Origin of the sequence: Microcoleus sp. AR_TQ3_B6 (assembly GCF_036702785.1) — a bacterium.
Classification (GTDB): domain Bacteria; phylum Cyanobacteriota; class Cyanobacteriia; order Cyanobacteriales; family Microcoleaceae; genus Microcoleus.
Genome location: NZ_JAUBVJ010000040.1, coordinates 1 through 57,671 on the forward strand (window position 1 = coordinate 1; position 57,671 = coordinate 57,671).

43 protein-coding genes and 1 pseudogene are annotated in these 57,671 nt (G+C 45.2%); 26 read left to right on the forward strand and 18 right to left on the reverse strand.

Annotated elements, in window-relative coordinates:
* From QUB56_RS19305 to QUB56_RS19330, 6 genes are all read left to right on the forward strand, one after another.
* On the forward strand, positions 1-1,602 hold a 1,602-nt coding region (locus QUB56_RS19305), incomplete at its 5' end, for an Ig-like domain-containing protein (RefSeq protein ID WP_332957333.1).
* Positions 1,603-2,127: 525 nt separating this feature from the next.
* On the forward strand, positions 2,128-2,451 hold the full coding sequence (locus QUB56_RS19310) for a hypothetical protein (protein WP_332957335.1): 324 nt from the start codon (positions 2,128-2,130) through the stop codon (positions 2,449-2,451).
* On the forward strand, positions 2,448-3,218 hold the full coding sequence (locus tag QUB56_RS19315; protein ID WP_332957337.1) for a hypothetical protein: 771 nt from the start codon (positions 2,448-2,450) through the stop codon (positions 3,216-3,218). Before QUB56_RS19310 ends, QUB56_RS19315 begins: the two co-directional genes overlap by 4 nt.
* Positions 3,215-4,267, forward strand: a complete 1,053-nt coding sequence (locus QUB56_RS19320; RefSeq protein WP_332957338.1) for a tetratricopeptide repeat protein — start codon at positions 3,215-3,217, stop codon at positions 4,265-4,267. Before QUB56_RS19315 ends, QUB56_RS19320 begins: the two co-directional genes overlap by 4 nt.
* Positions 4,268-4,576: 309 nt before the next feature.
* Positions 4,577-4,828 carry a DUF433 domain-containing protein gene (locus tag QUB56_RS19325; protein WP_332957339.1) on the forward strand — a complete coding sequence of 84 codons (252 nt, stop codon included), beginning with the start codon at positions 4,577-4,579 and terminating at the stop codon, positions 4,826-4,828.
* A complete protein-coding gene (locus tag QUB56_RS19330; protein WP_332957340.1) occupies positions 4,812-5,171 on the forward strand; it encodes a DUF5615 family PIN-like protein in 360 nt (119 codons plus the stop codon). Before QUB56_RS19325 ends, QUB56_RS19330 begins: the two co-directional genes overlap by 17 nt.
* A 103-nt stretch (positions 5,172-5,274) precedes the next feature.
* Here QUB56_RS19330 and QUB56_RS19335 read toward each other — a convergent pair whose 3' ends face one another.
* From QUB56_RS19335 to QUB56_RS19345, 3 genes are all read right to left on the reverse strand, one after another.
* The gene (locus QUB56_RS19335) at positions 5,275-5,571 is read right to left on the reverse strand and encodes a type II toxin-antitoxin system PemK/MazF family toxin (protein ID WP_332957341.1); all 297 of its coding nucleotides are present in this window, start codon (positions 5,569-5,571) and stop codon (positions 5,275-5,277) included.
* Between the two features lies 1 nt (position 5,572).
* Positions 5,573-5,791, reverse strand: coding sequence for a toxin-antitoxin system, antitoxin component, Xre family protein (locus tag QUB56_RS19340; protein ID WP_332957342.1), 219 nt, complete (start codon positions 5,789-5,791; stop codon positions 5,573-5,575).
* A 152-nt stretch (positions 5,792-5,943) separates the two neighbouring features.
* The gene (locus QUB56_RS19345) at positions 5,944-6,090 is read right to left on the reverse strand and encodes a hypothetical protein (RefSeq protein ID WP_332957344.1); all 147 of its coding nucleotides are present in this window, start codon (positions 6,088-6,090) and stop codon (positions 5,944-5,946) included.
* 144 nt (positions 6,091-6,234) lie between these two features.
* Between QUB56_RS19345 and QUB56_RS19350 the strand changes: the two genes are divergently transcribed.
* From QUB56_RS19350 to QUB56_RS19360, 3 genes are all read left to right on the forward strand, one after another.
* The gene (locus tag QUB56_RS19350) at positions 6,235-6,732 is read left to right on the forward strand and encodes a TIGR00725 family protein (RefSeq protein WP_332957346.1); all 498 of its coding nucleotides are present in this window, start codon (positions 6,235-6,237) and stop codon (positions 6,730-6,732) included.
* A gap of 8 nt (positions 6,733-6,740) precedes the next feature.
* A complete protein-coding gene (locus QUB56_RS19355) occupies positions 6,741-7,262 on the forward strand; it encodes a hypothetical protein (protein WP_332957347.1) in 522 nt (173 codons plus the stop codon).
* Positions 7,263-7,543: 281 nt separating this feature from the next.
* Positions 7,544-8,449 carry a TPM domain-containing protein gene (locus QUB56_RS19360; protein WP_332957348.1) on the forward strand — a complete coding sequence of 302 codons (906 nt, stop codon included), beginning with the start codon at positions 7,544-7,546 and terminating at the stop codon, positions 8,447-8,449.
* 110 nt (positions 8,450-8,559) lie between these two features.
* Here the strand turns inward: QUB56_RS19360 and wecB are convergent, their stop codons facing one another.
* The gene (gene wecB / locus QUB56_RS19365; protein ID WP_332957349.1) at positions 8,560-9,672 is read right to left on the reverse strand and encodes a non-hydrolyzing UDP-N-acetylglucosamine 2-epimerase; all 1,113 of its coding nucleotides are present in this window, start codon (positions 9,670-9,672) and stop codon (positions 8,560-8,562) included.
* 224 nt (positions 9,673-9,896) lie between these two features.
* Here wecB and QUB56_RS19370 point away from each other — a divergent pair, with 224 nt between their 5' ends.
* Complete coding sequence (locus tag QUB56_RS19370; protein WP_332957351.1) at positions 9,897-10,466, forward strand: pseudouridine synthase; 570 nt, start codon at positions 9,897-9,899, stop codon at positions 10,464-10,466.
* 119 nt (positions 10,467-10,585) lie between these two features.
* On the opposite strand, the gene QUB56_RS19375 is transcribed toward QUB56_RS19370, so the two are convergent.
* Positions 10,586-11,431, reverse strand: a complete 846-nt coding sequence (locus QUB56_RS19375) for a hypothetical protein (RefSeq protein WP_332957352.1) — start codon at positions 11,429-11,431, stop codon at positions 10,586-10,588.
* Positions 11,432-11,626: 195 nt separating this feature from the next.
* Here QUB56_RS19375 and ctpB point away from each other — a divergent pair, with 195 nt between their 5' ends.
* Positions 11,627-12,946: a carboxyl-terminal processing protease CtpB gene (gene ctpB / locus QUB56_RS19380; RefSeq protein ID WP_332957353.1), complete on the forward strand. Its 1,320-nt coding sequence runs from the start codon at positions 11,627-11,629 to the stop codon at positions 12,944-12,946.
* 209 nt (positions 12,947-13,155) lie between these two features.
* Here ctpB and QUB56_RS19385 read toward each other — a convergent pair whose 3' ends face one another.
* Both QUB56_RS19385 and QUB56_RS19390 read right to left on the reverse strand, forming a co-directional pair.
* Positions 13,156-14,460 (reverse strand): Nramp family divalent metal transporter, encoded by a 1,305-nt coding sequence (locus QUB56_RS19385; protein ID WP_332957355.1) that lies wholly within the window; start codon positions 14,458-14,460, stop codon positions 13,156-13,158.
* 337 nt (positions 14,461-14,797) lie between these two features.
* The gene (locus QUB56_RS19390; protein WP_332957356.1) at positions 14,798-16,774 is read right to left on the reverse strand and encodes a heavy metal translocating P-type ATPase; all 1,977 of its coding nucleotides are present in this window, start codon (positions 16,772-16,774) and stop codon (positions 14,798-14,800) included.
* 560 nt (positions 16,775-17,334) lie between these two features.
* Between QUB56_RS19390 and QUB56_RS19395 the strand changes: the two genes are divergently transcribed.
* On the forward strand, positions 17,335-17,649 hold the full coding sequence (locus tag QUB56_RS19395) for a transposase (protein WP_332957357.1): 315 nt from the start codon (positions 17,335-17,337) through the stop codon (positions 17,647-17,649).
* Between the two features lie 259 nt (positions 17,650-17,908).
* On the opposite strand, the pseudogene QUB56_RS19400 reads toward QUB56_RS19395, so the two are convergent.
* Positions 17,909-18,079 (reverse strand): annotated as a pseudogene (locus tag QUB56_RS19400) (VOC family protein); the annotation flags it as partial.
* 370 nt (positions 18,080-18,449) lie between these two features.
* Here QUB56_RS19400 and QUB56_RS19405 point away from each other — a divergent pair.
* Together QUB56_RS19405 and QUB56_RS19410 are read left to right on the forward strand one after the other, a co-directional pair.
* Positions 18,450-19,343 carry an FkbM family methyltransferase gene (locus QUB56_RS19405; protein ID WP_332957358.1) on the forward strand — a complete coding sequence of 298 codons (894 nt, stop codon included), beginning with the start codon at positions 18,450-18,452 and terminating at the stop codon, positions 19,341-19,343.
* Positions 19,344-19,441: 98 nt separating this feature from the next.
* The gene (locus QUB56_RS19410; RefSeq protein ID WP_332957359.1) at positions 19,442-20,194 is read left to right on the forward strand and encodes a cupin domain-containing protein; all 753 of its coding nucleotides are present in this window, start codon (positions 19,442-19,444) and stop codon (positions 20,192-20,194) included.
* Between the two features lie 60 nt (positions 20,195-20,254).
* Here the strand turns inward: QUB56_RS19410 and QUB56_RS19415 are convergent, their stop codons facing one another.
* The gene (locus QUB56_RS19415; RefSeq protein WP_332957360.1) at positions 20,255-20,692 is read right to left on the reverse strand and encodes a VOC family protein; all 438 of its coding nucleotides are present in this window, start codon (positions 20,690-20,692) and stop codon (positions 20,255-20,257) included.
* Between the two features lie 201 nt (positions 20,693-20,893).
* Complete coding sequence (locus tag QUB56_RS19420; protein ID WP_332957361.1) at positions 20,894-21,403, reverse strand: TIGR02652 family protein; 510 nt, start codon at positions 21,401-21,403, stop codon at positions 20,894-20,896.
* Between the two features lie 106 nt (positions 21,404-21,509).
* Here QUB56_RS19420 and QUB56_RS19425 point away from each other — a divergent pair, with 106 nt between their 5' ends.
* The 4 genes from QUB56_RS19425 (at position 21,510) to QUB56_RS19440 (ending at position 27,316) form a co-directional block, all read left to right on the forward strand.
* The gene (locus QUB56_RS19425) at positions 21,510-22,055 is read left to right on the forward strand and encodes a gamma carbonic anhydrase family protein (protein ID WP_332957363.1); all 546 of its coding nucleotides are present in this window, start codon (positions 21,510-21,512) and stop codon (positions 22,053-22,055) included.
* A gap of 41 nt (positions 22,056-22,096) precedes the next feature.
* Positions 22,097-22,702 (forward strand): Uma2 family endonuclease, encoded by a 606-nt coding sequence (locus QUB56_RS19430; RefSeq protein ID WP_332957365.1) that lies wholly within the window; start codon positions 22,097-22,099, stop codon positions 22,700-22,702.
* A 277-nt stretch (positions 22,703-22,979) separates the two neighbouring features.
* On the forward strand, positions 22,980-25,436 hold the full coding sequence (locus QUB56_RS19435) for a GH116 family glycosyl hydrolase (protein ID WP_332957368.1): 2,457 nt from the start codon (positions 22,980-22,982) through the stop codon (positions 25,434-25,436).
* A 446-nt stretch (positions 25,437-25,882) separates the two neighbouring features.
* On the forward strand, positions 25,883-27,316 hold the full coding sequence (locus QUB56_RS19440) for a protein adenylyltransferase SelO family protein (RefSeq protein ID WP_332957371.1): 1,434 nt from the start codon (positions 25,883-25,885) through the stop codon (positions 27,314-27,316).
* 166 nt (positions 27,317-27,482) lie between these two features.
* Here QUB56_RS19440 and QUB56_RS19445 read toward each other — a convergent pair whose 3' ends face one another.
* Together QUB56_RS19445 and QUB56_RS19450 are read right to left on the reverse strand one after the other, a co-directional pair.
* A complete protein-coding gene (locus tag QUB56_RS19445) occupies positions 27,483-29,672 on the reverse strand; it encodes a tetratricopeptide repeat protein (RefSeq protein ID WP_445243374.1) in 2,190 nt (729 codons plus the stop codon).
* Between the two features lie 189 nt (positions 29,673-29,861).
* Complete coding sequence (locus QUB56_RS19450; RefSeq protein WP_332957375.1) at positions 29,862-32,060, reverse strand: tetratricopeptide repeat protein; 2,199 nt, start codon at positions 32,058-32,060, stop codon at positions 29,862-29,864.
* 638 nt (positions 32,061-32,698) lie between these two features.
* Here QUB56_RS19450 and mnmE point away from each other — a divergent pair.
* Positions 32,699-34,084: a tRNA uridine-5-carboxymethylaminomethyl(34) synthesis GTPase MnmE gene (gene mnmE / locus QUB56_RS19455; RefSeq protein ID WP_332957378.1), complete on the forward strand. Its 1,386-nt coding sequence runs from the start codon at positions 32,699-32,701 to the stop codon at positions 34,082-34,084.
* 439 nt (positions 34,085-34,523) lie between these two features.
* Here mnmE and QUB56_RS19460 read toward each other — a convergent pair whose 3' ends face one another.
* Positions 34,524-36,062, reverse strand: coding sequence for a SagB/ThcOx family dehydrogenase (locus QUB56_RS19460; protein ID WP_332957379.1), 1,539 nt, complete (start codon positions 36,060-36,062; stop codon positions 34,524-34,526).
* A 228-nt stretch (positions 36,063-36,290) separates the two neighbouring features.
* Between QUB56_RS19460 and QUB56_RS19465 the strand changes: the two genes are divergently transcribed.
* From QUB56_RS19465 to QUB56_RS19480, 4 genes are all read left to right on the forward strand, one after another.
* Positions 36,291-36,812 carry a pentapeptide repeat-containing protein gene (locus tag QUB56_RS19465; protein WP_332957380.1) on the forward strand — a complete coding sequence of 174 codons (522 nt, stop codon included), beginning with the start codon at positions 36,291-36,293 and terminating at the stop codon, positions 36,810-36,812.
* Positions 36,813-37,104: 292 nt separating this feature from the next.
* Positions 37,105-37,440: a hypothetical protein gene (locus QUB56_RS19470; protein ID WP_332957382.1), complete on the forward strand. Its 336-nt coding sequence runs from the start codon at positions 37,105-37,107 to the stop codon at positions 37,438-37,440.
* Positions 37,441-37,473: 33 nt separating this feature from the next.
* Complete coding sequence (locus tag QUB56_RS19475; RefSeq protein ID WP_332957383.1) at positions 37,474-39,552, forward strand: dynamin family protein; 2,079 nt, start codon at positions 37,474-37,476, stop codon at positions 39,550-39,552.
* Positions 39,553-39,566: 14 nt separating this feature from the next.
* Positions 39,567-41,249 carry a dynamin family protein gene (locus QUB56_RS19480; RefSeq protein ID WP_332957384.1) on the forward strand — a complete coding sequence of 561 codons (1,683 nt, stop codon included), beginning with the start codon at positions 39,567-39,569 and terminating at the stop codon, positions 41,247-41,249.
* A gap of 389 nt (positions 41,250-41,638) precedes the next feature.
* Here the strand turns inward: QUB56_RS19480 and QUB56_RS19485 are convergent, their stop codons facing one another.
* Positions 41,639-41,779 (reverse strand): hypothetical protein, encoded by a 141-nt coding sequence (locus QUB56_RS19485; protein ID WP_332957387.1) that lies wholly within the window; start codon positions 41,777-41,779, stop codon positions 41,639-41,641.
* Between the two features lie 2 nt (positions 41,780-41,781).
* Here QUB56_RS19485 and QUB56_RS19490 point away from each other — a divergent pair, with 2 nt between their 5' ends.
* Complete coding sequence (locus QUB56_RS19490; RefSeq protein WP_332957388.1) at positions 41,782-42,846, forward strand: aldo/keto reductase; 1,065 nt, start codon at positions 41,782-41,784, stop codon at positions 42,844-42,846.
* A gap of 392 nt (positions 42,847-43,238) precedes the next feature.
* On the opposite strand, the gene QUB56_RS19495 is transcribed toward QUB56_RS19490, so the two are convergent.
* Together QUB56_RS19495 and gloA2 are read right to left on the reverse strand one after the other, a co-directional pair.
* The gene (locus QUB56_RS19495) at positions 43,239-44,531 is read right to left on the reverse strand and encodes an endonuclease/exonuclease/phosphatase family protein (RefSeq protein WP_332957389.1); all 1,293 of its coding nucleotides are present in this window, start codon (positions 44,529-44,531) and stop codon (positions 43,239-43,241) included.
* Between the two features lie 242 nt (positions 44,532-44,773).
* Positions 44,774-45,160, reverse strand: a complete 387-nt coding sequence (gene gloA2 / locus QUB56_RS19500) for an SMU1112c/YaeR family gloxylase I-like metalloprotein (protein WP_332957391.1) — start codon at positions 45,158-45,160, stop codon at positions 44,774-44,776.
* Between the two features lie 330 nt (positions 45,161-45,490).
* Here gloA2 and ilvC point away from each other — a divergent pair, with 330 nt between their 5' ends.
* Positions 45,491-46,540: a ketol-acid reductoisomerase gene (gene ilvC, locus QUB56_RS19505; RefSeq protein ID WP_332957393.1), complete on the forward strand. Its 1,050-nt coding sequence runs from the start codon at positions 45,491-45,493 to the stop codon at positions 46,538-46,540.
* Between the two features lie 1,224 nt (positions 46,541-47,764).
* On the opposite strand, the gene QUB56_RS19510 is transcribed toward ilvC, so the two are convergent.
* A complete protein-coding gene (locus QUB56_RS19510) occupies positions 47,765-49,426 on the reverse strand; it encodes an alpha/beta hydrolase (RefSeq protein WP_332957394.1) in 1,662 nt (553 codons plus the stop codon).
* Between the two features lie 403 nt (positions 49,427-49,829).
* Here QUB56_RS19510 and QUB56_RS19515 point away from each other — a divergent pair, with 403 nt between their 5' ends.
* Complete coding sequence (locus QUB56_RS19515; RefSeq protein WP_332957399.1) at positions 49,830-55,298, forward strand: AAA family ATPase; 5,469 nt, start codon at positions 49,830-49,832, stop codon at positions 55,296-55,298.
* Positions 55,299-55,618: 320 nt separating this feature from the next.
* Here the strand turns inward: QUB56_RS19515 and QUB56_RS19520 are convergent, their stop codons facing one another.
* Entirely contained in the window at positions 55,619-57,622 is a 2,004-nt protein-coding gene (locus QUB56_RS19520) for a cation:proton antiporter domain-containing protein (protein ID WP_332957401.1), read from the reverse strand.
* Positions 57,623-57,671: the final 49 nt, after the last annotated feature.

The window sequence follows — 57,671 nt, forward strand, 5'->3', positions numbered from 1 at the left end:
CCACCCACAGCTAGCAGTTTTAGCCCCGTTGATAATGCCACAGACGTTGGGGTTGCTGATAACTTAGTTATCAACTTTAGCGAAGACATCCAAAAAGGAAGTGGCAATCTTGTCATTAAGAAACTGTCTGATAATTCAGTGGTAGAAACCATCCCGGTAAGTGCTGATAATGTTACAGTTAGTGGCAGTCTACTCACGATTGACCCCATAGCAGATTTAGCCGAAGGCACTGATTACTACGTAAAAATTGCCAAAAGAGCGATTAAAGATATTGCTGGCAACAAATATGCTGGTATTACTGGAAATAGCACTTGGAATTTCACAACTGTTGTACCCGCCGATACCACCCCACCCACAGCCAGCAGTTTTAGCCCCGCGGATGATGCCACAGGCGTTGGGGTTGGTGATAACTTAGCGATCGACTTCAGCGAAGACATCCAAAAAGGAACTGGCAATCTTGTCATTAAGAAACTGTCTGATAATTCAGTGGTAGAAACTATCCCGGTAACTGCTGATAATGTTACCGTTAGTGGCAGTGAACTTACGATTGACCCCATAGCAGATTTAGCCGAAGGCACTGATTATTACGTGGAAATTGCCAACGGTGCGATTAAAGATATTGCTGGCAACAATTATGCTGGTATTACCGAAAATAGCACTTGGAATTTCACAACTGTTGCACCCGCCGATACCACCCCACCCACGGCTAGCTGTTTTAGCCCCGCTGATAATGCCACAGACGTTGGAGTTTCTGATAACTTAGTTATCAACTTCAGCGAAGACATCCAAAAAGGAAGTGGCAATCTTGTCATTAAGAAACTGTCTGATAATTCAGTGGTAGAAACCATCCCGGTAAGTGCTGATAATGTTACAGTTAGTGGCAGTCTACTCACGATTGACCCCATAGCAGATTTAGCCGAAGGCACTGATTACTACGTAAAAATTGCCAAAAGAGCGATTAAAGATATTGCTGGCAACAAATATGCTGGTATTACTGGAAATAGCACTTGGAATTTCACAACTAACGGAACCGCAGCCATTAATTGCACTGCTGGCGCTGATAACTTAACCGAAACTGCCTCTTCAGATATCATTAATGGATTAGCCGACTATGACACCCTCAACGGGGGTGCAGGAAACGACTCCCTGAATGGTGGCAATGATCCAGATATTCTAACTGGTAGTACAGGTGCAGATACTTTGATCTTCCAGTTTGGACAATCCTCTGTATCCGCCAGCGATCGCGTTACCGACTTGGCGATCTGCAGTGATAAAATAGACTGGTTGACCCACGGTGGAGTGGCGATGAATCGCCCTAGTCTCTTTAGCCGTGCTGCCAAGAGCGCTGCCACCACCTTACAAAATGTCGTAACTCAAGTGTTTACCGACGCTAATGGAGGATTAGCCGGAAACCAAACTCTAGGAATTAATAGCGCTGCTTTAGTTGTGCCTACAACTGGCTCTATCGCCGGTAATTACTTTGTCATTAATGATGGTACTGCTGGTTTTCATGCGAGTAACGATTTAGCGATCGACTTAACCGGATATACCAGGACGTTACGCCCTCTGGGCAATATTACCGATCGCAGTTTCTTTATCTAACCATAACCTCAAGGATTGCCGCTGCATCCGCCTAGGTTGGTGACAGAAGTTAAATCAACTTGTAAGGTGCGTCAATCGATTTTAGATTTTAGATTTGAGATTTTAGATTGACTTGCGCGAGATAAATGCTCTTTCTTGAGGATTTTCGAAAATCGATTTGGGATTGATTCCACGGATAAATCACGTGGCGGGTACCACCTTTGAAATTTTTGTCAGTCATTGATTTTTTGATTTCAACAGGTTTGAATGCTCTGACGCACCCTACGTGCTTGCTAGCGGTTGAAACCGCCGAGGCATCTCGATATAATTCACCTGAATCAACTTTTTTTTAATTGAATCAGCTTGATTTGTACTATCCAATTCCAGGTGATTTTAACCCGCTGCGACTGAGAATATTACGATCGCCCCGATCGATACCGGCATAAGTTTATTGCGGGCTTTCCTCTGTGGCGGTAAAATCTCCAGAATTTTGTCACAATAGGGTGCAGATAAAACCGAGAGTATTTTACCGCTCCCTCTGCTGCTATGAACCAATTTTTGCTGTACCTGGTCTCTGGGGTGATTACCGTGTTGGTGGGGTATTTTACCAACCAGTTACCGAATTTGCCGGATAACTTGAAACCGTGGGTTCCTTTGGCAGTGGCGGTTTTGACATTACTGGGCTCGATTTTGCTGATTCAACAAAGCCAGTCTGGGAACTCGTCAGCCAAGACGGTGATTCGGGGAAATACGCTGAAGGGGAAACTCAGCAGCATCAAAGCTACGGATGCTTTGGTAGAACGAAATCAACTAACTGGAGAGAGTTCTAGCATCAGCACGAGGGATAGCGATTCGGGGACGCAACCATGACGCGCTTTGCGAATCGCACGCGGGAGTTGCACCTGTTTGAACAGATGTTGCGGCGGCAGGTGCGAGAACGGATTTTGTTGGTTGAAGCACCGTCGGGTTATGGGAAAACCGGTTTGATGGGGCGGTTTGAGATACTGTGTTCCCAGGGAATTCATCCAGTTTTAATCGATCTCAAAGGGGCGCAAGCTGGTATCGCTTTTGTGTTTTCCCGGATTCAGCGCGTACTCGGAAAACCACGCTTTCCAAAGTTTAATACCCAGATCGATCGCTTTCTCAATTCTGGTGTTGAGATTCAGAACAACCGTTTGACGGGAGAAGGCAGCCAAATTCAGGTGATTTTGGATGTGCCACCAGAGCAACGAAACTATCGTTTAACTCAACTTCAACAGGTTTTTTTTGAAGAGTTAGAACGGTTCGATCGCCCGATCGCATTTATTCTAGATACATACAATGGTGCGACGGAAGAACTGGCAGGATGGATCGAGAGTCAGTTTTTGGCAGAAGTGGCACTCAACCCAAAGCTATTTGCGATCGTGGCAGGACAAATTATTCCCCAACCCACTATCGAATGGCAAAACCTGCATCATCGCTGCAAGCTCGATCGGATTATGGAACGCGAAGCCTGGTATGGTTACGTTAAGGACGTTGGCTTCGACTGCTTCAGTTGTCAAGAAGAGATTGATGTTTTAATCGATGCGGTAGGAGGTGTACCGGCACAAGTCGTTCTCTTGTTAGAAGGTGCAGCACGGACGAGGCAGCAGATATGAACGCCGAGTTTTTAGTGCGATTGGCACAGGCGCAGACGGAGGAAGAAAAGGATTGGCTGCTGGCAGAACTTTCCCTGTCGGTGCTGTCGCCAGAGTTGAGGGCAATGGCGCTGGCTGCCGCCGTGCCGCATTGGTTTGATGCCAATATCTTAGCGGCGTTACAGCCAGATTTAGCTCAACAGGCAGAGGCGCTGTATCTGGAACTCCAGCATCTCCCATTTGTGGAAAGATTTGCCGACAGAGGACACAATATCCACGAACGGACTCGGAAGGCGGTGCTGAAGCATCTGTGGGAAACCGATGAAGAAGCGTTTAAGCAATTTTCCCAGCGTTTGGTTGACTATTTTGGTGCAGAGAATACGAATCGGATCGAACAGATTTATCACGCTGCGATCGCTGATTTTGAGGCAGGCAGCAGTCAGTTTGAGCGCTACATCAGAAGTCTAGACCATAATTTTCGTCGGGGGGAAGCGGAGGCGCTGCTAGCAGCCGTGCAGGAACTGGTTGAGGCTAAACGAGTGCCAGAGAGTTTCGCCGCAGATGTGGTGTATTGGTTCGGGCAAATCCATTTCCGATTTTATGAAGCGCAGGAGGCATTGTCCCGCTACGATACGGCTTTGAAACTCTACGAGCAAGTAGGAGACAATCTGGGCAAAGCCAATACCCTGCGTGCCATCGGCGATGTTTTGCAATTCCTCGATCGCCGTGAAGAAGCCCTAGAGCGCTACGATACGGCTTTGAAACTCTACGAGCAAGTAGGAGCCAAACTGGGCAAAGCCAATACCCTGCAAGCCATCGGCGATGTAGCATTAGCTAACGAGCAGTATCCGGAAGCACTTCAGCATTACCGACAGGCGTTAGCTTTAGTCGAACAAATTCACGAATACAGCACAGCCCGCGTCTGGTATTACATCGGCACAGCTTACGCGAAACAGGGCGACAAGCCTCAAGCAATTTCAGCTTTCACTACCGCCGCCACCATATGTCGGAATATCAAGTTAGAGGATTTGGCTCAGTTGTGCGAAAGAGCGATGGAAAAAATAGAATAACCCCAAAAACATCAAATCGCAGGCGAATCATCCAATCCTGTATCCGCATTAATCAGCGTTCAACTGCGGTTAAAAAAGAGCGAGATCCCTTTCTAATAATTCATAAAAGCTATCGCCCATCATTCATCAAACGAGCGAGATCCCTTCTAACATCCGCGTTAATCTGCGTCCATCTGCGGTTAAAAAAGAGCCAGAGTCCTTTCTCACCCATATCCACAAAAGACCTAGATTCTGCTAAATTTATGATATAATTACCCATCAGTTACAGCTAGACTTGCCCACTTCTTTTGATATAAAGGGGTAAAGCCCGTGAAAATAGAAGAATTACTGCAAAGAAAAGGAATTATTCACCGCGATCCAGAAATTATGAGCGGTGTCCCCGTATTTGTCGGCAGCCGCGTCCCCTTAAAGACTTTTTTCGACTACCTCGAAGGTGAAAGCGGTTTCGCAGAATTTATTAATGATTTTCCTTACCTAGAAAGTCAGGCAATTAAAGTGCTAGAAAATCTAACTAAAATGATGCTCTCGCTAGAAAATCCTTCAAATGCTTATACTGCTTGATGAAAATCTCTTGAGTCAAAAACTCAAGCAACCTTTCTTAGACGAGGGTCATTCAATCAGCAATGTTTATGACATGGGGTGGAGAGGGCTAAAAGACCGGGAAATTCTGGATAGATCCGAGAATCATCCTTTTGAGGTTTTTATCACCGCTGATAAAAATCTTCCCTATCAACAAAATCTAGCAAGTCGTGTTATTACAATTGTGGTGTTAGATTCTAGCAGTACGAAGCCCGACCATCTAGTACCTTTGATGAGGCAAGTTAGCACTATGATATCGTCGCTGCCAGCAGGTTCGGCAGTTCGCATTAATGATGCTGGGGATGTTGTTTCCATTAGTCCTTGAGGGAGATCCCTTTCGCCCTGTCTCAACTATCCGAAAAGAGCGAGATCCCTTTCTAAGGATAATTCAGAAAGGATCTCGCTCAACTATTATCTATAATTCCAATCTATGCCTTTTTCAAGGACTGAATATCTACATCTTGAAGCCTTCCCAATTTTTTGAGTATCAGTTGCTTCTCAATTGTCGTAATAACAGGCTTAATCATAGAAGCTTTTAAAAGCCCAGCCGAGTCCCAATCTGTTATGACAATATCACAGACTTTCGGGCTACTGCTAACTTGACTCGTTATACCCATAAGAATGCGATCGGGATATTCTGCATTATAAACGTCAGAACTAATCACAACTGCTGGACGTTTTTTATTAGTAGTTTGATCGGTAAAAGGAAACGAAACTAAAACCACATCACCAAAATTCTAACTCGTCATACTCCGCGTCCTCTGGGTTATCCCAAATTTTAGCAAAAGCTGCTTCTGAGAGTTTAGTCGCAGCATAAACGAGAAGACGATCTTCACTTCGCGTTAAAAGGAAATCGATAAAATCTTCTAATACCGTAATTTTATCCGGCGGTAAACTGCGGATTTTTTCCATCAGCTTTGTTTCAGGGTTTTGGGCGACACTCATGTTATCTCTCACTTGTTAATTTTAACTTAGCATACATTTTATATTCTATCAATTTAATTAATTTATTCTTTCGACCATTTTTCTAAACCTAATTCCGACAATTCCTGTAACTCTGTCTCTTCTGCATAGACTTCCGCATAGAGCAGCGCCGATTATTTCAACTGCTCGGTTTCTAACGCTAATTTCAACCGTTGAATCGCTATTCTAACCAATTCACTAGGATCTTTAAATCCATAGTTGTGACAGAGTTCTAAAAATTTTATCTGAGATTCATCTAGTTTAAATGTTTGCTCTTTCATAGTAAAAATACTAGGAAGCTTCAGGAAGTTAGTTGTGTCAAAAGCTGTTTTTATCAAGCCACTATTTATATGATAACATACATTCGTAGATAGTGCAAAAAACTCGCAAGCAAGTATTAATAACACCATATTCACCCCAAAACTATGAAAAAAATCATCATTGGCATCATGGGTCCCGGCGATAGTGCCACATCAACCGACTTAGAAAACGCCTATCAACTCGGACAACTCATCGCCGAAGCAGGATGGATATTGCTAACTGGCGGTAGAAATGTCGGCGTCATGGATGCCGCCAACAAAGGAGCAAAATCAGCTAACGGTTTAACAGTCGGCATACTTCCGGGAAATGACACTCGCGGCATTTCGGAAGCTGTAGATATTGCGATTGTCACCGATATGGGAAACGCCAGAAATAATATTAACATTCTTTCTTCAGATGTCATAATTGCCTGCGGGATGGGGACGGGCACTGCTTCGGAAATCGCCCTCGCTCTGAAAGCTAACAAACAAGTTATTTTGTTAAATGACAGCGCCGAAAGTCAACTTTTTTTTAAAGATTTAGCACAATTTAACATCTTTGTGGTAAACAATGCTGTAGAGGCTATGAATCAAGCTCGCGAAATCCTAGTAAATCCAAGATGAAATCCAAGATGAGACTAAGCAAATTCAACTTTTGTGCGATCGCAATTTTCCTGACTTTGGGGATTTTCGTCACTACTAAAGCAGACGGAAGAATTGCACAGTTCAGTTTCAGCAACAAATCCACTCAAAAATTAGCACAAACCCTCCCTCCTCCTCCCCCTTCCGCAAAGCCTGTTACCGAACAAGAAGGGCCACCTATTCGCAGCGAATCCATGCCGGATCAAATAGCTTTAGCAACCCATTTGCAGACCATCAAAGCTAGAATGTACGGTGCTTACTGGTGTCCTCACTGTCATGCGCAACAAGAACTTTTCGGCAAAGAAGCCTTTAGCGCGATTACTTACATTGAGTGCGATCCCAGAGGCAAAGATGCTCAACCGGATTTGTGCAAAGCTGCTAATATTAAAGCTTATCCCACTTGGCAAATTAGGGGTAAATATTACACGGGGCGGCAATCTTTGGAAAAACTGGCTATTTTATCTGGTTATAAAGGTAGCAGCAATTTTGGGCCACAACTTCCCTCTCCTTAGAAATATCTCAATTAGTTCGCACTCGCCCACTAAGAAACCGGGTTTTTGAACCGAGCTTGAAGTTTTCAGCAATTATTTTGGTTAAAAACCCGGTTTCTGGCCACTCGTGCGTCCATGAGTATAAATGTAGGGTGCTGGCGACGCACCTAAAATTATGATTTTTATGAATCCAACTTCTGAATAATATGAATTGACATGAGAGTGAGCGGGTTATTGAATCGTAATTAGGCGGACAGATATATGTCAATTTCAGATTAGCAGTTATTCAGGAGACTGAAGCGATGCAGTTACAATTTAGCAACAAACAAATAATCTGGACGAGTTGGCTGTGCTTTTCGGCAATTGCATTTCCCGTAACGAGCCAAGCTATAACTGTACAAGAAGTACCGAATCCCCGCCAAGTAAATAACACTTGGGTAACGGATAAGGCAAACATTCTCAGCGACAGCACCGAAACTCAGCTAAATCAAATGATTTCGGATTTAGAGGCGAAAAACGGCTCAGAAATCGCTGTTGTGACAGTGCCTGATACTAAGCCATCGGCGACACCCAAAGCATTTGCTACAGAATTATTTAACTTTTGGGGGATTGGCAAAAAAGGTAAAAATAACGGAGTTTTATTGTTAATTTCGTCGGGGGAACGCCGCGTTCAAATTGAAACAGGTTCGGACATTCAAAGCATTTTGCCGGATGCTAAAGCAGTGGGCATTATTCAAACAGAAATTACGCCCAGATTTAAACAGCAGGACTTTGACGGGGGCACTGTAGCCGGGACAAAGGCGTTAGTAAATGTTTTACAAACTCCGGTGGTAAATGGTCAATCTCAAACCGCGCTGCCTTTGGCTCCAAGCGTACCATCTCAAGGGGTGAAACCGTCACCAATACCTAGTCAATCGCCAGTTATTAGCAATAGTAAGTCCACAGGTGAAGATTTATGGAATTCATTTTTTTGGGGGTTATTCATCTTAGTACCTGGCTTCATTATCTTTAATGTATTTCGCACCTTATTTTCTCGGAAATCTCCTTCCTCCTCCCACCGCCGTTATTCGCCCCATAACAGCAGTAGCAGTGACTACAGCAGTAGCAGTAGTGACTACAGCAGTAGCAGTAGCAGTAGCAGTAGCGACTCCGGGGGTAGCTTTGGCGGGGGCGACTCCAGTGGTGGCGGTGGCGGTGGGAATTGGTAATTGGGGAAGGGAGGCAGAAACTGAGTTTTTTTAGTAGGAATTAGTCCGCCTCTGCGGGGACTAGAGGCAAGTGTAGTTGCGGTTGAAGCCGCCGAATAATCGAGGGGTAGCTAACTAAAATACTCTTCAACAATTTTCAAAATCCGCGAGGCGGCTAAACCGTCCCCAAAGGGATTAATTGCCATTGCCATTGCGTTATAAGCTTCGGAATTGCTCAGCAACTCTACTGCTGCTGCTGTAATTATATCAGAATTAGTACCAACCAGTTTAGCAGTACCCGCAGAAATTGCCTCTGGCCTTTCTGTGGTTTCTCGCAATACTAAAACTGGCTTGCCCAAACTAGGTGCTTCCTCTTGCAAGCCGCCGGAATCTGTGAGGATTAAATGACATCTCTGAATGGCTCCTACTAATTCTGCGTAATCCAAGGGTTCTGTTAAAAAAACTCTCGGATGGTCGCCCAAAAGAGCTTGCAAAGGTTCTCTGACTGTGGGATTTCGATGTAGAGGTAAGAGCAAGGCTGTATCGGGAAATTTATCTAAGATTTGGAGAAATGCCCGCGCAATTCCTGCTAACGGTTCTCCCCAATTTTCGCGACGGTGAACTGTTGCTAAGATAGTGCGATATTTGCTCCAATCTAAGTTAGGAATGTTGCATTCTGGTTGGCGTTTGGCGACAGAAAGCAAGGCGTCGATTACTGTGTTGCCTGTACGGTGAATTTCTCCCAAAACGCCCGATCGCCCTAAATTCTCTTCGGCCAGCGCTGTCGGGGCAAAATGCAGCCGTGTGAGCTGAGATATTAACCGTCGGTTAGCCTCTTCGGGGTAAGGATTGAACACGTCGTCTGTCCGCAATCCGGCTTCTACGTGACCTACGGGTATTTTCTGGTAAAATGCAGCCAAAGTAGCGGCAAACGCTGTGGTGGTATCGCCCTGAACTAAGACGATTTCGGGCTGCAATTCTTTAAACAAGGCTTCCAAACCCTGCAAACTCCGGGATGTAATATCTGTCAAGGTTTGCTGGTGCTGCATAATTGCTAAATCCCGATCGGCTTTTAGATCGAACATTCGCATTACTTGTTCGACCATTTCTCGGTGCTGACCGGTTAAAATTACTTGGGTGTCAAAGGTTGGCGAACTTTTGAACTGTTGAATTACTGGGGCTAGTTTAATCGCTTCCGGGCGAGTTCCTAAGACGATGCAAACGCGGTGTGTGGCTTCGGGCATGGTAAAATTGGGTAGTTGAGATTTGCGAGGCTCTTAAAGGCTGAAGATTTTAGAGCAGGTTTGAATCGTTGGCTAACAAGATTTATTATTTTTATGAACCGCAGAGGGCGCAGAGGGCGCAGAGGGCGCAGAGGAGGGAGAGAAGTGAGATAGAAGGTGTTTTGTTTGGGGAGTTATATCGTTTTAGATCGCACTGTTGGTACATTTTTAATTATTAATTGCTCATGCCCTATCGTTACATTCTATTTTACAAACCCTACGACGTTTTAACTCAATTCACTGACAACTCTAGCGAAACTAAGCGCAGAACTCTCAAAGATTATATTCCGATTCCTGATGTTTATGCGGTGGGAAGACTCGATCGCGATAGTGAAGGTTTGTTGCTGCTAACCGACGATGGACCCCTTCAGCACCGCCTGAGTGACCCCACCTTCGCTCATCCCCGCACTTACTGGGTTCAAGTTGAACGGATTCCCGATGCAGGGGCGATTTCCGCTTTGCAGACAGGTGTCACAATTCAAGATTATCGGACTCGACCGGCAAAAGTGCAATTATTGTCAGCAGAACCACCTTTGCCACCCCGGGAACCGCCGATTAGATTTCGCAAAAATGTGCCGACAGCTTGGCTAGAAATGACTCTCACAGAAGGCCGCAACCGCCAAGTGCGCCGGATGACCGCAGCAGTAGGGTTTCCGACGCTGCGGCTAGTCAGATGTGCGATCGGGCATTTGCGTCTCGAAAGTCTTAAGCCCGGTGAATGGCGCGAACTAACTCAAGCTGATTTTAGATTTTAGATTTCAGATTTTAGATTGGGGAATTACAGTCAAGCGTCTTGACATTTAGGACATTCTTGATAGCTAAAACTCTTACTAAGGCTGCATTTTCCTTCTTCCTTCTTCCTTCTTCCTTCTGCTTACTTTGGAGGTGGCAAAATAAAACTCTCATTTCCATTCTTATCTTTTTGCACCTGAGCTCCCAATTTGACAAGAGCTTGTTTTGCCCTTTGACGCACCAACTTATCAGTTGTTTGAGCATAAACCATACTCCAAGCAGTAAACCGCACCGACACGCTATCGGGATCTCGGCGCAAATACTCAGCAGTAGCTCGAAACATCTGCGCCAATGAAGCCCCTGACGGGTTTTTTTCCACCCAATCAGCGGCCATTTCGTGAGAGCGAATTGACTCGGGAATATCCCCCAACAGCAGCAACTCATCAAGACCTTTAGTTCGCCACACTATCCACGCTTGGGAATGAATTTGCGGCGAAAGGGAAAGGGCGCTAGTACCGCGCTCCATCAAATTAACAGCAGTTTCAGGCTTTCCCTCATAAAAAGAAATAGCTGTGGAAAGAAACAGGTAGATGTCAGCCCACCGCGGGTCGCGCTGCGTAATTATGTCAAAATAATCTTGACCCAGATGGTAGCCCGTCACATCTCGCGCTTCGTTGTCGCCAAAATACTGCAAAAATTTGATAAATGTCCAATCTGCAATTAAATTGTCAAAGCCAAAACTAGGGAGATTTTTGAGCATTTTTAGCCGCAGGGCTTCTTGCTGCGCTTCTTGCTGTGCGGCTTGCTTGAAACTGCCAGCAGACATTGCAGAGAGAGGCTTTTGCCCCTGAACGCCAACTGGGGACATCCCGCCCAACTGCCCGCTAGACTGCATGGCAACGACGCCCGCGAGCGCTGCTAGAGCAATAACTCCATTAACGAGCAGGCTCAACCACTGACGCGAAAATTGTTCGATTTTAGCTTCCACGGCACATTTAAATCCAAGTTTTAAATTAAGTTTATTGAAAGAGAGTAATAATTGGTTGGCGATCGACTAAAAATCTCGTTAAACTGTCCAAAGGGATGGTGGAGCCTCCACACAATAGTTTAAGTAGTAGTTTGAGATTTTTTAGCAATATAAAATCTCAAATCAAAAATCTAAAATCGAATTGAGCCAAATTCAATGAATCAAGCCCGCAGACGCTTTTCTAAATTACAGGCAGCCCTGTTCAGTGGGGCGATCGCAACAACCGCTTCGATATCTTTACTCGTTCCCGGGCTGAGTCAATCGGTCCGCGCTGAGCTTCAAGATAGCCCCAAAGCTGTCTTAGACGAAGCTTGGCAAATAGTGAACCGAGAGTATGTCGATGGCAGCTTTAACAAGACAGACTGGCAAGTAACTCGCCAAGACTTGCTGAGCAAAAATTATACCTCTCGCGAAGCTGCCTACACCGCCCTCCGCAAAGCCCTAGAAAAATTAGAAGACCCCTACACGCGCTTCATGGACCCGAAGCAGTACGAAGCCCTGACGAATCAAACCTCCGGGGAACTGACAGGGGTGGGGATGAGGCTGGAAGAAGACGAAAAAACGAAAGCGATTAGGGTAGTCGAGCCGATGGAAAATTCGCCGGCCCTGAAGGCAGGGATTCAAGCGGGCGATACGATTTTGGTGATTGACGGCAAAACAACCAAAGGCATGACTGTCTCGGATGCGGCTCAGGTAATTCGGGGCGAGGAAGGCACGAAAGTCACGCTGCGGATTGCTCGTGAGGGCAAAAGCGAATTTGATATCACTCTGACTAGGGCGAGAATTGAGGTAGCAGCGGTTCGCTACAGCCTCAAGAATGAAGGCGGTAAGAAAGTCGGTTACATCCGTTTGCAAGAGTTTAGCTCGCACGCGGGCGAACAAATGCAGGCGGCGATTAAAAAGCTCTCGGATCAGAAAGCTGATGCTTTTGTTTTGGATTTGCGGGGGAATCCCGGCGGGTTGCTGCGAGTGAGCATTGATATCGCTCGGATGTGGATGGATACAGGGGCGATCGTCCGCACAGTCGATCGCGCGGGCGATTCTCAGGAAATGCGGGCAAACCGCACTGCTATCACTGACAAGCCTTTGGTGGTGCTCGTGGACGACAACTCGGCCAGCGCCAGCGAGATTTTGGCCGGTGCTCTCAAGGACAACAAGCGCGCAACTGTGATGGGCGGCCAAACTTTTGGCAAAGCTTTGGTGCAGTCGGTGCATTCTTTGGCTGACGGTTCGGGATTGGCGGTGACGATCGCTCACTACTATACTCCCAACGGTACCGATATCAGCCACAAGGGCGTTACTCCCGATGTTAAAGTCGAAGTCACCGACGAACAAAAGCTGAAATTAGCTAACAAACCGATGTTGGTGGCGACTAAGGACGATCCTTGCTACGCGCAGGCGATCGCACTTTTGCAAACTACCGCTTCGTCTCCCCGTCCCGTTGCTGGTAAAGAGGCTCTTGTTCCTAAAAAGTAGTTGAAACCGTAAGTTATTAACAATAATCATGAACATGAAACCCGCCGATGCGGGTTTTATTTTTGTAGTTTGATATCATTTCCGGTTACACCGTCCGTGATGTTGACTGTTCACTGTTCACTGTCAACAGTCAACCGTCAACCGTCAACCGTGAACTCGAATTTACTATTCCGATGCTAACGGATTTGATATGATTTAGCCTCAAATTGCTAGAAAATGGTTTGTAATAACAGCCAAATATTTAATCCTACTATAATACTAGCTATTAACCAAGCTAAGGCTTTCAGCCAAAATGGATTCACAAACTCTCCCATTAAGTTGCGGTTTGAGGTAAACATTACCAAGGGAATTACTGCAAAGGGTAATTGCAAACTGAGAATCACTTGACTGAAAACCAGTAAATTAGTTGTACTGCCTTCACCAAACAAGATAATTGCGATCAAAGCCGGTACAATTGCAATCAGTCGAGTCAGCAACCGCCGCAACCAAGGACGCAGCCGAAAATTGAGAAACCCTTCCATCACAATCTGTCCTGCTAAAGTTGCAGTCAAGGTTGAGTTCTGCCCCGAAGCCAATAAAGCAAAGGCAAAAATTGCACTGGCAGAACCCACACCCAGAACCGGAGAAAGGAGTTTGTAAGCATCTTGAATTTCGGCTACTTCTTGATAGCCCGAAAAGTGAAAAGTTGCAGCAGACAATATCAGAATTGCTGAATTAATAAACAAAGCTATTGACAGCGCTACGGTAGAATCAATTGTGCCAAATTTAATTGCTTCCCATTTTTGATCGGAACCTTCTTCCCAGGCGCGAGTTTGCACGATCGATGAATGCAGGTAGAGATTGTGGGGCATCACAGTTGCCCCTAAAATACCAACCGCAATATAAAGCATTGCCTGATTTTGCAAAATCTCTAGGCGGGGAACATAACCGAGTAAAAGTCCTCCGGCATCGGGTTTGGCAAAAATTATTTCTGCGATAAAGCAACCGCCAATAATTGCAATAATCGCAATCACCAAAGCTTCTATATAACGAAAGCCTTTCCCTTGTAAAAATAACACCATTATTACATCTAGCGCAGTGATGCACACTCCCCAAACTAAGGGAATGCCAAATAGTAATTGCAGTCCGATCGCACTGCCAACAAGTTCCGCTAAATCGCAAGCAGCAATAGCAATTTCACAAAGTATCCACAGCAAAAAACTGACTCGCGGACTGAAATAATCTCGACAAGCTTGTGCCAAATCTCGTCCCGTTGCTACTCCTAAACGCACGCAGAGTGATTGTAGCAAAATTGCCATCAAATTAGATAGCAAAATCACACTTAATAGCGCATAGCCAAACTTTGCTCCCCCCGCTAAGTCAGTCGCCCAGTTTCCGGGATCCATGTAACCGACTGAAACCAAATATCCAGGCCCTGCGTAAGCCAGCATTTTACGCCAGAAACCTTTGCTGTTGGGAACGGGGATGCTGCGGTGAACCTCTGGAAGGCTGGGTTTGTTCTCCGAATGAGTCATTTGTTTTACGGTTCAATGCTTTTCATATTCTTTTCATAATATGATAAGTTTAGCGGAATTTCATCATTCGTATGGATCGCAATCCGGCGGAGTCAATCGATTTTAGATTTTAGATTTTAGATTTTAGATTTACCCCACGGATAAATGCTCTTTCTTGAGGATTTTCGAAGATCGATTTGGGATTGATTTCACGGATAAATCACGTGGCGGGTACCACCTTTGAAATTCTTGGTCACCGTATATTTGAAGGTATGTATATTTTTGAGGTTGAACCGAGGTGCGCGCGATCGACTATGATGAGGTCGATCGACAAAAAGCACTCTGATGTGCGAATACTCTATTTCAAAACTCTAGTCGCATTGAAAATAGCTGCTAAAGCCACCCCAACATCGGCAAAAACTGCTTCCCACATTGTCGCTAAACCAAAAGCACCCAAACCAATAAATATCGCTTTGACTGACAGGGCAAAAATGATATTTTGCCAGACAATATTATGAGTTTTTCGGGCAATTTTAATGGCTTGGGCCACCTTAGACGGTGCATCTGCCATAATCACAACATCGGCAGTTTCGATCGCCGCATCCGAACCCAAACCCCCCATCGCTATGCCCACATCAGCTCTAGCAAGAACGGGTGCATCATTAATTCCGTCCCCGATAAAAACAATTTTATCGCCTTTTCTAGATTCGCCGATCAATTTTTCGATCGCCTCTAATTTTCCTTCGGGTAATAACTCAGCTAAATAGGAATCTAAACCGAGCTTTTTCGCAACACTATCGGCTACAGCTTGATTATCTCCTGTTAGCATCACGATTCGCTCAACACCTAATTTTTTGAGGTCGCCAATAGCCTGTACTGCGTCTTCCTTAAGCTCGTCAGCAATTAAAATGTAGCCAGCGTAGCGGTTGTCTACCGCTAAATGCACGATCGTACCTTCAGCATTGCAGACATCGCGAGCAATATTTTCTCGGTGCAGCAAACGGTCATTTCCCGCCAGCACAATTTGATGATTTACTTTTGCTCGAATGCCGTATCCCGCTATTTCTTCGTAATCTTTCACCTCCGATGAATCTATTTTTCCGCCGTAAGCTTCCATAATAGATTTTGCGACTGGGTGATTTGATTGAAATTCTACTTTAGCCGCTATTGCCATTAACTCGGTTTGGGTAAAACCATTTGTAGGCACAATTTCTGCTACTTTAAAAACTCCTTTTGTCAAAGTTCCTGTTTTGTCCCAAACAACTGTCTTGACTGCTGTCATGGTATCTAAAAAAGTCGCTCCTTTAACCAAAATACCGCCCTTGGCTGCACCGCCAATTCCTCCAAAGTATCCCAGAGGAATGCTAATCACCAATCCGCAAGGGCAGGAAATAACTAACAAGACTAGGGCGCGGTAAACCCATAAAAAGCGATCGGCATTAGTTGCTCCTGAAATGAAGAAAGGCGGAATTAAAGCCACTGCGAGCGATGCAAATACTACAAAAGGCGTGTAGTAACTGGCAAATTTGGTGATAAATTTCTCAGTTTCAGCTTTTTTGCTTCTGGCATTTTCTACTAATCCCAGAATTCGGGAGATTGAAGATTCGCCGAAGAGTTTGGTAACTTTGACGGTGAGAACTCCTGTCTGGTTAATTGTTCCTGCTAAAACTGTTTCTCCAGCTTTCACTGTTCGAGGTACTGATTCTCCAGTGAGTGCAGATGTGTCAATCTGAGAGTTGCCCTCTATAATTTCACCGTCTAAGGGAATTTTTTCTCCCGGTTTAACAAGGATGATATCGCCGACGGCTACGGTTTCTGGCGAAACTTTTTTGATGTCGCCATTTTCCTTGAGGTTGGCGCTGTCTGGGCGAATTTCTAAAAGCGATCGGATCGATTGACGCGATCGCCCAACGGCAAATTCTTGAAAAAGTTCTCCGATTTTGAAAAACAACATCACCCCGACTGCTTCAGGGAGTTTGTGAATAGCGACAGCGCCGAGTGTTGCTATAGTCATTAAGAAATTTTCATCAAAAAATCGACCTCGCAGAATATTGCGACCCGCATTAGTTAAAACGTTCCATCCGCTTAAAAGATAGGCTGGGATGAAAACCAGATATTCACCTATAGAATAGGGCGTGTTGTGCAACTTTTCTTCAAAAATTAAACCGCAGACAAATAGTAAAACAACCAATATCACAGGAATCAATTCTTGATTCAGGTTGAAATCTCCGACGTTGTGGTCGCGGCCGTCGTGGTTAGGATTCTCATGGGTGCGATTGTCGTCGTCGTGACTGCAACTACAGCAGCCGGAATCGATCGATTTGGCTTTTTGCATGGTTTTTCCTAGGTTTTGGCTTACATCTGACCTATGAATAGATATTCATATTATAGATGCAAAAATAAAATCTGCTAGATTTGGAGTTAAAAATCTAGTGGATTTTATAAAAATATTGTTAAGTTGGTAGGGGACGTTATGAGGGATTAAGAGTAATAACTCTTATCAGTTTCCGGTTGAGAGAGAGAATGATTATCCATAGTCGTTAGTCATTAACTAATTAAGTCGCCGGATAAACTCTCAGGGCAAACCAGCAGCTTCCTCAAACCGCTGTTTCAGAGACTGCAACTAGCTATAGCAATCACAGAAGTAATCCAGTGGTTAAAAAATAAATACTCTTGGAATTTAGATGAACTGGTTACTTATTTAGAGCTAGAATTGGGTGTGATATATAAATCAAAACAGAGTTACTATGAAATTTTAAATCGGGCGAAGATTGTTGAAACAAAACTCAAAAGAGCAATCCTAAATTTAATAAATAACTGGTAAAGAAACCGGAACACATTAACGATATTTAATTTAAAAACAAGACCGATATAGAATATGCGGAAATAATAGTATTGTTTTTAGATGAATGTCATTTACTTCATGGCGATCTGACTGGTTATGTTTGGGGTCAATGCCAAATCCGAATTGAAGTCCCAATTACCACTAAAAAAGATAGACAAACTTATTTGGGCGCACTCCATTATCAAAGCAAAGAATTCCATGTTCAGAGCCATGCATCTGGTGATAGAAAATCAACTGTTAAATTTACAAAATACTTACAAAATAAATATAAAAGTCGAAAAATTATCTTGATTTGCGATGGAAAGAGTTATCATAACTATCAAGAAGTTAGAGATTTTTTATTAAAAATAAATGGTGACAAATAACCTGAAAATTGGTCAATTAATTGTATTTTATTTGCTCTCCATGCTCCCCAGCAGCATCCCGTTGAAGAGATTTGGTTCCCGCTTAATTTTTTTTTAAATAAAGTATTGGTATTTATGTATGTCTTTTAAGATTGTCAAATTTTTGGAGAGAGTTTTTTACTAAGGAACATAAATTAAATTTCGCCAAAATACGTCATATTTACACACAGAAAATCATTGAGGATTGCTCTAGATATAGAAAATCATTTAGGATTGCTATAGGTAAGTCAGTTGTGGCCTCAGTTAAATCGAAAGATAAATGATAATATCCAACATAATGCTCGTCTCCGAAAGCATCCGGTGCGGGTTTTGGTTGCGGGATTTGAATTAGTTCGATGCGTCCGTTGAGACCTTCCATCCAACAGGCTAGGGTGTAACCTGTGGTAAAGCGAGTCCACGCCTCCCCAGAACGATACAGTCATTGCGAGGAAAGACAATCAACCTTTAGCCTTCCTCACGGGTGTTAGTAAAACTCTGATGACCTCAGGCGATTTTATCGTCTAATCGCGCCCGATCGACACCGCTAAGGATCCAGCTTCCGATTTCTGTCATCGAGCTCGATCGGGTTTGAGACGGCTTACAATACCCCTATCAGTTGCCAGAGGGGGGATCTCTGCGCTTGGGTCTGCTGGCCGGAATTTTGGGAGAGTCTCAGCCGATTGCTCAAAGCTGACGGTCGAGCGCTATAGATAGGATTGCTATATGCGCGACTTTGATGTTTAATGGCTAAGGTCAACTATCCTATCGGCTAAAGCGACGCAATGTTTCAAGAATTACTATCGGAAATTGCTATTTTCAATGAGACAAATTTTGTTCTAGTTGATATCGGTGCATCAGGCGAACCTCACCGCATCTGGCAGGAAATTGCTCCGTTTTCCTACTACATCGGCTTCGACCCAGATTCTAGGGAATTGAATGAGGAAAATTCTTGGAATTTCCAAAAATTTACCATTGTCAAAAAAATCGTAACCGATGATTCCTCTAGTCAGGTAAAATTTTACCTAACTTCCTATCCCTTCTGTTCGAGTACGCTTCAACCCAACGAGAATTGCCAGCAGTATAGCTTTACAGAAACATTTGACGTTGAGCGCAGTGTGGAATTACCTGCAACACGGTTAGATGAAGTCATTAGAGATCTGAAAGTTGATGGAATTGATTGGTTAAAACTCGATTCCCAAGGTCGGGATTTAGATATATTTATGAGTATCGATAAATCGGTCAGAGATGGGATGTTAGCGATCGATGTCGAACCGGGAATCATAGCTTTCTATCACGGAGAAAACACGTTTGATCTAGTTCACAAAGCTTTAATTGAGGAAGGATTTTGGCTGTCGAGTCTCAACTTTCAGAGTTTTCCTAGGGTGATGCAGAGTACGCGGAAAGCCCTCTCTAGTCAATTCGACCAGCAACATATCGAACGATTAGCGGGGAGTCCGACAGCCGCTGAAGCCAGATATTTCAGAACCCTAGAGCACCTCAAATTAGTTGATGCTAGTTTGCGCGACTACGTGAGTCTTTGGGCTTTTGCGCTATTGGATGGCAAGGTGGGTTTTGCCCTGGATATCGCCTTACACGTCGCAGACTCCTATGGCACAGATCCTGTGGGCGGTATATTGCTAGATAAAACGATCGAACTGGCGAAACAGTATAAATAGGGAATAGGCGAACCCAGCAAATAGCACAAAATTTATGTATACTCGCTATAGGAACCAGCCTATACACAATCAGGAACTCATCTTAAATTTCAAGAATTATGTTTTCTCAACTTGAGTGGCAACCCCAACCTATTCACAACGACGTATCCAGTCGAGCCGCGGTCTTGCAGTCCTCGCTAACCTGGCATCAGACCACTTTTACGGGCATCTGGTTTGGTGCCTTCGAGTCCGACGATAACGTTCAAGATCATCCCGTCACCATGCTGACTCGCTTCGCTCCGGGTGGCTTTTTCCCGCTACACGGACACCCGGGTGGAGAAGAAATTTTGGTACTCGAGGGTAACTTCGCTGATGAAACCGGTGTGTATCCTCCAGGATCTTATATGCTCAATCCCGAAGGGTTTATCCATCGTCCTTATAGCGATGAAGGTTGCCTGACATTTGTTAAATTACGGCAACATGGTGGAACCACTCGCCAGCGGGTGAAAACGAATATTTACGACTTGTCCTGGCAGCCCAGTGCTATTCCCCAAATTGAAGTAAAGCCACTTTATCAGCAAGAGGGTTTTCATGAAAAAGTTTGGGTGGAACGCTGGCAACCAGGCACGGCTTTGTGGAACGTAGTTGAATCTGAGGTGAAAGAAATCTTTGTCATCGAAGGGTATTGGAGTGATGAGTTAGGAGATTTCCCCGCTGGTAGTTGGCTGCGGTATTCACCCAATTCTCCCTATAGTCCGTCGTCGGCCACCGGTTGTCTGGTTTATGTTAAGACTTATCCTCTAGATGCAACGCGATTTATTGTTGGAAAAGACTTCCGACACCCTTTTGAGACAACTGAGTCTTCTGGCTAAGGATTAGCGGTATGAATTTAAAGAATATAAATGGCTAATGACTACTAACTACTGACCTCATTAGCCATTCATCCGCCGGATAAACTCTAAAGGCAAACCATCCGTATCGGCAATAAAAGCTACTTCGTAAACATTTTGCCCGATCGCCTGTTGAGTCGGTTCTAATAAAACTTTCAAAGCTTGAAACTGGTTTGGTTGGTCTTTAACAGCTTCCTCAAACCGCTGTTTCAGAGACTGCAACCAGCTAGGCAAGTCAGTTGTCGCCTCAGTTAAATCGAAAGATAAATGATAATATCCAACATAATGCTCGTCTCCGAAAGCATCCGGTGCGGGTTTTGGTTCCGGGATTTGAATTAGTTCGATGCGTCCGTTGAGACCTTCCATCCAACAGGCTAGGGTGTAACCTGTGGTAAAGCGATCGCACACAGTAAATCCCAACTGTTCGTAAAAGGCGATCGCCCGGTGAATGTTAGCAGTGCGAATCGAGGCGTGGTGCATTCGATTTTAGATTTTAGATTTTAGATTTTAGATTTTAGAAGGGAAGTAGGAATTCCGGCTTGGGATTTTAGATTTTAGAGGGTAAATTGGTAATTCGGAATTAAAAACGGTCGCATCTTTAGCGCGAAAGCAATAGAGCCTTCTTCCCTCTTCCCTCTTCCTTCTTCCTTCTTCCCTATTCCTTCTTCCTTCTTCCTTCACTTATTCAAACAACCGAAAATAGGGATATCTAATCGGAACTCCCGGCTCTTTTTCCAAATCAAAATTAATCACTTCCCAACAAGGGTCCTCTTGGGGATCGGGGCTAAAATCCACAGGCAAACCGTACAGCCTCGGCCGCGGCGATTCCGACTGGCCGCGCCAAGGCGTGCTGCGTTCCAAATAAGCGCTGATTAAGTCGCGATAGCGTTGGGCAACGATCACGCGAGTTGCTCGGTAGCCTTGAGTATAAAGTCGATCGAGCGCTTCGTGAATTTCAAACCGAATCCCGTCGGGGTGCGTGTGCTGGCGATACCATTCACCCTCCCAGCGGCGCCAGTGCCGCCCAGACTGAAGGTGAACCAGTTCCCCCGTTTTTGGATCTGCCTCAAATGCCCCGTGACGCGGACACAAATAGGTATCCGTGAGCGTTAAAGCCGGAATTGTTTGGCGACAGTGGGGACACTGAATTTCCGGGCCAAACATTGGGTATTGCAAGGCAACTTCAATCATTTATTTGCGTCCCACCATATTTTCTCTGCAAAAGTGCCAAATACTTTTATTATATCCCGTATCAACAACCAGCTAATCTGCTAGAAGTATAACGATCGACCAACTAATGAGCAATCTCAACGAACCTCTGTCTGCACTTCCTTTCTATTGGCCCAGGCCGGATCTGTCCCAAGCGGCTTTTGTCGCTGAAGGCGCTGTTGTCATCGGCAGGGTAGAGGTGGCAGCAGGCGCTAGTATCTGGTACGGGGCGGTGGTGCGGGCGGATATAGAGCGAATTGCAATAGGTTCAAGTACCAATATCCAAGATGGAGCAATTCTGCACGGCGATCCGGGGATACCGACTGTTTTGGAAGATTTCGTCACAGTCGGACACCGAGCCGTGATTCACTCAGCTTACATTGAACGGGGCTGCCTGATCGGGATTGGGGCGATCGTCCTGGACGGAGTGAGGGTGGGAACAGGCTCTATCGTCGGTGCAGGCGCGGTTGTCACCAAGGACGTTCCCCCTCACACGCTAGTTGCGGGAGTGCCTGCCAAACGCCTGCGGGATGTCTCTGAGGAAGAAGCAGCCGAGTTGGTGGAACACGCTAAGCGTTACGAAAAATTGGCTCTGGTTCACGCGGGGAAAGGAACTAATTTGGGATTTGGTTAGTTGATAGAATAAGATTTTCAGCAAAAAACTATTAGTTTCCAATGGCTTACACCGCGCCAAAAACCCTCACCTTTGAAACATTCCTCGATCGATATTGTGACAACTTCGGTTACGAGCTCGCTGACGGAGAATTAGTTGACAGAGAACCCACAGGCCCCCACGAAACCGTCAGCGGTAAACTGGCAACTCAAATCGGCATCGCCATCACAGCAGAAAAACTACCCTGGTTCATTCCCCGCACTTGTTTAATCCGTCCATTTTCAGACGCAGCTACCGCCCGCCGTCCCGATATTGTCGTATTAGATGAAACCGCTATTGTCAGCGAGCCCCTTTGGGAAAGAGAACTTGTGATTACGCTGGGGCGATCGATTAAATTAGTTGTAGAAGTTGTCAGCACTAAGTGGGAAACTGATTACGCGCGAAAAGTTGAAGAATATGCTCTTTTAGGAATTCCCGAATATTGGATAGTTGATTATCGCGGATTGGGGGGCGCGGTTTTTATCGGCAAACCTAAACAACCTACTGTCACTGTTTGCGAACTGATTGACGAAGAGTACGCGCAGCAACAATTTCGCCTCGGTCAACCGATTATTTCTCCTCTGTTAAAAAGCTTGCAAATTCGCTTAGATGATATTCTGCCCCGTTAGGCGATCGGCAACAAATTTGAGATTTGAGATTTGAGATTTGAGAAGTGATTAGTCTGGTAGCCCTGAACCCAATTGCTTTTGACCAACAATCAAGCGATTTTAGATTTGAGATTTGAGATTGTAGAATTGATGAAGCAGGCAAACCTGAAACCAATTGCTTGATTGTCAAGAATCACCAGTCAACAATCTTCGGAAAAATCGGGATTTGTTCGAGCGATAAAAGTTTAAACTTAAATAAAAAAATTGTCAAGCTCGATCGAGCGCTAAAATTGATGACATGAATAACGATCGCACATCTACTCCAAACATCCCCCCGTACACCTGGAAACGTCCCATCGGCCTCGGTTGGGAGAATCCCTATACAGTCCGCTACGCAAGCAATCTCGATGACGGGCCATGGCACGGAATGCCTCTGGGCGGGTTCGGTGCCGGCTGCATCGGGCGATCGTCCCGCGGCGATTTCAACCTCTGGCACATTGACGGTGGCGAGCACATATTTCGCAGTTTGCCCGCCTGTCAGTTCAGCGTTTTTGAAGAAACTCAAGGCCAGAAACAAGCTTTTGCACTGTCCACTGAACCGCCTACCGATGGCAGTTTATCTAGTTGGAATTGGTATCCTTGCGAAGGAAGAAGGAAGAAGGAAGAAGGAAGAAGGGAAGAAGAAGAAAGAACCGGGGAAGAGTCTAATTCTTCGGGTACTTATCATGCTTTATATCCGCGCAGTTGGTTTGTTTACGAAAATGTATTTCATGCTCAATTAAGCTGCGAGCAATTTTCGCCAATTTTGCCGAACAATTATCAGGAAAGCAGTTACCCAGTTGCCATGTTTGAATGGGTAGCGCACAATCCTACAGATGCGCCGATTACTCTCAGCATCATGCTGACTTGGCAGAATATTGTCGGTTGGTTTACTAATGCCAATAAGTCGCCGAAAGTGATGGTGCGAGATGATGGTAGTCCATTTTATGACTATCAACACCGGTGGGGAGAAAGTGCCGGCAATTTGAATTTGTTGGTGGAAGATTTTCACCGAATCGGTTGCGTGATGACGCGGTTGACTGCTGAGGAGGAACCGCAAGAGGGGGATGGACAATGGGCGATCGCAACTATTACTAATCCAGCGGTAGAAGTATTCTATCAAACTCGCTGGAACCCGGCGGGGAATGGCGACGATATTTGGCGCAACTTTTCTGCTGAAGGTTTCTTGTTGGATGACAAAGACGAGACAGCCGCAGCCGCAGGAGAACAGTTGGCTTGTGCGATCGCAGTTCGCTTTACTGTTCGACCGGGAAAAACTCGCAAAATTCCCTTTATTATAGCTTGGGATTTGCCAGTTACTGAGTTTGCATCGGGAGTGTGGTACTACCGCCGCTATACGGATTTTTTCGGCCGCAACGGCAAAAATGCTTGGCCGATTATTCGCACTGCAATGAAGCATTCCGATACTTGGCGCGAAAATATTGAAGCTTGGCAAAAACCGATTTTAGAACGGAAAGATTTGTCAGACAGTTTTAAAATGGCTTTGTTTAACGAGTTATACGCCCTCACAGACGGCGGTACTCTGTGGAGTGCGGCTGACGAACGCGACCCCAAGGGTCAATTTGCGGTTTTGGAGTGCATTGATTACCGCTGGTACGAAAGTTTGGACGTGCGGCTTTACGGTTCTTTTGCTTTGTTGATGCTGTGGCCTGATTTGGAAAAGTCGGTGGTTTTAGCCTTCGCTAGGGCAATTTCTGCCGGAGACGATACGCCGAGAATTATTGGCTGGAATCAAGCTTCGGCTATTAGAAAAGCTGTCGGTGCGACGCCCCACGATTTGGGTGCTCCTAACGAACATCCTTGGGAGAAAACGAATTATACTAGCTATCAAGATTGCAATTTGTGGAAGGATTTGCCTTGCGATTTTGTGTTGCAGGTTTATCGGGATTTCCTGTTGACTGGCGGCACAGATTGTGAGTTTCTGCAAGAGTGTTGGCCGGCCATTGTTGAGGCTTTGGCTTATCTGAAAACTTTTGATGAGGATGGGGACGGAATTCCCGAGAATTCCGGAGCACCGGATCAGACCTTTGATGACTGGCAAATGCGGGGGATAAGTGCCTATTGCGGGGGTTTGTGGTTGGCGGCGCTGGAGGCTGCGATCGCGATCGGCGAAATCTTGGAATATGCAGCACCGCAGATAATTCCTAACCCTCAAGCAAAGATAGCACTATATCACAGTTGGCTGCTACAAGCAAGACCGAGCTATCAAGAAAAACTGTGGAACGGTCAATATTACCGTTTGGACAGCGAGAGTAATTCCGAAGTGGTGATGGCGGACCAACTGTGCGGTCAATTTTACGCGAAACTGTTAGGATTGCCGGATATTGTGCCGCCAGAATGTGCAGCCAGTGCTCTAGAAACTGTGTACGATTCTTGCTTTTTGAAGTTCAATGAGGGAGAGTTCGGTGCGGCGAATGGGGTAATGCTGAACGGTTCGCCGGAAAACCCCAATGCAACTCATCCTTTAGAAGTTTGGACGGGGATTAATTTTGGGTTGGCTGCTTTTTTGGTACAGATGGGGATGGAGGAGAAAGCTTTTAAATTGACGGATGCGGTGGTGAAGCAGATTTATGAAAATGGGTTGCAGTTTCGCACGCCGGAAGCGATTACGGCGGGGGGGACTTTTCGGGCGAGTCACTATTTGCGGGCGATGGCAATTTGGGCGATTTACGGGGTGTTGACCAATTTTAAATAGGGAAAAAGGTATATAGCCTTTGTCAGTAACATGAGGTGCTCTCGCGGGCATAGGGCATAGGGCATAGGGCATAGGGCATAGGGCATCAGTTGCGAGCGATGTGTACCTCATTTTATTGAGAACCGCTATATAAGCTGGTGAATCCCACTAAAATTTTTAAAATTTAAGCCTTCAACCCCATTTGTAGCCAGGAAAACGGTTAATTCAACTATCAATAAAATTGACCGTAAAATTTTTTCGAGATTGAGGAAAAAATTAATGTTTCATGCTCAAATTTTAGCAGAGCTCAAGTTTGAGCATGAAACAGCCCTGGGATGTGAGGGGGATCGAAATCGGCTATAAACGAGAAATATAAAGGGTTTGAGGCGATTGTTGACACCAATGCAGCGCGCACTTTACCCGTATATAATTTGGAGCGATCGCCAATTTCAAGATAAAATAGAAAAATGTCAAATCCTTTGCTTTCCCTCAACTACGAACCTGCCCTCGAATCCCTCGGCGGCGACTATTTTGATGAAGTCGCTGCCGCCGAATTTCCGCAGCATATTCTCCGCTTCCGCAATGACAAATTATTGCCGATATTGGGTTTAGACCCCGCACAAGTAACCGACCAACATTTTATCGAAGCTTTCGGCGAATTTCACTGCGTCCGCCCCTTTCTGGCACTTCGCTATCACGGCTATCAATTCAACACATATAACCCCAATTTAGGCGACGGTAGAGGCTTCTTATACGGCCAAGTTCGCGGCACTGACGGCAGACTTTACGACTTCGGCACTAAAGGTTCCGGCCGCACTCCGTACTCGCGGGGCGGTGACGGTAGACTCACTCTCAAAGGCGGAATTCGCGAAGTTTTAGCCGCGGAAGCTTTGCACCGATTGGGAGTGCGGACATCTCGCTGTTTTAGTTTAGTTGAAACTGGGGAGGCTTTGTGGCGAGGCGACGAACCATCTCCGACGCGATCGTCCGTAATGATACGTTTCAGTCATTCTCACATCCGGTTTGGAACTTTTGAAAGGTTGCACTATATCCGCCGCCCGGATTTAATTAAAAAACTTTTAGATTTTGTTATTGAATATTACTATCCCGAACTGCATTTAGAAGCAAGCAAGGCTGGTTTTTCGGCGCCGGAAAAGTATGCGCTATTTTATGCAGATTTAGTCCAGCGAGTCGCTGAATTAGTAGCTCAGTGGATGGCGGCAGGATTTTGCCACGCTGTGCTGAATACTGATAATATGTCGATTACTGGAGAAAGTTTTGATTACGGGCCTTTCGCTTTTATCCCAACTTACAAGCCGGAATTTACAGCCGCTTATTTTGACTATTACGGTCTTTATTGTTACGGCAATCAACCGTTTATTTGTAAGGGTAATTTAGAGAAGCTCCAGGAACCGCTAGCAGCGGCGATTCCTCAAGCTGATATGGATGCTGCTTTGGCAAAGTTCGGCGAGTATTATAATGCAGCTTATCGGCAGTTGATGCTCAATAGATTGGGATTTGAGGATTTGCCAGAAGCGGAGGGAGATGAGTTGTTGAAGGTGACAATTAAAATGCTGGCGGAGTCTCAAGTTGAGTATCACGATTTCTTTTTTGAACTGCGAAGACAGTTCGATCGCACTTGGCGAGATGATGCTAGTCAAATTTTTGCTGAGGCAGAACCGCGGGACTTGATAGCACCTTGGCGGCAGTTTTATTATCACGTTTTGCAAAGTTTTTCGGCGGATGATATGGACAAAATGGCGGTCAGGTTGCTCCGGCACAATCCCGAACAATCGCTGTTGAGACCGACGATTGAGGCTGTTTGGGAGTCCATAGCTATTGAGGATAATTGGCAACCATTTTATGAATTGGTTAAACGACTTCAAGACCCAGAAAATTGATTAATAATAGCTTGCATTAATAGCGTTCCGGGGCGGGTTCACCAGCATTTTCTGTTGGTATTAAAGATTAGGGTGATCCCGCCCCGGAGCAATCTGAGATTATAAAAATCTGCCACATAAGAAATATAATACCGAGAAATAATGACTAATGACTAATGACTAATGACTACTTGAGTTTTTCAATCTCAAATTGTGCATCTTTGTAACCGCCAGTAAGTCCTTGATCGAGAAACATTTTGCCGGCTTTTTCTAAATCGCTAATCGCTCCTGCTTTGTCTCCCAATGAGCGGCGAACCTGGCCTCTACCGTAGTAAGCAGCAGCATAATTCGGACTGATCCGAATAGCTTGGACGTAATCTGCGATCGCACTATTGTAATTATTTAACTGCTGGTAAATCTTAGCCCGATTAGCGTAAGCTTCAGCATTGTTGGGATTAAACGCGATTGCTGCTGTAAAATCTGCGATCGCCCCCTGGGCGTCACCCCCTGCGATCCGAGCTAAACCACGATTGTTAAAAGCATTATAATCATTCGGATTCACTTTCAGCGCTTGAGTGCAATCGGCAATTGCTTTCGGATAATCCTTCAAATTTAAATAAGCAATGCAGCGATTGTTGTAAGGAACCCCATCCTCATTGTTCAGCGAAATTGCCTGAGTGCAATCGTCAATTGCCGCTTGATGCGCTCCCAAATTCAACTGCGTGCTGCAACGATTAGCGTAAGCATCTCCACTCTTGGGATCGATCGCGATTACCTGAGAATAATCCGCCAAAGCTCCCTGATAATCTCCTAGGTGAAAGCGAGCTCTCCCCCGACTGTAGAAAGCATCAACATTCTGAGGAGCGAGTTTAATTGCTTCAGTATAATCTCCAATGCCCCCCTGCAAATCTCCGCTGGCAGCGCGAGCCAACCCCCGCGAATGATAACCTTTAGCAAGGTTCGGCTCCAACCGAATTACTGCGTTAAAATCCTGAATAGCCGCCTTGTAATCTTGCAGTTCTAAATAAGCAACTCCTCTTTTATAATATGTATCAGCATCATTGGGCTGGAGATTCAAAGCTTGAGTGTAATCCTCTATCGCCCCGCGCTTGTCGTTAAAATCGTGACGGGCTAGCCCTCGGTTAAAATAAGCCGCAACATATTTAGGATTGAGAGCGATCGCCTGAGAATAATCGCCAATTGCGTCTTGATACTTTTGTAAATCATAATTAGCATTCCCCCGCCCATAAAAACTCTCCGCATTGTTAGGATTCAATTGAATTGACTTATTAAAAGACTGCCAAGCTGCCGCCGCATCTTTCTTGCCAGAGTTTTTTACTCCCTGCTCGTAATATTCCTTAGCTTTAATCGGATTCGGGCGGCTCCAATAATTAAACAGAAATGCCAGAACTATTGCCGCCCCGAAGCCAGACAAAATCAGCCACCACAACCGATTTCCCAAACGTAACGCAACAGTATTTGAAGACACTAAGCTCGGAGAAATACTTTTATTTTGAGCCTTATTTCCCGGTTCTTGGCGGTGCTTCAACTTGCTAATAGCTTCCAACACTTCCTCAGCAGATTGATAGCGTTGGCTAAATTGGTGACAGACCATTTTGTCAATTATATTTGCTAGCCCCACAGAACATTGAGCTCTGTTTCGCCACATAATTTCCCCCGTGTGAGAAGGACTCGGATCTTGCAATTTTGGCAAATCCGTACCGGGCAAACCCGTGATAGCTTGGACTGCCATCATCCCGACTGCATAGAGGTCGCTGCTAAATTGCGGGTTGCCTTGAAATTGTTCGATCGGCATATAAGCCGGAGTTCCAGTAGCAATGGTGCGCGGAAATTCTGTATCGTACTCGCTGACGTGATTGGCGACTTCTTTAACCGAGCCGAAGTCTATTAAAACTAATTTGCCGTCTGGTTTGCGGCGGATTAAGTTGGAGGGATTAACATCGCGGTGAATCACTCCCTGAGAGTGTACGAAGGCGAGAAGTTGTAACACTTCTTCCAACAGATCGAGCACTCGTTCTTCCCGCCAAGGTTGACCTGCCACAATTTCCCTGTTTAGGGCGTGTCCGGGCACAAATTCTTCGACGAGGTAGAATTGATTTGCTTCTTCAAAATAAGCGAGCAAGAAGGGAATTTGAGCGTGTTTTCCCAGCTTTTCTAATATTTCTGCTTCTTGCTTAAATAAGCGGTAAGCGGTTTTGAGAACTGTGGAAGTGTTGCTGGGAGGGCGCAGTTGTTTGACTACACATTGAGGGTTGCCCGGGCGGCGAGTATCGACGGCTAAATAAGTTTGTCCGAAAGCTCCTGAACTGAGAATTTGCACTACGCGATAACGCCTGTCTAAAAGTTGACCAACCATGTTCATATCGGGAATTGGGAATTGGGAATTGGTGACTGGAAATTTGGAATTGGTGATGGGAAATTTGGAATTGGTGATTGGTGATTTTGCCTTCTTCCTTCTTCCTGCTTCATTTTTCATTCTTCATTTTTCCTCATGATTAATGACTCATGACTAATGATTCATGACTGATGACTGATGACTAATAGCTTATTTAGGATCGTTGATTTGTGCTTGTGCGTTTTGGAAACCATCGGCTCTTCCTTGTTCTAGAAACAGCGTTGCAGCTTTCTGAAAATCCTCGATCGCCCCAGCACGGTCTTTGAGTTGGCGGCGGACGAGGCCTCGGCTGTAAAAAGCGCTAGCATTGTTGGGGTTGAGCCGCAGCGACTGAGCAAAATCCTCAACCGCTAAAGGGTAATTTTTTAGTTCTGAGTAAATAGTACCGCGATTGCTGTAAGCTACTGCATCGCTGGGATTGAGGCGAATTGCTTGAGTAAAATCTTCCACAGCCCCCTGCTTGTCTCCCGAAGCCGATCGAGCTAATCCTCGATTGCTGTATGCTTTGGGATTGTTGCCGTTGAGTCCGATCGTCAAACTGCAATCCTCGCTGGCCTTTTGAAATTGTTTTAAATTCAGATAAGCAATGCAGCGGTTGTTGTAAGCTGCTTCATCTTTTGGATCGAGGCGAATTGCTTGGGTGCAATCTGCAATCGCTTTGTCGTAGGTTGCCAAATTTAAGTAAGTGCTGCACCGATTGGTATAAGCATCCGCTAGCTCTGGTTCCAATTCGATCGCCTTACTATAATCCTCCATCGCTCCTTGATAATCTGCCAGGTTAAATCTCGATCGACCGCGACTGTAGTAAACGCCAGCTTGTTTGGGACTAATTTGAATCGCTTGAGTAAAATCTGCCATTGCGCCTGTTTTGTCCCCTGCGGAGGAGCGAGCTAAACCCCGATTGCTGTAAGCTGTAGCATCGTTGGGGTTGAGCCGAATTGCTTGAGTGTAGTCTTCTATTGCCGTGCGGTAGTCGCCCAGATCGTAGTAGGCTAAACCCCGCTGAGAGTATGCCTCACCGTCGCTGGGATTGAGTCGCACTACTTGGGTGAAATCTTCCACGGCCCCCCGCTTGTCGCCGCTCTCGAGACGGGCCAGACCTCGATTGTAGATGGCTTTGGTGTGGCCCGGATCGACTTTAATTGCTTGCGTGTAATCCTGTATTGCTTGCTCGGTGGCGCCCATGTCGTAGCGAGTGTTGGCTCGCTTGTAGTAAGTTTCCGCATCGCTGGGATTCATGGCAATTGCTTGGGTATAATCAGCGAGCGCACCTGTTTTGTCCCCTTGCTGCGCCTTGGCTACGCCGCGCGCTAACAATTCTCTTGCCCTCGCCGGACTTTGACTCTGCCACAAGTAAATTATGAGTGCTGTCAAGATTAAAGTGGAGGCTGTTGCAGCCAACAGTAGCAGTCTGATTTGGCGCTGTCTCGACGGTTTACTCATAGCGTCCATGATGATTGTGGCTGGCGGCGGTTCAACCTCCCATTTTACGGCGATTTGTTTGAGGTCTGCCAAAACTTCGGCGGCCTCCTGATAGCGTTCCTCGCAGTCGGGCCGCACCATTCGATCGATAATATCTGCTAGGGCAGGCGAACAAGTTGCCTGGTTTCGCCAGGGAATTTCGCTTTTGTTGTTTTTTAAGGCACTCAGTTTCTTGGGTGAGAGTCCCGTCACCGCAAGCTGGGCGATCGTACCTAGAGCGTAGATGTCGCTATTGTAACGGGGGTTGCCCATCGATTGCTCGATCGGCACGTATAACTCAAGGGACCCCAAATCCTGTTTTTTTGCCTCATGCCGTTTAACAGAGTGCGGGGAGGTTTGGGCCAACAAATTACAATTAGCGACTTCCGGGTTAATTTCTTTGTCTAAGCTAAAGTCAACCAATACAAATTTGCCGTCTGACTCGCGCCGGATAGCTCTGTCTGGTTGAATTCTGCGGTGAATGAAACCATTCTGGTGTATGAAGACCAAAATTTCTAATATTTCTGATAGCAGAGCAATTACTTTGTCTTCAGCCCAAGGTTCACCGGGTTTTAGTTCTTGACTTAAAGGTGTTCCGGCAATAAATTCTTCTATTAAGTATAAACTTTGATTTTCCTCAAAATACGCCAATAATTCGGGGATTTTGTCGTGTTTTCCCAATTTCTCAATTATTTCTGCGTTTCGTTGAAATATAACTTTGACTAATTCTGGAGTTTGCGAACTTGTGCCGGGAAGCCGCATTTCTCTAACCGTGCATTGCGGATACCCGGGACGGTGAGTATCTGCTGCTAGATAAGTTTTTCCCACCTCACTTGAGTCTGTGACTTTAATGATGCGGTAACGTCTGTCTAGAAGTTGACCAATCATGCGATAGCCCTCTACCCTGTTAATGTCCCATTATTGCATGAAATCCGGATAGGCAAAATATTTAGCGGAGTAATTTAAGTTCGATAGAGCCGTGACTCCCGCCCAAATACGGATACAAGTTTCCTACAGGAGTCGTGAGCCGCCCCAAATTTTAGACTCTTGTTCAACCTCCCAGATTCATTAGTGGAGTAAAGCTCAAATCTCAACTCTCAACTCTCAAATCGACTGACTGGCCTGCCGGGGCGATCGGATTGGCGCTCGCCCGTCAAGCACGGCGACCGCGGTCTTCTAATATCTTTAAAAAAAAAATAGCTGAAATTGTTTATCCTGTCAATGAGATATGTATAATTTAACAACTAAGCCGGAGGTCAGTCTAATGAACGTACAACTGCTTGAATCCCTAATTCAAGTTATCTTGTCTCTCTGGGCAGACGAGCAATTAGCAATCGCCGGAAATATATTACCAAATATCCCCTACCATTAGACCAGGAAACTCGTGCAGCTTGCCCTTTTCTAGCGGGTATTTTAATTTTTTGAATGAGGAACATTCTTATTTATACTCTCGAAGACCGAGAAGCAATTGCCCGATCCTCAAAAACAGGAGATTGAGAAAACTTTTGAATGTGTGAATAATAAAAATGTCTGAATCACTAACAAAAGGAGGAACGATCGCAGCGATCGCCACTGCCATAGTTCCCCAACAAGGCAGCGTCGGCATTGTGCGAGTTTCCGGTTCCGCAGCCTTAAAAATTGCCGAAACTCTGTTTCGCGCCCCAGGACGGCAAATCTGGGAGTCTCACCGCATTCTTTACGGTCATATCCGTCGCCCCAAAACTCAAGAATTAGTCGATGAAGCTTTATTGTTAATCATGAAAGCGCCGCGTTCTTTTACTCGCGAAGATGTGGTAGAATTTCACTGTCACGGCGGTATAATCGCCGTGCAAGAAGTCTTGCAGTTGTGTTTGGAACATGGGGCGAGATTGGCCGAACCCGGAGAGTTTTCGCTGCGGGCTTTTTTGAACGGGAGGCTCGATTTAACTCAAGCTGAAAGTATTTCAGATTTGGTGGGAGCAAAATCGCCGGCTGCTGCACAAAGTGCTTTGGCTGGCTTGCAGGGAAAATTAGCGCAGCCAATCCGCAAATTGAGAGCAACTTGTTTGGACGTGCTGGCAGAAATTGAGGCGAGAATTGATTTTGAGGAAGATTTGCCGCCTTTAGATGAAGCTAAAACCTGTTTGGAAATAAATCATATTTTGGCGGAATTGTCAACAATTTTGGCGACGGCAGATCGCGGAGAATTGTTGAGAACGGGTTTGAAAGTAGCGATTGTTGGACGGCCGAATGTGGGAAAATCGAGTTTGTTGAATGCGTGGAGCCGGAGCGATCGGGCGATCGTCACGGATTTGCCCGGTACGACGCGGGATGTGGTAGAGTCGCAGCTAGTTGTCGGCGGCATTCCGGTGCAGGTGCTCGATACTGCCGGCATTCGAGAAACCGAAGACAAGGTAGAAAAAATTGGCGTTGAGCGATCGCGCGCAGCAGCAAAACAAGCCGATTTAGTCTTGTTGACAATTGATGCGGAATCTGGTTGGACAGAGGAAGATTCGGAAATTTACGAACAAGTAAAGCACCGCCAGCTAATTATAATTATCAACAAAATTGACCTAGTAAAAACAATCCCCGAACTACCGTTCTCCTCAGAAATTCACCCAATAGTTGCCGCAGCCGCCGCCCTCGATCGAGGCATAGCAGACTTAGAAACAGCAATTTTAGAGGCCGTCAGCGGGGGAAAATTGCAAGCAGCAAACTCAGACTTAGCAATCAACCAGCGGCAAGCAGCTGCCTTAACCAGAGCCAAAATTTCTCTGGAACAATGCACGGATACTATCAGCAACAAATTGCCTTTAGATTTTTGGACAATAGATTTGCGCGGTGCAATTCAAGCATTGGGGGAAGTTACGGGCGAAGAAGTGACAGAATCAGTGCTCGACAGAATATTTAGCAGGTTTTGCATTGGCAAATAGCAATGGCAGGACTTATGTAAAACCTCTATATTGCAGGTTGGCAATGCGCACCTTACCGCTATAACTTGAAAATTCAGAAAATTGACTGACTCGCTTGTTTCATTTTTTGCAGATTGAGTCGTTCATACCGTAAATCAGCAACGCCAATTCTTCAATCTAAAATCTCAAATCTCAAATCTAAAATCGATTGACGGTTGACTGTTGACGCGCGGGTCAAAAAAATGAAAATTGCGCTAATTATTTGTTGCGACCAGCTTGATTCGACTTGACGCCCGACTCTTGAAGCAAGGATTTGATATCATTCCGACCTGACTGCCAGAATTGATATGACTCGCTTGTTTCATTTTTTGCAGATTGAGCCGTTCCTACCGTAAATCAGCAACGCCAATTCTTCAATCTAAAATCTCAAATCTCAAATCTAGAATAGATTGACTGATTCTCACGATCGAGGTCTTCCCAGACTTGTAATATAAAGCACAGCCTCACTCCCAGGAATACCGAGAACGTCATTGACGCGATCGTCAAAAAAGCCCGCGATACCGCTGACACCCAAACGCAGTTGAATCGCTGCTAAATTTAACCGCTGGCCCAAATGACCCGCGTCCATGTGCAAATAGCGGTAAACTCGATCGCCATATTTTGCTACAGCCCTATTCAAATCCGCCGTGTGAAACAACAGCACCGCCGCATCTCTGCCCAAATCTTGCCCCAAGCACAAAAAATGCAACTCCCTGCGGAAATTTTTAAACCGAATTTGCCGCAATTCTTGAGCTTTCGGAGCGTAATAGTAACAGCCTTCTTCTAACCCAGTCACTCCCGAAACAGCAATAAAAGTCTCGATCAAACTTAGATCGAAATAGTCGGGAGAACCGTCTAATCCTTGGTCGATATAGTGCTGCGGCTGGTAAGTAAAATCGAGCATAGCTAGCAGTTCGCCCAAGCTCAAAGAAGCACCTGTATAACCGCGGGTAGAACGCCTTTTGAGGATAGTGTTTTCTAAAGTTTCCAGGTTCACTCCCCAAGGAATCGAAGGAGTGACCGTCGAAACTTTAGTACAAAATGGAAAGTTGTATTTATCGTCTAATTCCCCTTCACTTTCATCAAGTTTCCAGCCGTCCGCTCCGGTAGGATCGGATTCTAAATGCGTCGCTTTGTGGAGGTATCTTAACAGTTGACCTTCGGAAATTTGCGGGTAATCTGTCGTGGTGTTTCCGGGCAAAGCTGTTTTAAATTTAGGCAAGTTTTGGTCAATATCTAGCAAGTCGGCTAAAGCAACTACACAAATTGCTCCTTCTTGCTCCGAGTCGATGTACAGTAATTGATTGACAGCTTCGTCGGCGAATCCTCCAATCAGGTGAGGTCGGTAATCGTTGACGGCGCAAGCTAATTCGATATTGCTCAATAAATGACCGGTGTCTAGGAAAATTCGCCGATAAGCTCGGTCTTCGTAACGCCAAGAAGAACGGAAAAAAACAGTGGTAATGGCGATCGCCAATTGAGTATTTTCTAGCGCTGGCGACTGGAAACAAGCTGCTTGCAAGGTCGGCCAAACTTGACTGTCCCAAAAATGAACAAGTGAATGAGTTCGGCACTGATAGTTGTAAAGTCCCGCCGGCAACTGCGCAGTGCCGCGGGAGATTAAATAAACCTCTGCTGGGTAGAGCCCGCCCGCCGACGGTGCCGATCGCAAATACAGGTAGCTGTCGTCTACCGTTTGCACTTTCGCCGTCAACCCGTAGCTGCACAGCAACAAGCTGGACAACCGATGCCATCCACCGGCATCGGGATCGGCATCGGAATCCTCCGAGGGGTCTTTTAAATAAGGCTTGAGGTCAAAATACGCTCCAATTTTATATTCTTTGAACGGCACAGGTTGCTCTGTCCAATCTAGCTGTTTGCTTTTGGCAGCAATGGTTTCAGGATCGTATTTTGTCCGTTCGTGGTAGTGCTGAGCAATGGAGGGAGGAAGTTCTGGCATATTTCAGTAAATGATTGAGTTTGGTTTCTCGATCGATCTTGGCATTACCGACCGCTTACTGGTCGAGCTAGGCAGAATTTTACAAATATAAAAAAAATCTTAGAAAAAATGAGATTGTTGTTACACAAGCTTAACATAAAATAATGCCTAAGTATAAATACACAAATTAATACCCATTAATTACTGTTATGGATTGGCTGCAATAGCTGTCCTCATAAAAGGATGAAAATGCAAAAGCTAAGCGCTGAGGAATTGCTGGCTCAGTATGCTGAGGGCAAGCGAAACTTTAACGCCGTTGACTTAAGTGAAGATAACTTGTTTCAAGCAAATTTGGCGGAAATAAATCTTTCGGGTAGCATTCTGAGACGAGCTTATTTGCCCTACGGAAATTTGACTGAAGCCAATCTTTATAAAACTGATTTGCAAGATGCTGAATTGGGCGACATTCAACTTTATCAAGCTAACTTGTCGGAAGCAAATTTATCAAGAGCCAATTTATCCAGAGCCAATTTGCGCCACGCCAATTTACAAGGTGCCAATTTGCAGAAAGTTAATTTGCAAGGGGCAGATTTGTACAATGCAGATTTGACGAATGCCGATTTGAGATATGCGGATTTGAGCCGAGCTAATTTGCAGAAAGCAAAGTTAACCAAAGCTCAATTAGCGGGCTGCAACTTATTTCGATCGCGCTTGGTTGATTTGTCGGAAGCTGAGTGCGATCGCACTACCATCGGCCCCGAAGGATATTGATGGTGTGCAGCGACAAGTCTAGGGATCTCCGCTTAATTGGTCCAAATCCCTTTTTTAAATTTCTTAACATTTCTCGACACGGCGGAAAATGTGAGTTACAGTTGTTGAAATAGTCCTGGACGCATGGGGGTTCAAAAACCGGGTTTTTTACCCAATCTGCCGGCTGCAATGCGTCTTTTCGTAAAAAAAACCGGTTTCTTTGGTAAGAGTGCGTTTAGAACCCAGAAAACTTATCGCTTCGCAATATAGACAATAAACAACACACTTGTCCAGTGGAAACAAGGTAAAAGTTATGAACTCTCCGGATAAAAAAGCAAGAGAACTCAGGCATAAAGAACAAGAGCTGCGGAAGCGCGAACAAGAAATTCGGCTCCGCGAACTAGAAGCCGAAATCGACCGCTCAGTGCCAGAATATCGAACAAGCAAGTACGAAGAACCAGACAGCCAAGTTAAAGAAGGCAAACTCCAACAGTGGCGCCGAAAAATTATAGCCGTAGCTCAATTTACAGGCATTGTCATTGCTGTTGTCGTTGCAGTCCGCATAGCATCTTGGCTGGCAACTGCGGTGATAGTGGGAGGCATTGCTTTGATTGCTTACAAAATGTTTTTTGCCAAAGACAAAACTTGAAAACCCCAAGCAGGAAACTCTCAGGAAACAGCCATGAACCTTAAAGTAGAAACTAGCAACTTTCTCAACGATTTAGAGCGAGTAGCCGAAGTCCGCCGAGAAATTGCCGATCGCCTCAGCAACATCGCCACAGCCATCAACCACTCAGAATTAGCAGCAGCAGCAGCCTCAGGGAAACTCGGTTTAGAAACGGACAGCGCCGACATCAATCTCGCCAGCAACAACTTACGTCAAGGAGTCTTTCGGCTGCTAGTTTTAGGCGACATGAAACGTGGCAAAAGCACTTTTCTCAATGCCTTAATCGGCGAAAACTTACTGCCCAGCGACGTAAATCCCTGTACAGCTTTGCTGACGATTTTGCGCTACGGTTCAGAAAAAAAAGTTACCGTTTATTTCAATGACGGCAAAAGCCCCAAACAGCTAGATTTTAAAAGTTTTAAAGAAAACTACACAATTGACCCCGCTGAAGCCAAACGCCTAGAATCAGAAAAAAAACCAGCATTTCCAGATATCGACTGCGCCGTAGTAGAATATCCCTTACCTTTGCTAGAAAAAGGCATAGAAATAGTAGACAGTCCCGGACTAAACGATACAGAAGCCCGCAACGAATTATCTCTCGGTTACATCAACAACTGCCACGCTATTTTGTTTGTGCTCAGGGCAACTCAGCCTTGCACAATGGGGGAAAGACGCTATCTAGAAAATTACATCAAAAATCGCGGATTGAGCGTTTTCTTTCTGATCAATGCTTGGGATCAGGTGCGGGAAAGTTTGATTGACCCAGACGATCCTGAAGAATTGGCAGAAGCAGAAGGGAAACTGCGGCGGGTTTTTCAAGCTAATTTAGCAGAATATTGTTTAACAGAAGGACACGATATTTACGAGGAGCGAGTCTTTGCAATTACCTCAATTAAGGCGCTCAGGCTGCGGATCAAAAACCCGGATGCGGATTTGGCAGGAACTGGTTTTCCCGAGTTTATGGCGGCACTGAATACGTTTTTGACCCAGGAAAGGGCGATTTCCCAATTGCGTCCGGCGAGGACTTTGGCGCGTCAAATTTCTGCTCGCGTCCGCGAAGCTGTGGGACGGCGATTACCATTACTCGATCGCGATGTCAATGAGTTGAAGGAAAAAATTAATTCAGTCGAGCCAGAGTTTAAAAAGCTGACTCAGATTCGCGATGAATTTAAACAAGAAATTATCGAAGTTAGAGATAGTAAATCGCGGGCGATCGCAGATTCTTTCCGCACCTACGTTCTCAAATTAGAAAATACCTTTGAAACAGACTTTTTGCGGTATCAACCAGAGCTGAGCTTTCTGGATTTCTTCAGCCAAGGCAAGCGAGAAGCCTTTGAAGCATCGCTCAGACAAGCATTAGAACAGTACATCAACGACAAACTAGCAGCTTGGACTCTCACGGCAGAACAAGAGATGAATTCAGCCTTTTCGCAGCTATCGCAAAGTGCGGCAAATTACGGAGCATCTTACACGAAAGTGACTGAAAAAATTACCGAAAAACTAACCGGGCAAAAAATACCCGCAGCAGTCAGTAACTCGAACGAAGATAACTCGCCAGCTTGGGCAAAATGGGCGATGGGATTGTTCTCGTTAACGACCGGAAATCTGGCGGGCGTAGCAATGGCAGGAGCGGGTTTTGATTGGAAAAATATCCTGCTTAATTTAATCACTGTGTTAAGCGTTAGTACGATTCTTGCTAGTTTGACGGGGATTGTTTTAGGGCCGCTGTACTTGGCTTTGTTGGGGATGGGTGTTGGGGTTTTGCAAGCAGACGGAGCTCGCAAACAGTTGGTAAAAGCGGCGAAAAAAGAGCTGGTGAAATATCTGCCGCAGGTGGCTCAAGAGCAGTGGCAGCCGATTCACGATGCTGTTAAAGAGTGTTTTGATGTTTACGGGCGGGAAGTGAGCGATCGGATGAATGCTGATATTAATTCTCGGAAAGCTGAGTTAGATAATTTGCTGGAACAAAAGGAATCTCGCGAGATTAATTGTCAGGCTGAATCTGAGCGGTTGAAAAAATTGGAGGCTGATGTTTCTGCCCAATCGCAGAGTATAGAATCGCTATATCAAGGTTTCCTAGCAGCCGCTAAATGAAATAAAACAACAATATGCAACAATCCGAAATTTATCAAAACCTGACCCACAATCTCCAATCAGCACTCGGTATTCTCGAACTTGACAAAAACTCCCAACTTTATCGAGATACAACCTCAATCTGCGACTACCTCGCCAAACCCACTTTTCAAATTGCTGTCTTTGGCCCGTTTAATTACGGCAAGTCAACTTTGCTCAATGCTTTGCTTGGAAATCGTGCTTTGCCGATCGACCTCGTGCCCACTACAGGTGCTGCCATTTATGTCAACTACGGCGAGGAATTGCGCGCCAAAATTACCCTGAAAGACGGCACGGAAGTTAGCGAACCGGGGACTGATGTGTTGAAACGCTACGCCATCCTTGACGACGCCAGACAAATGCGGGATGATGTGGGCGCCGTGAATGTTTACTGTCCCCATCCATTCCTGAAAACGGGTGTGGAATTGCTGGATTTGCCGGGAACCAATGACCGCGAAGAACAGGATAATTTGGTTCGGGATAAATTGCTAACGGCTGATTTGGTTGTGCAGGTTTTAGATGCTCGCAAATTGATGACTTTAGGGGAACGGGAGAACTTAAGAGATTGGTTGAGCGATCGCAACATCAACACTGTACTCTTTGTTGCCAATTTTCTCAATCTACTCGAACCAGACGAGCAAAAACAAGTATACAATCGGTTGTTGTTTGTTGCCGAAAGTTTTCGCTCCAACTTGCCGAACAATATCAGCAATATCTACCGCGTCGATGCTTTGCCGGCTTTGAGGGCGAGGCTGAAAGGAGATGTGGCGGCCGCCCAAACTACAGGAATTGCCAGCTTTGAATCGGCTTTGCAAAGTATTGTGGCAGCTCAACAGGAACAACTAGCAGTTAAATTGCCCAGAATTGAAACTATAGCTACTAAAATTTGCCAATCTCTCCGAACCAAAGCTGAAACTGTCGCTGCAGAAATAGCTGCAGCTCAAAAAAAGCACAAAGACAAAATTGAAATTAAACAAAAAGCAGAAAAATTGATATTAAAAGGCTTTCACGCCAGCGTTTCCGATTTCGAGATTTGGCTTTACCAGCCGACACTTTTGCAGCGCTATCAATCGGAAATGGCCCTGTCGCTCCAGGAAGGAAGTTTTGACGCGTGGAACCTAAAATTTCAGCGAGAGGTGTTGAAGCAACAGCAAACGATCGCAGAATGGGTAAATAAAGCTTGCGAATTCTTTGACAAAGAACAGCCGATCGCACTTTTGATTTCGTTTCCTCCATCCCCACAAGTCACCTTACCGGAACCGCCACCACCTCCAGCTCAAAAGTCGATCGAGGGCGAAGTGGCTCCAGTGGCGATCGCCACTGGCTTAGGTTGGCTGCTGGGCGGGCCTGTGGGGGCCGCAGTAGTCGGCGGTGCTAGCTATATTTTGAATAAAAGAACGGGGTATGAAAATCCGCCTGAATCGTCAGAAGCTTATCTAAATCAAGTAACGGAAATTTGCAGCGAGGCTGCTAAAAACTATCTCGCTCGCTTCAGTACCGATACTTTTTCCATGCTGCAACACTACAAGGAAATCGCCGAAAAAGTTATCTGTTTTCAAGAGAGCAAAGAGCCGCTACAGACCAATATTCAGCAATATCAGATACAGTTAATCAATAATTTGTTAGAAAATATCGAATCATCCCTTCAAATGACCAAATCTGTAATTAACGGCAAATGATCCGAACCGCCATGGCGGCCAGTATTAATTTTTAAAACAGCAATTTATTTGCTGACTAAAAACTGATATATCGGAATATAAACCAGCGGCATAAACGTCAGTCAAGTCGGTAAAAACTGAGATGTTGCACCGTCAATAAGCCTTTTATTTGGGCAGTGGAAACTTGGCTGATTTGCCCATCAATCGTCCCCTATGTCCGGTAAGCAACAATCAGGCTGGGATGGTTCGCGCCCATAGAGATCGAATCTGCAAAGCAAGTTGCGGCCGGATTAGGACTAGCTGAACCCAGCAAAGAAATCATTCCGAATCACGGAAAAAGTTCACCGGCACTCAGCATTGAGAATATGCCCAAGAACTCGCTCAAATGTTCCTTTAGACAGTCCCATAACTCAAGCACCTCCAACCAAGGCTAGAGCAAAGATTGCTTCTAGCTCTTTAGGATTATTTCTGTGACCTACTTTGATAGAGGCTTTTTGCATCTGTTCCTCTATTACTGTGAGTAAGTCGTAGTTATTTGTTAAAGGAGACATTTATGGGTATCACCAGACGCGATTTGTTAAAAGTAACTTCTGCTTCGGGTTTGGTTGCAGCAGGGCTGGCTGCTTCCGAAGGGTTTTTCCAACCTTTGTTAGCTCAAGATGAACCGACCCAAGTATACGCTGAAAGTGCAGTGGCCCAAGGTCAAACTCAAAGCGGCGAGATGAGTTACAGGACCCTGGGACGCACGGGAGAGCGAGTGTCTGCGATCGGCTTAGGGGGACACCATATCGGACGCATTCGAGAGGAGCAAGAAAGTATTAAGCTCATCCGCAGTGCGATCGACCGCGGCATCAATTTTATGGACAACTCCTGGGATTATCACAACGGGCGCAGCCACCGATGGATGGGACAAGCGCTCAAGGATGGCTATCGGCAAAAGGTTTTCCTGATGACAAAGATCGACGGTCGCACCAAAACCGCTGCCATGATGCAGATTGATGAGTCACTCTCTGCGTTGCAGACCGATCGCATCGACCTGATGCAGCATCACGAAATTATTCGGATGGAAGACCCCGATCGCATCTTTGCCCCCGGTGGGGCAATGGAAGCTTTGGTGGAAGCGCAGAAAGCGGGCAAGATTCGCTACATCGGTTTTACAGGACACAAAGACCCTGTGGTTCACCTGCGAGTGCTGGAAATTGCCGCTCAAAACAATTTCCGTTTCGACGCGGTACAGATGCCGCTCAACGTGATGGATGCTCATTTTAGAAGTTTTGAGCAACAAGTTCTGCCCGTGTTGGTAAAGAACCAAATCGGTGTGCTGGGGATGAAATCGATGGGCGACCCCTACGTGCTTAGAAGTAATACAGTCACCCCGATCGAATGTCTCCACTATGCGATGAATTTGCCTACTTCTGTTGTGATTACTGGCATTGATAGCATGCAACTGCTCGATCAAGCGTTTGAGGCCGCTCGCACGTTTAAGCCGATGGATCGATCGCAAGTTGCGGCGATGCTGGCTCGCACGCGCGCAGCGGCTGCAAAAGGGCAATACGAACCGTATAAAACTACCAACCAATTTGACAGTACCGCAATGAACCCATCCTGGCTAGGATGAGCGCTTTTGTATTCAACAGCACATCTAGACTTGAGGCCGAACAAATTGTTACTTTTAGGACTAAGGACAACTGGCACACCCTCATCAACTTTTAGGGTGCGTTTGACATGGATTATGAACGGATTCTCAAGACTTCCCGATAGTAGAGCACCTTACTAATTTAGGGCTAAGGCCAACTGGCACACTCTAATCGACTTGTAGGGTGTTAGTTCGCCTTAGTTCTATAGCAATCCTAAATGATTCAGATAAATTTGTAGGGGTAGTGCCTTTCTTTGCCTACCCCCTATCTATCGGGCAACCACGGGGGGATTGCCCGTACAATAATTATGCAAATGATGCGAGGATTGCTATAAGTAAATCAATAATTTGTTAGAAAATATCGAATCCTGGCTTCAAAGGACTAAATCTGTAATTAACGGCAAATGATCCGAACCGACATTGCCGCCAGTACGAATCTTCAAAACACCAATTTCTTTGCTGACTAGAAAGTGATCGATGGGAATATAAGCCAGCGGCAGAAAAGTCGGCCAAGTCGGTAAAATGCCAAAGCCCGATCGCGCATTTCGCAGTTTTGCGGTTTTTACCATATTTTTGTAGAACGGCGACCACATTGTGGTATTGAAATCCCCAACCACAACCAGCGGATTTTTTACTTGGGCTGCATACTCGCCGATGGCTGCTAGCTGTTTATTGCGATCGATAAAACTCTGCTGTTTTATCGGCACAGTCGGATGAACAAGAATCAGAGAAATGATTTTACCTTGAAATTTCACATCCACCAACAAGCTTTTTCTTCCCTGAGAAAAGGCTTTAACAGAAGCATTTTCTAAAGGCAGCTTGCTGTATATTGCACTGCCAAAATGCTCCGATTCTTGCTGGTTAGAATAGTAAGGAAACATCTCGCTTAAAACCGATAACTCTTTTGCCCAAGATGTGCTGACTTCGACAAAAACCGCGATATCGGGTTGTTCTGCTTTAACCAGCGATATCACATCAGAATATCGTCGGTTACCCGTTAAAACATTTGAATGCAAAATCCGCAAATTTTGCCCGGGAGGAGCTCCTGCAAATGCTGGCGCTGGAAAATACCAAGGAACAATTTCCGCCAAATTAATGATAATGCAAAAGGCGCTCACCAGCAACCATCTTTTTTTTGAGCGCACCAGAGCGAAGAATATAAAAGTAGAGAAACCAACCAGCACATATTGTAGTTTAAAATGAGAACTCAATTCAAAAAAAATGTTAAATTTTCCCAAATAACCGACTATTGAAAGCAGGGTATTTACAGTTGCTGCGATAACAAAAAATTTTAAAATTACGTGCTTCCAGGGAATATTTTTGTTGTTGCTGCTGTGCATCACCGCCCATTTGAGCTTGATTTTAAGGTCGTTGGTAATTGGCAATTTATCAATTTCTATTACCAGTTCTTCTGGCTGTTCCAACTCTCGTCGCTGTTGATAAAATCTCACCAGCCAGCTATCTACCACAAAATAACTGAAATAATTCGCAACACATCCTACAAATACCAACACACCTAAACCCATCGGCATACCAAAGGGACCGCCTACTTTGACCAAACCCGACCAAAAGGCTCCATCACCTGTTTTACCTGTAGCTACTATGGCTATAAATAGCATGAAAGCAGGCAATCCGAGCGTGATTGTGTTTCGGATGAGATAGTCCATTATACAATTTTAGATTTTAGATTTTAGATTTTAGATTGGGAATGAATCATGCAGTTTTTAGGGCCATGCACACCCTACCTATTGACTTAAGAGCGACTTGACAAAATCGGGATACTCCTTAAATTTCATAGATTTCTAATTTAGATTTTAGATTTTAGATTGGGAATGAATCATGCAGTTTTTAGGGTCATGCACACCCCACCTATTGACTTAAGAGCGACTTGACAAAATCGGGATACTCCTTAAATTTCATAGATTTCTAACGGTAAGTTGTCGGGATCTCGGAAAAATGTAAAGCGTTTGTCGGTAATTTCGTCAAGGCGAACTTGTTCTACTTCTACTTGTTGGGATTTTAAGTAAGCAACTGATACTTCTATGTCCTCAACTGCAAAAGCTAAATGTCTTAAACCGCAAGCTTCAGGATTGTTAACTCTTTCAGGAGGATGGGGAAATGAGAAAAGCTCGATGGTGTCGCCGTTTCCGACTCGCAAATCTAGTTTGTAAGAATTCCTCTCGGTTCGGAAAGTTTCTTTGATAATGGAACATCCCAATACTTCTACATAAAATTTCTTCGATGCTTCGTAATTCGAGCAAATAATCGCCACATGATGTATTGCTTTTATTTTCATCTTTAAAAAGTTAGTTGCGTTTTTCTGAGATGCTCACCATTCTCAATAAGCTGTTTATGAACAGGCTTTCCGGCCTGTTCCACAAAGAGTGAATTTTCTTGTGGAACAAGCCGGAAAGCCTGTTAAGCGAGAATGGTGCAAGATGTGAGGTTTTTTCAACAGCACAGCACGCTATTGACAATTATATTTGACGATCGCAGACTCCGCCACCAACCCTGCTAAATTCAGGACGTGAAGCGGAGCTATCCCGAAGGGAATCGTCCTGAATTTTCCCCCGCCCAAATCTTAATCTGAAAAATTTCTGCTTCAAAAGCACCCTACTTTGATAAAATGAGAGTTTTGCAGTCAATCACCCAATTTGCATCTCAGGAAACAAGCACTATGGCCCGTATGTATTACGACACCGACGCGAACCTAGACCTCTTAGCCAACAAAACGATTGCTATCATCGGCTACGGTTCCCAAGGACACGCCCACGCCCTCAACCTCAAAGACAGCGGCATGAATGTCGTTGTCGGTTTGTATCCCGGTAGCAAATCTGCCGCCAAAGCAACCGACGCGGGTTTAACAGTTCACCCGGTAGACAAAGCAGCCGCCGCCGCTGACGTCATCATGATTTTATTGCCCGATGAAGTTCAAAAAACCGTTTACAAAGAACAAATCGAACCGAACCTTTCAGAAGGAAATGTTTTAGCATTTGCTCACGGTTTTAACATTCACTTCGGCCAAGTTGTTCCCCCGGACACTGTAGACGTAGTAATGGTTGCCCCCAAAGGCCCCGGACACTTGGTGCGGCGGACTTACGAACAAGGGGAAGGCGTTCCGAGTTTGTTTGCAGTATATCAAGATGCTTCCGGTCAAGCGCGCGATCGGGCAATGGCCTATGCTAAAGGTATCGGCGGCACCAGAGCAGGCATCCTTGAAACCACTTTCCGCGAAGAAACAGAAACCGACCTTTTTGGCGAACAAGTAGTTTTGTGCGGCGGTTTGAGCGCATTAATTAAAGCTGGATTTGAAACTTTAGTTGACGCCGGATATCAACCGGAATTAGCTTATTTTGAATGTTTGCACGAAGTTAAACTTATCGTTGACTTAGTAGTAGAAGGAGGCCTCGCCAAAATGCGCGACAGCATCTCCAATACCGCAGAATACGGCGATTTAACTCGCGGCCCCCGCATCGTCACGGATCAAACCCGCGCCGAAATGCGCAAAATTCTCAGCGAAATTCAATCCGGCCAATTTGCCCGCGAATTCGTTCTGGAAAACCAAGCCGGCAAACCGGGCTTTACCTCCATGCGCCGTCGGGAAGCCGAACATCCTATTGAAGAAGTTGGTAAAGATTTGCGAGCTATGTTTAGCTGGTTGAAAAAGCACGCTTAATCAATTTTAGATTTTAGATTTTAGATTTTAGATGGGAGGACAAACCTACAGCGTATTCCAGGTTTATGAAGCAGAACGGCCCGGTTTCCTGTCCCTACGGCGGGGATAGATAGGCGGGTGTCGTTCGTAAACGTGGAATCTGCTGTAAAACAGTCCTGGACGCAGAACCTCTATCTGTAGGGTGCGCACGCAGCACCTTACCGCTGGGAACAAAATCTAAAATCTCAAGTTTAATCGATTACAGATTAGAGATTGGATAAAAAATCTCTAATCTAAAATCTCCAATCTAAAATCGTACTGTTGGGTTAAGCTTCGCGAAACCCAACCTACAAGAAAATAGCTAGGTATTGTTAGAGAAATCGGGTTTCTAGCTGGTAGCTCAAAACTAGGGAGTGGCACTAGGACTTTTTTCCAATTTCTCAATTTGCCGTTGCCTTTGCTCGTTGTTATCTCTTGGCCTCAGCCACTTGGGCCACAACCCGACGAAGAACTTTCGACTTGCCACGCTAGTCTCTCTTACAGGTTTGGGCAGAAAAGTTAAAGTGTCACCGTAAAGGGTAAACAGCGCTATAAACAGAATCAACAGCGGGATAAGATTTTTTTTAGGCATCGCAGTTTGGGAGTATAGTTTGTGAATGCGCTTTGTTATATTTTGCCCTTGCACGGACAAAAAATATCAGCAAGGGCTAAAGAATAAAAATAGGCCCCTGGGCGAAGTGGGCGGGCATACAAAAGGCAAGACTGCTAGTCGTAATATCGTTTCCGCTGACATCGCAATCATAATTTTCTGAGTGCAGTGGCAGCGTCACCCTTGGCTGCGCCCTCTCAGGAGCGATCGTCCGGCTCGCACTCAAGTATAATTCTGATGTTACTTTATTTGATATTACTACAAGTTTTAATCATTACCTAATGACTCATGACTCATGACGGTTGACTGTTGACGGTTGACTGTTGACGGTTGACTGTTGACGGTTGACTGTTGACGGTTGACTGTTGACTGTTGACTGTTGACTGATGACGAATGACTAATAACTAATGACTCATATCATGTCTTATCGATTAACCATAATATCCCGGTCGGGGCGGGTTTTTGAGATGGGAGATTGTTGGCAGGTATTGTTGGTTAACCCGCCCCTACAAAAATCGCGGTTCCTCGACCGGACATGAGATCGTGACTAATGACTAATGACTAATGACTAATGACTAATGACTAATGACTAATGACTACTTATGCCCTTGAATAAAAGTTTGCAGGATTGCATTAGTTTCCGGGGTAATTTCTGTTACCAGCCGCACCGGAATTGCATGGGTCGAAGCAAATTGCGCGTATTCTGGCGTTAGAAAGACTGCATATGTTTCAGCTTCAGCAGTCAGTTGAGCGGCCGTAGCCAAACTTACAGCTTTAATATAATTGCGTATGCTAATAGCTTTGTCGCCGACAAGTTCATCGCCGGCAATTACTGTGCTAGGTCGGCGAAATTGACCTAAAGTTGTACAGGGATCTTTGACGCTTAAGTGGGTTCCTCCTATAAAACCGACTAGCCATTTAGGAGAGGGAATTTTCGGAAAGCCGGCAATTTGTTCTACTAAGGCGGGAGTTGTTTTGTCTGCTGAAGATGCTACTATTAAGGTGGGAATTTGAATTGCACTCAAACCCCTTTCTCCAAATAATAATGATGTGGTAGGATTCATGGCGATCGCCCTTTTAATCCTCGCATCCCGCAATTGATAACGTTCTGCGGGCAATCCGGCCGCCGCGCACTGAATGCCTTCGCCCAAGCTGAACCCAATCAAATCCCCCTGACACCTGTGTTTGAGTCGGTTCAATTGCAGTTCGGCGCCGGCTAAGGACAAGGCTGTGGCTCCGCCCAAGGAATAGCCAATTACTATCGATCGGTCGATCGCGATTTTCCCCTGGAAAGTATCATCAGTTTGGTTCAATTTTGTCAGTTCGTCGAGCACAAAACTGATGTCTTTGGGACGGTCTAAAAACTCTTGAGGAGCTAGCAAGGCACACTTACCCGCTATCGCAGCATTGGTGTTCGTTTCATTGCTTCCGGGATGTTCTAAAGCAGCTACCACATAGCCGTAAGACGCCAAATGCTCGGCTAAATAGCGCAACTCCTTGCGTACAGAACCCAAACCGTGAGAAAAGACGATCGTCGGTTTGTCGGCCCTGGCAGCTCTCGACCAGTACACATCAACCGGAATGCGCCGATTGCGGGCGCTATCGTTCAAATCTAGCGCCCGTACCCGCACCGAATTAGGTCCAGCTTTGGTGGGATCGAAAGGCAGGTTCAGGGCAGGTTTAACCGCTGCTAACTGAGGTGCGATCGCCGCCATAAACCGCTGAGTTTGCCAAAAACTTACGTTCAAATTTCCCAAAACCGAGAAAGCTCGAGGGAGATCCACCACTATCCGCGAGCTCGGATAAGATTCAAGGAAACTCAATACCGATAAGCCGGAGGGCGCGTTCGCTCCCTGCACCAGAGCCGCTCGCAGCGCTTCCACACCGGCACCGTCGCGCCTGGGTATGACTGTACTCAAATCCGTCAGGATCGCAGTCCCGATGGCCGTATTTAGCAAGTTGGTCAGGGCGACTACATTTAGGGGAATTTTTGCTTGCAGTGCTCGAACGATTTGACTGCGCTGTTCGGAGGACAGGAGATTGGCGTAAGCTTGCAGTTTTTGGGGGACTTTTCCTGTTTCCGCGAGTTCGCGCAAATCTGCAACTGATATTGATAATTTTAAAATACCTTTTCGGACAACAACAACCGTTTCTGCAGGTTTTACAGGGGATGTCACAGCACTGAAAGTGTCGGTAGCGATCGAACCCAAAACACTCACCACCGAAGAAAACCATCTGAAAGCTGGTCTGATGCTCATTTTTACCCTATTGAACTAGAGAGACTAGATCGCGATCTTCTCAAAATTGTCCTATATACTGAGAAATTATCTCGCTCCGGGTGCGAAAGGCTTTGCCTTTGGGTATATTTAATTGCCGATCGATAATGCTTCTATTGCCTACTTACAGTTAAATCTCGACTTCTAGAACTTATTAGCGATCATTGTCAAGCCCAGATAGCCATTTGGCTTGAGGCACTAAGCGCAATTGCGGTTGACATAATATTTTGTGTTAACTAGAATATGCCATTAAACCCTCTCCTATCGTTTCCGCCGAAATCGGAATCATAATTTTTCCAGTGCAGTGCCATCGTCGGGTTTGCATCATATCGTTTGCGCAGGCATAAGAAAAAATATACTTACCTCAGCTATCAGCATGATGTCAATGAATACCTTGATACTTCCCGGTTACCAAATCAGCGCCCCTATCTCCGACGGCTTGAATACCTGCATTTACCGAGGCATTAGAGAATCTGACGAACAACCAGTCATCATCAAAATCCTCAAGGCCGAATTTCCCACCCTAGAAGAAATTACCCGCTTAAAAAACGAATATAAAATCACTCAGCATTTACACGTAGAAAGCATCGTCAAATCTTACAGCCTCGAAACATCTCAAAACCGTTTCGCCCTGATTTTAGAAGACTTTGGCGGCCAGTCCCTCAGCCAAATCCTCTCAAAAAGACTTAACTTAACAGCATTTTTAAACATTGGCATTCAACTAACTTCAGCACTCAACTCACTCCATCAAAACTGCATTATTCACAAAGATATAAAACCCTCCAATATTATCATCAACCTGGACACAGAAACTGTCAAAATTAACGACTTCAGCGTCGCTTCGCGGCTGAGTCAAGAAAACCCCCAAATTAACAGTGCTAACTTAGTTGAGGGTACAGTAGCCTATATGTCTCCCGAACAAACGGGGAGAATGAACCGCACCTTAGATTATCGCAGCGATTTCTATTCCCTCGGCGTGACATTTTACGAAATGCTGACAGGCGAATTGCCGTTTAACAGCACGGATATTTTGGAACTCGTTCACTGTCACATTGCCAAACATCCCGTGCCGCCTTGTGAATGCAGAAGAAATGCAGAAAATAGCGATAAAATTCCCCAAGTCGTTTCTGATATTGTCATGAAGCTTTTGGCTAAAAATGCCGAAGATAGGTATCAGACAGCAGAAGGGATCAAGGCAGATTTAGAAAAGTGTTTGAATTCTTGGCAGACAACAGGGGAAATTGTTGATTTTGTACCGGGAGAGTGGGATCGCTCGGGACAACTTTCAATACCTCAAAAACTCTACGGGCGAGAAGCTGAAGTCGATCGCCTACTCGCTGCTTTTGAACGAGTCAGCGGCATTGACGAGCAACCACCGCCAGAAAATGCGGAAAATCTAGCTGCTGGTTCGCAAAGCGAAATAGTCCTAGTTTCCGGTTATTCTGGGATTGGCAAAACCGCGGTTGTTAATGAAGTTCACAAGCCAATTGTCCGACAGCGCGGCTATTTTATTAAGGGCAAATTTGACCAATTTAAGCGTAACATTCCTTATGCAGCTTTGATTCAAGCTTTCCAGTCATTAATCGGGCAGTTACTGACTGAAAGTGCCGAAAAATTCCAAGCTTGGCGGGAAAAATTAGCGGCGGCTTTGGGTGCAAACGGTGCAGTTATTGCTGAGGTGATTCCTGACATTGAGCTAATTATTGGCAAACAGCCGGAAGTGCCGCAATTGGGACCTGCCGAATCTCAAAATCGCTTTAATCGAGTCTTTCAAGAGTTTATCGGTGTCTTCACCGATCGAACACACCCGCTGGTCATTTTTTTAGATGATTTGCAGTGGGCTGATTCGGCATCGCTGAATTTAATGCAATTGTTGGTTGGCGATTCGGAAAGCCGATACCTGCTTTTTATCGGTGCTTATCGGGATAATGAAGTTAATCCGACTCATCCGCTCATCCAGGCGATCGAGCAAATTGAAAAAACTGGCACTCCTGTTCATCATATCGTCTTGCAACCGTTCGATTTCGGCATTGTCTACAAATTACTCGCCGATACCCTCACCGTTAACGACAAGCTGGGATTCCTGGCTGATTTAATCTTTCACAAAACTGGCGGTAATCCCTTTTTTATCACGCAACTGTTGCAAGCGCTTTATCAAGATAATCTGCTAAAGTTTGATTTTAACAGCGGTTGTTGGCAGTGGAATTTAGAGGAAATTCAGGCGATCGGTATTACTGATAAAAGCGTCGTGGAACTGGTAGCCAGCCGCATCGAAAAACTGCCAGAAACCACGCAAGAGGTATTAAAATTGGCGGCTTGCATTGGCGATACATTTAACCTCGATGTCTTGTCAATTGTCAACGAACAATCCCATGCGCAAGCAGCTAGCGCACTCTGGGCGGCGCTGCAAACTGGATTGGTTCTCCCGTTGAGCAATGCTTACAAGATTCCGCTGGTTGGAGGCTGGGGATCGGACAATTTGCGATCGGTCCTTTCTGCTTCCCAATCCAAGATTTCCTACAAATTCCTACACGACAGAGTGCAGCAAGCAGCTTATTCTCTGATTCCCGACGGCGAAAAGCAAGCAACGCACCTAAAAATCGGTCAACTGCTACTCAACAATACTCCCGCCTCTGAGATTGAAGAAAATGTCTTTGATATTGTCAACCAACTGAATGTCGGCGTTGAATTTCTCACCGAAAAGTCCGAAAAATATGAACTAGCAAAACTTAATCTGATGGCTGGGAAAAAAGCTAAAGCATCCAATGCTTACGAAGCTGCTGTCAGATATTTGAATGTCGGTTTGGGACTCATCAATTCCCTTGGCGCGGGAAGTGTAGGGGGGTCAAGTTGGGAGACTGATTATGACTTGACGCTGAATCTTCACGTAGAAGCAGCGGAGGCGGAATATCTCAATACTAACTTTGGGCGATCGCAAGAATTAGCAGATATCGTGTTGGAACAAGCTACAAACCTGCTCGACCAAGTTAAAGTTTACGAACTGCAAATCCAGTCTTATTTGTCTCAGAACCAGATGATTGAAGCCATTAATACTGGTTTAAAAGCTTTGGCCATGTTGGGAATTTCCCTATCTGAAATCCCCCGAGAGGGTTTGGCTGGAATTAAGTTATCTCAGCTTGATGAAATCGAGAAATTTCCGGTAATGACTGATGACTATGAGTTAGCCACAATGCGGATAATCTCGGCTGTTCTTTCTCCTATTTTTATTGCAAAATTAGAACTATTGCCACAAATTATCTTCACCATGGTTAATTTTTCTATGGAACGGGGTAATTCAGCACTTGGGGCGATCGCCTATAGTTGGTACGGCTTGCTGCTGGCTGGGGTATTGGGAGAGATAGAGGCTGGATATCATTCTGGAAAGCTAGCTTTGAAGCTATTAGACCAATTCAAATCTAAACAACTTAAATGCCAGGTTTATACCACATTTAACGCTTTGATCCGGCACTGGAAAGAACATACCAGAGAGACGATTTTACCTTTAAAAGAGGCGATGCAAAGCGGCTTAGAAACAGGAGATTTAACTTATAGCATTTATGCTGGTTACAACATTTTAATCGGTGCGTTTTTGATGGGAGAACCGCTAAATACTGTCGAACAAAAACAATTGCAATGCTTGATTTTAGCACGGCAACTAAAACAAGAACATTCGATAGACTTAGTTGAAACATGGGGACAGCTTCTTTTGAACTTACAACAAAACTCCGCAAATCAATTTCAGGTGACCGATGAAAAAGTTAATGAACACGAAATGTTGCATCGACTTAAAACAACCAATAACAACCTGGGGATTTTTAATTTTTATCTTGGTAAAATGCTGAGTTATTACTTATTTAAAAATTCCGAAAAAGCAGTAGCCAACGCATCTTTAGCTGCCGGATATGCACAAGTAGTAATTGGCTTTTCGATCGTCGTCACGCACAATTTTTACTATTCCCTGGCCCTGCTCGCTGTGTATCCAACTGCTGACAGTGCAGCACAAGAAAAACACTTGATGCAAGTAGCAGCAAATCAGGAAAAAATGCAGAAATGGGCGCACCACGCCCCCATGAATTACCAGCACAAATACGACCTGGTAGAAGCCGAAAAAGCGCGTGTTTTTGGGAAAAATTGGGAAGCAGCAGATTATTATGACAAAGCCATTCAAGGAGCAAAAGAGCAGGGATACATCCAAGAACAAGCACTCGCAAACGAACTTGCCGCCGAGTTTTATTTGTCTTGCAACAAAGACAAAATCGCTCAAGTCTATCTCACAGAATCTTACTACGGTTACATCGCCTGGGGAGCGATCGCGAAAGTCAAAGATTTAGAAGCCAGATATCCCCAATTAGTCGCCCAAACCCTCAACCGAGGAACCAAAACCGACGATTTAAAAGTCACCGCGACGACAACAAGCACTAACAGCGATTTTAGCAATGTCTTAGATATAGGCACATTCATCAAAGCATCTCAAGCTATTACCAGCGAAATTGTCCTGGATAAATTGCTTGCCCGTTTAATCAAAATTTTGTTAGAAAATGCCGCAGCTCAAAAAGCAGTGCTGATGCTTTACAAAGATGGCAATCTTTTTATACAAGCTACCTGCAATGCAGAGGAAAATCAAGTTAATGTCTTGCAATCCCTTGCGGTTGAACTCAGTCAAAATTTGCCCTTATCCATTGTAAACTATGTTGCCCGGACTCAAAAAAATTTGGTTTTAAACAATGCAGCCTCAGACGGATTGTTTACCGAAGATCCGTATATTTATAGCTATAAGCCTAAGTCAATTATTTGCAATCCAGTCACTTATCAGGGCCAACTCACAGGCATTCTTTACCTGGAAAATAACTTAGCAGTAGCTGCATTTTCTCCCGAAAGATTGGAAGTTTTAAATTTGCTCACTTCTCAAGTTGCTATCGCCCTCGAAAATGCCATACTCTACGCGCAAGAACAAGAAAAGTCGCAGCAACTCGAACAATCTTTGCAGAAATTGCAGCAAACCCAAGCTCAACTCGTGCAAACGGCAAAAATCTCAAGCTTGGGGCTGTTGGTAGCAGGAGTTGCTCACGAAATCAATAACCCCGTGGGCTTTATTGCCGGCAATCTCCACCACGCTAATGCTTATGTCCAAGACTTGATTTCCCTTGTCAATCTTTACCAACAGCATTATCCGCATCCAATGCCGGAAATTGCAGAAGCAGCAGAGGAAATTCAACTCGATTATCTAACCGAAGATTTGCCGAAAATGCTGGGTTCCATGCAGTTAGGAACCGATCGCATCCGCGATATAATGCAATCATTGTGCAACTTCTCGCGAATTGACGGCATCGAGAAAAAACCGGCCGACATTCACGCAGGCATCGACAGCACGTTGATGATTTTGCAGCACCGCTTGAAAGCAAAAGCGAAACGTCCAGCAATTCAAGTGATTAAAGAATACGGCAACTTGCCTTTGGTTAAGTGTTACAGCGGCCAACTCAATCAGGTGTTTATGAACTTGCTGGGAAATGCGATCGACGCTTTGGATGAGTCAAATGGATCTCGCACTTATGCTGAGATGGAACGCCATCCTAATATTATCCGCATTTCCACCGAAGTTAAACAAGAAGGAAAAGGTGAAAAAATCGCTTCTTTTGCAGTGATTCGGATTAAAGATAATGGGGCTGGGATCGCTGAAGCAACGCGGTGTAAAATGTTCGATCCGTTTTTTACAACCAAACCACAGGGGAAAGGTACGGGATTGGGACTCTCGATTAGCTATCAAATTGTTGCCGAAAAACACGGTGGGGCGATCGAGTGTATTTCCGAACTGGGAAAAGGTGCGGAATTTGTCCTAACAATTCCGTTGAATTAGGATTAAATCTTAACCGCAAATAGACCTCTTGCAAAAGTCAAAAACTCACCCCCCTCAGTCCCCCCTTGTTAAGGGGGGAAGCCTGAAAAATTAGGCTCCCGGACCGCGACTTCGGGGAGGGTTGGGGAGGGGTCTGGTGCATTTTTGCAAGAGGTCTAATGAATGCCGATTCATAATATGAAATCCGTTAGCATCGGAATAGTAAATTCGAGTTCACGGTTGACGGTTGACTGTTCACTGTCAACCGTCAACCGTCAACAGTCAACATCATTCCGGTGTAACCGGAAATGATATAACATCCTCTGCGGTTAAAATATTCCTCAAGATACAGGAAAATAAACAACAAGCATCGAAATATTTGGGTGAGCCCGGGCAATCGCTTCCGGTTCTTTGAGAGTTCCGGGTTTTTCCCACAAATTCTGTTGCTGAGAAATTGTGGTTAAAATCAGCAAATCGTGTTCTAACAACTGCTGCGAAACTAACTTGATAAAATTTCCCCGCACCCGATTTACTGGTATCTCAGAAAAAATTTCTACCTCCGACGCACTTTTGTGGCTTTTTTCCCGTTGTGTAGCCACCAACACCACTTGCAAAGTCGCCTTGAGTTCCTCGGCCAAACTCTTAGCAATATCCACCGTTTCCTGAAATCCAAACCGAGTCAACTCGCTGTCAGTTACCGCCAAAATAACTCTGGCTGTATTCTGGATAGGATTGGGAAATCTCGCAATCAGTACGGGTACGGGCGATCGCCTTACCACATTGTCAATGATGCTGCCAAAAAAATTGTCGCGAGTCGTGGAAAATCCCTTCCAACCGCAAACTATTAAACTAGCCTCGCGTTCGGTTGCACTCCGCAGAATTCCGCGATCGATCGCATCATCTATCCTCGCGATCGGTTCAACCGCACAAGCAGCAGCATGGGCGACAGTTTCTGCAGCAGCCAAAAGTTGAGTTTGCTGCATTTTATCTGCGGGCGAAATTGCTTCCCCGCGATCGGACAAAATATGCAGGGGCAGCAAAGTTCCCTGAGATGTTTTTGCTAAAATCAAAGCCAAACGCAGCAAATTATCTTCCGTATTCGGATTAGCAACAGGCACTAAAACTCGCTCTCCCCATCCATTCTTTCCCGAACTAGCAGCCGGCAAACTCGACCCCGGCTGCTGCATTTGTTGACCCCACCGAGATACAATCCAAGGAGAAGCGACACAAGTTACTAAAATCATGGCAATGATGCCGTTCACCGTTACGCGATCGACCAATTTAATGTCAAAAGCAACCGTAATCGCCGCCAAAGTAGAAGCAGCTTGAGCACCAGAAAGGCCGAACATTACCATAATGCTTGGAAACTCAAAACCAAATAATTTCCCCGGTATCCAAGCTGCCAAAAACTTGCTCACCACCTCTGCTAAAATCATCACCGCCGCCACCAACAAAGACTGCGGCTGCTTTACCAAAATTAGCGGGTCAATTAACATCCCCACAGAAATCAGAAAAAACGGCACAAACAGCGTATTGCCAATAAACTCAATCCGATTCATCAGGGGACTCATTTTGGGAATAATTTGAGTAATGGCAATTCCCGATAAAAATGCACCAATAATTGCCTCAATTTCAATGAGTTCGGCTGCGTAAGAAACTAGAAATAGGGTAGCCAATACAAATATAAATTCTGCATTCTCGTCGTGTCCGAATTTCTTAAAAAACCAGCGACCGATTTTGGGAACTCCCCACAAAGTACCAAAAGTGTAGATAACAAGAGATGGAATGAGAAACAGCCAAAATTCGAGAGTGAGATTTCCTTTGAAAGCTTTGACAACAATTGCCAGCACCAACAGCCCCAACACATTTGTAATTAAAGTCCCCCCCAAAGTCGCAGTAATAGTCTGAGTTCGCATCAATCCCAATTTGCTGAGAATTGGCAGCGCTAAAAGTGTGTGCGTAGCGAAACAAGAAGCGACTAAAATTGCAGCCAGCCAGCTATATCCCAACAGCAGCATCGCTCCTGTCCCCAATATCATCGGCAGCGAAAAAGTAGCCAGCCCAAATATGACAGCTTTGTCCGCATTGAGTTTGAGGTCGTCGAGGCTAGTTTCCAGTCCTGCTAGGAACATTAAAAACAGCAATCCTACTGTACCTAACAAAACAATAGTAGCGTCCCGTTGCAGCAAATTGAGACCGTTTGGCCCGACAATTACGCCAGCAATAATTAAACCGACTATTCCCGGCAGTCGCAAACGCTCAAATAACAGCGGCGCGAGTAGCATGATTGCTAAAAGAACTAGAAAAACGGGAACGGGAGCGGTAATCGGGCCGGAAGTTAACATAAATTTTACCCTAAATATTGGCAGCGGAGTGCTACCCTATTTAAAATAA

Excerpts from the sequence above, each read along its gene's own strand:
- QUB56_RS19310 (WP_332957335.1), top strand. The coding sequence starts at position 2,128 with ATGAACCAATTTTTGCTGTACCTGGTCTCTGGGGTGATTACCGTGTTG.
- QUB56_RS19315 (WP_332957337.1), top strand. The coding sequence starts at position 2,448 with ATGACGCGCTTTGCGAATCGCACGCGGGAGTTGCACCTGTTTGAACAG.
- QUB56_RS19320 (WP_332957338.1), top strand. The coding sequence starts at position 3,215 with ATGAACGCCGAGTTTTTAGTGCGATTGGCACAGGCGCAGACGGAGGAA.
- QUB56_RS19330 (WP_332957340.1), top strand. The coding sequence starts at position 4,812 with ATGCTTATACTGCTTGATGAAAATCTCTTGAGTCAAAAACTCAAGCAA.
- QUB56_RS19340 (WP_332957342.1), bottom strand. The coding sequence starts at position 5,791 with ATGAGTGTCGCCCAAAACCCTGAAACAAAGCTGATGGAAAAAATCCGC.
- QUB56_RS19345 (WP_332957344.1), bottom strand. The coding sequence starts at position 6,090 with ATGAAAGAGCAAACATTTAAACTAGATGAATCTCAGATAAAATTTTTA.
- QUB56_RS19350 (WP_332957346.1), top strand. The coding sequence starts at position 6,235 with ATGAAAAAAATCATCATTGGCATCATGGGTCCCGGCGATAGTGCCACA.
- QUB56_RS19355 (WP_332957347.1), top strand. The coding sequence starts at position 6,741 with ATGAGACTAAGCAAATTCAACTTTTGTGCGATCGCAATTTTCCTGACT.
- QUB56_RS19360 (WP_332957348.1), top strand. The coding sequence starts at position 7,544 with ATGCAGTTACAATTTAGCAACAAACAAATAATCTGGACGAGTTGGCTG.
- wecB (WP_332957349.1), bottom strand. The coding sequence starts at position 9,672 with ATGCCCGAAGCCACACACCGCGTTTGCATCGTCTTAGGAACTCGCCCG.
- QUB56_RS19370 (WP_332957351.1), top strand. The coding sequence starts at position 9,897 with ATGCCCTATCGTTACATTCTATTTTACAAACCCTACGACGTTTTAACT.
- ctpB (WP_332957353.1), top strand. The coding sequence starts at position 11,627 with ATGAATCAAGCCCGCAGACGCTTTTCTAAATTACAGGCAGCCCTGTTC.
- QUB56_RS19385 (WP_332957355.1), bottom strand. The coding sequence starts at position 14,460 with ATGACTCATTCGGAGAACAAACCCAGCCTTCCAGAGGTTCACCGCAGC.
- QUB56_RS19390 (WP_332957356.1), bottom strand. The coding sequence starts at position 16,774 with ATGCAAAAAGCCAAATCGATCGATTCCGGCTGCTGTAGTTGCAGTCAC.
- QUB56_RS19405 (WP_332957358.1), top strand. The coding sequence starts at position 18,450 with ATGTTTCAAGAATTACTATCGGAAATTGCTATTTTCAATGAGACAAAT.
- QUB56_RS19410 (WP_332957359.1), top strand. The coding sequence starts at position 19,442 with ATGTTTTCTCAACTTGAGTGGCAACCCCAACCTATTCACAACGACGTA.
- QUB56_RS19415 (WP_332957360.1), bottom strand. The coding sequence starts at position 20,692 with ATGCACCACGCCTCGATTCGCACTGCTAACATTCACCGGGCGATCGCC.
- QUB56_RS19420 (WP_332957361.1), bottom strand. The coding sequence starts at position 21,403 with ATGATTGAAGTTGCCTTGCAATACCCAATGTTTGGCCCGGAAATTCAG.
- QUB56_RS19425 (WP_332957363.1), top strand. The coding sequence starts at position 21,510 with ATGAGCAATCTCAACGAACCTCTGTCTGCACTTCCTTTCTATTGGCCC.
- QUB56_RS19430 (WP_332957365.1), top strand. The coding sequence starts at position 22,097 with ATGGCTTACACCGCGCCAAAAACCCTCACCTTTGAAACATTCCTCGAT.
- QUB56_RS19435 (WP_332957368.1), top strand. The coding sequence starts at position 22,980 with ATGAATAACGATCGCACATCTACTCCAAACATCCCCCCGTACACCTGG.
- QUB56_RS19440 (WP_332957371.1), top strand. The coding sequence starts at position 25,883 with ATGTCAAATCCTTTGCTTTCCCTCAACTACGAACCTGCCCTCGAATCC.
- QUB56_RS19445 (WP_445243374.1), bottom strand. The coding sequence starts at position 29,672 with ATGGTTGGTCAACTTTTAGACAGGCGTTATCGCGTAGTGCAAATTCTC.
- QUB56_RS19450 (WP_332957375.1), bottom strand. The coding sequence starts at position 32,060 with ATGATTGGTCAACTTCTAGACAGACGTTACCGCATCATTAAAGTCACA.
- mnmE (WP_332957378.1), top strand. The coding sequence starts at position 32,699 with ATGTCTGAATCACTAACAAAAGGAGGAACGATCGCAGCGATCGCCACT.
- QUB56_RS19460 (WP_332957379.1), bottom strand. The coding sequence starts at position 36,062 with ATGCCAGAACTTCCTCCCTCCATTGCTCAGCACTACCACGAACGGACA.
- QUB56_RS19465 (WP_332957380.1), top strand. The coding sequence starts at position 36,291 with ATGCAAAAGCTAAGCGCTGAGGAATTGCTGGCTCAGTATGCTGAGGGC.
- QUB56_RS19470 (WP_332957382.1), top strand. The coding sequence starts at position 37,105 with ATGAACTCTCCGGATAAAAAAGCAAGAGAACTCAGGCATAAAGAACAA.
- QUB56_RS19475 (WP_332957383.1), top strand. The coding sequence starts at position 37,474 with ATGAACCTTAAAGTAGAAACTAGCAACTTTCTCAACGATTTAGAGCGA.
- QUB56_RS19480 (WP_332957384.1), top strand. The coding sequence starts at position 39,567 with ATGCAACAATCCGAAATTTATCAAAACCTGACCCACAATCTCCAATCA.
- QUB56_RS19485 (WP_332957387.1), bottom strand. The coding sequence starts at position 41,779 with ATGTCTCCTTTAACAAATAACTACGACTTACTCACAGTAATAGAGGAA.
- QUB56_RS19490 (WP_332957388.1), top strand. The coding sequence starts at position 41,782 with ATGGGTATCACCAGACGCGATTTGTTAAAAGTAACTTCTGCTTCGGGT.
- QUB56_RS19495 (WP_332957389.1), bottom strand. The coding sequence starts at position 44,531 with ATGGACTATCTCATCCGAAACACAATCACGCTCGGATTGCCTGCTTTC.
- gloA2 (WP_332957391.1), bottom strand. The coding sequence starts at position 45,160 with ATGAAAATAAAAGCAATACATCATGTGGCGATTATTTGCTCGAATTAC.
- ilvC (WP_332957393.1), top strand. The coding sequence starts at position 45,491 with ATGAGAGTTTTGCAGTCAATCACCCAATTTGCATCTCAGGAAACAAGC.
- QUB56_RS19510 (WP_332957394.1), bottom strand. The coding sequence starts at position 49,426 with ATGAGCATCAGACCAGCTTTCAGATGGTTTTCTTCGGTGGTGAGTGTT.
- QUB56_RS19515 (WP_332957399.1), top strand. The coding sequence starts at position 49,830 with ATGAATACCTTGATACTTCCCGGTTACCAAATCAGCGCCCCTATCTCC.
- QUB56_RS19520 (WP_332957401.1), bottom strand. The coding sequence starts at position 57,622 with ATGTTAACTTCCGGCCCGATTACCGCTCCCGTTCCCGTTTTTCTAGTT.